Genomic DNA, 57671 nt, shown 5'->3' on the forward strand with positions numbered 1-57671 from the left:
CTTAAACCTTGCCAAGGACCGCTTGCATCAACACGTCAGTCTCGCAACCAACCATCATGCAAACCTTAGGGCGCATTCAGCAACCGCCAGCGGCGCCCCGCCCTCGTTGTGCCGGTATATAGACCCCACCCAACAAAACTGTCAACACGCCTTTTTCAATTTCTCAAAACTTTTTCCAACCACCACCCAACACTGTGGATAAGCGCAATTTCATGCCTGCCGACAACGCATTCTTAACCAAACGTCCAGCCGCTTCAGCGCATCGAACCAAAGCCGGTCAGGAACGAGGTGAGATTGTCGGAAAGCGCATCGCAGAGGTAGCCGCCCTCCTGAACGACGACGGAAGGCAGGCGTAACGCCGCAATGCGTTCGGCAATTCTTGCGAATCCCGCGGTGGATACCGAAAGCCCACCGAAGGGATCGCCCTCGAAGGCATCAAGGCCAAGCGCGACGACAAGCGCCTGCGGTGCAAAGGCCTCGATGCGACGGCATGCGGAGTCCAGGGCTTCCAGAAATATATCGTCGCCGGATTTGCGTGCCAGCGGCAGGTTGTAATTATAGCCGAGTCCTGCGCCCTCGCCGCGCTCGTCAGCATAGCCCCAGAAGAATGGATAGAAGCGCACCGGATCGGCATGGATCGATACGGTCAGGACGTCGGCTCGGGCGTAAAAAATCCCTTGCGTACCGTTGCCATGATGCAGATCCACGTCAAGAATAGCCACGCGATCAGCATGCTTGCGCAGCGTTTGCGCGGCGACGGCGGAATTGTTGATGAAGCAGAACCCGCCGGCAACGTCGACGAAGGCGTGATGACCGGGTGGCCGGCAGAGGGCATAGGCGGCTGGTTCACCCGACATGACCGTTGCGGCTGCCTCGACCGCGCTCCAGGCGCTCCAGCAGGCACTCTCGAAGGTTTCCGCGGATATCGGGCAGGACGTATCGGCCATGTGGTAGCCGGCCTGGCCGACAGCCGAGGCCGGATAGCTGCCGGAGCGATTGATCGGGTGAATATTCGGAATGACCTCCTGCGAGGCGCCCGGGATCAACTGCCAGCGCCGATAGATGTTTTGCAGGAACTCGAGATATTCCGGCGAATGCACCGCTGCTATCGGGGCGAGGCCATGATTGGACGGACGATGAATGCTGCAACCTGCGGCCCGCGCGCCGGCAAGCAGGCGATCGATACGTTCGGGCTTTTCCGGATTGGGCTGCGGCGCACCGCTCGAAAGGAAGCCCTTCGGGTCGTGACGGCGCTGCTCCTCCGCATAGAACGTTCTCATCGCCTCTCCTCGTCAATCTCATGTTCCGCCAATGCGACGAAGGCGTCGCCATAAATGGCGTGGATATGTTCGGCTTGCGACCACTCTATGCCAAGGCAGCCATAGAAATTCTGGGCGCCGAGATTGGCCGTATCCACGGAAAGCCGCAAGTAAGCGGCACCGTTTTCGCGGGCGCGGGCGGCAGCCGCCTTGAGCAGGCGCTCCCCGACCCTGCTGCCGCGAAAGGCCGGCTCGACGTAAATGTCCTGGACATAGATGCCAGGCCTGCCGCGCCAGGTCGAGAAACTTCGAAAGTACAGGCACATGCCGGCAAAGGCGCCGCCAATCTCGGCGATGAGCGTTTCGAAGGCAGGCTTGTCACCGAAACCGTAGCGCGCGAGATCGTCCGGCGAACTCGTCACCCGCGCTTCGGACCCCATACCCCGTGCCATCGCAACAATCGCATGATGCAAGAGCTGCACGTCGCTCGCATCGGCGAGGCGAATGGAAACGGGCGCCATCAGAAGGCCACCCGGTCGCCGCCCTTCAAGGCGAGCATGCTGCGCGCCTCGGCCGGCGTTGCCACATCGAGCGACAGGGCATCGAGAACCGTCCGGATGCGCCGCACCTGGTCCGCATTGGACCGGGCAAGTTCGCCCCGCCCGAGCATAAGGCTGTCCTCGAGCCCGACCCGCACATTGCCGCCCATCGCAGCGGCCATCGAAATCATCGGCATCTGGTGTCGACCCGCTGCCAGCACCGAGAAATCGTAGCTGTCGCCGAAGAGCTTGTCGGCAATACGCTTCATGTGGGTAAGATTTTCAGGATCAGCCCCGATGCCGCCGAGAACCCCGAAGACGAACTGGATGAACAGCGGCCCGGCGACAAGCCCGCGATCACGGAAATGGGCAAGCGTGTAGAGATGGCCGACATCGTAGCATTCGAACTCGAAGCGCGTGCCACAGCCCTCGCCGAGCCGCTTCAAAATATCCTCCATATCGGCGAACGTATTCTTGAAGATAGTGCTGCGCGTCGCTTCAAGAAGCTTTGGCTCCCACTCGTGCTGCCACGCGGTGTAGCGGTCAAGAGCAGGAAAAAGCCCGAAATTCATCGAGCCCATATTGAGCGAACACATTTCCGGTTCGGCCCGAAGCGCCGCGGCGAGGCGGTCGTCGAGCGTCATCACCGAACTGCCGCCGGTCGAGATATTGATGACCGCATCGCAGGCCTGCTTGATGCGCGGCAGGAATTGCATGAACACGGCTGGATCGGCAGAGGGCCGTCCGCTTTGCGGATCGCGCGCATGCAGATGCAGGATCGAAGCGCCCGCCTCCGCCGCATTGATGGCCTGCGTTGCGATCTCGTCCGGCGTTACGGGAAGATACGGGCTCATGGTCGGCGTATGAACTGAACCGGTGACCGCGCATGTGATGATGACTTTTTTCCTCGCCATATCGCCCTCAACCGTTGACGGGAAGATCGAGTTCGCTTGCGAGCTGGCACAGCGTGTCGTCAAGCATATTGGCGATTTCCGCGATCTCGTCGCGGGCAATGATCATCGGCGGACATACCAGGAAATGATCGCCCTCGACTCCGCCGCGCGTACGCCGCGAATAGATGATGAGGCCCTTGTCATATGCGATATCGACGACGCGCTGGAAGGCGTTCTTCTCCTTCGGCAATGGCTGCATCGTCGATTTGTCGGAAACGAATTCCGCTGCGAGAAGCAAGCCCTTGCCGCGCACATCGCCGATGAACGGATAGCGGGCGGCCAGCGCAAGGAGCTCGGCCTTGAGAAGTTCGCCCATGACCGCGGCATTGCCGACGAGATCATGCCGCTCGATTTCATCAAGAACCGCGCCGCCGGCAGCGCAGGCCAGCGGATTTCCGGCATAGGTATAGCCATGCTGGAAGCCGCCATTGTCAAGCACCGGCTGGACCATGCGCGAGGGTGCTACCATGGCGCCGAGCGGGCTATATCCGGAGCCGAAACCCTTCGACAGGGCGATGAGGTCCGGCCGGCAATTCCAGTGGTCGCCGCCGAGGAACTTGCCGGTGCGGCCGACGCCGCTCATGACTTCGTCATGGATCAAAAGCACGCCGTAGCGGTCGCAAATCTCGCGAACCCGGCGGTAATAGCTGTCCGGTGCGACGAGCGCGCCGGTTGATGCGCCGCCGATCGGCTCCATGATGAAGGCAAGGACTTCCTCCGGCCCTTCTGCGAGGATGGCTTCCTCGAGCTTGTCGGCGTAGCGCAGGCCGCGTTCCTCCATCGAGAAATTATCGCGGTCGAGATAGGCGGTGGGCGCCGGAATGCTGGGCATTTCCTTCATCATCGGCCGGAATGGATCGGTGAGCGCCGCATAGCCCGTAACCGCAAGCGCACCGAGCGTGCCGCCGTGATAGGAGGGGAAGCGCGATATGACCTTCCAGCGCCGGCTTTGGCCGATCGCCAGCGCATATTGCCGGGCGAACTTCAGGCAGGATTCGACTGCCTCCGAACCACCGGAGACGAAGAAAACCTTGTCCATGCCAGCCGGCATATAGGCCGAGATGCGGCGCGCGAGATCTTCGGCGGGCTCGTTCTCGAAATGCAGCCGATATGCGAACGTAACCTTGTCGAGCTGCTTCTTCATCGTCTCGATGACATGACGATTGCCGTGGCCGATGTTCACCACCATGGCACCGCTCGAACCGTCGATATAGCGATTGCCCGCCTGATCCCACAGGTAAATACCCTCGGCCCGGTCGACGAGCGGACGCCGCAAGCGGCTCTGGTAGAACAGATGCGACGCGGCGCGCGGTGCAGGCGTGATCTTCGGCATTGGCTGGCTGGACATCTTTATTCCGTTGTTATCGTTGAAGGTAGCGGTCGAGGACGTTGGCAGTAACACGTTCGACCATTGGATCGCGGCGCAAGAGCCCTGAAACCCACTCGCAGGTTCCGGCGTGGAAGACCTCGCCCTTGCCGCGAGGAAAGTTTACGATCATGCCAGCGCCGCGCTTGTAGCGCTCTACGGCACTCAAGCCATGATTGCCGGCAAGAACATCGGCAACGAAGAGCGCATCCTCGTCGCCGAGGAACTGGGTGTCCGCAGGGATATCTGCGCTTTCCTCCTTGAGCGAGGAGAGACCAAGGCCAAGGATCTGCAACCCTTCCGGCGGATTGCCTTCGCCAGTCGGCTCCGGCAGTCCGTGACGGATCACGTAGTCGAGGCCATCAACCTCGTAGCCGAAAATGTGGCTATCTGCACCGAGGACGTCGCCATAATAGATGCCCGTCCCCGCGAAAGCCCAATGCTCCGGCCGGTAAATTGGAAAGCCGCGCGCGCCCCGCGGTGCGCAGCCGCCCCAGCCGGCATAAAGTCCATACGTGGCATTGAGGCCGAAGGTCTCGGCGCCTGGGCGGCCGATTTCCTTCGCCTCCCATGAATTGGTGACGCGGCGAATATCGCCCGAGTGATACAAGGGGTCTTCGGCGCGGGCACGATATTTATAGCAGACCTGACGCTTGCCGGCGTTCTCGATGCGCGTCTGCCACATGAAATTGCCGGCAAAGCGGGCAACGCGGCCGCCGCGATCGACATAGTCGTCAACCGCATCGCGCATCTCCCAGGTCCAGTACTCGTCATGGCCGACGAAGACGACGCAGTCATAGAAACCCATCAGATCGGGGGAAAAATGCAGTTCGTGCTGGGTGACGAGATCGATGCCATAGCCTGCATTCTCCGCCCAGCGAAAAAAGTGGCTGTCATAGCTGGCCCAGCCCGCCGAGGCATATTTCTTGGAATAGCCGTTGGCATAGGCCCACTCCATGTGCGGATAGCGGGGCACCGTCGCAGGCGGAAGGGTGATTTCGAGCGGCACGCGCGGGGCTGTCGCGGGCAGGCGCACGAAGCCTCGCCCGAACGGTCTTTCCATGCTCACGATCGGCGCAAACTGATTGCGCTCCGGGCCGGTTATGCCCTGATAGTGGTTGGAGCCTCCCCAACTGTTATAGGCGGCCCATGTTCCACTGGCCGCGACCTGGAGAATGCGGCCGGCCTTTCGCCCTGGCACCGGCTGCACGATAAACAGATGGTCGCAGGCGATGGGCGCGCTCTTGCGGCCCTCCGCAGTCAATCGCACCCGGTAGGCACCAGACGGCCACTCCGTTCCTATATTAAAATCGAATGCCGCCTCCCAGCCGCACCCTTCGACCGAGCATTGATCCGGGGTTTCCTGCCAGTAGGCGCTGATATTTTCGGCTTCGAAGATAACCTCGACAGAGGCACCATCGCGGAAGATTTCTATAGCGAAGGTCGGCGCCGTCGAGCTGACGAAAAGCGTCACCCGTGCGCCCGGCTCATAGGACCATGCGTCGGTGTAGCACCAGATTTCGCCGCGATCACCATCCATTCCCGGATATTCGTAATAGTGGCCGAGCACGGCTTCACGCCGTTCAGATTCGGTCAGTCCAAAGTCGGGAAAATCAGATTTTGCGTGCACGATGGCCACCTCCCTGGCCAGGATCGTTCACATTCATGCATCCCCGTGACGAATAGTCAAAATGCGGCGGGGCAATGCCGGAGCTATCAACGACCGGCCGCACCCTTGCACGGCCGGTCGACGATTGTTTTCAGAAAAGCGACTATGCCTTGTTCTTGTTGTAAACGTCGAAGACGACGGCGGCGAGGAGAACCAGTCCCTTGATCACCTGCTGCCAATCGATATTGACGCCCATGATCGACATGCCGTTGTTCATGACGCCCATAATGAAGGCGCCGATCACAGCACCCATGACCTGGCCAACGCCACCCATCGCCGAAGCGCCGCCGATGAACACGGCCGCGATAACGTCGAGTTCGAAGCCGAGGCCCGCCTTCGGTGTTGCGGTGTTCAACCGCGCCGCAAAAATCAATCCCGCGAGAGCCGCAAGCACACCCATGTTGACGAAGGTGAAGAACGTCAGCCGCTCGGTCTTGATGCCTGAAAGCTTCGCCGCCTTTTCGTTGCCGCCCATGGCATAGATGCGCCGCCCGATGGTCGTGCGTTTGGTCACGAACACGAAGAGCGCGATCAACAGCGACATGACGATGAGGACGTTGGGAAGCCCCTTATAGGACGAGAGCAGATAGGTCAGGTAAAGGATGATGCCGGCAATGATCAGGTTTTTGGCGACGAAGAGCGCAAAGGGCTCACCCTGGTAGCCATGCTTCTCGCGCTTGGCGCGGCCGCGAATGCTGAAATAGATCATGAGCGCAACAAGGACGATGCCGATGAGCATCGAGGTTATGTTGAAGGTCGTTCCGCCAAAAACGTCGGGAATGAAACCCGAGCTCAAAAGCTGGAATTGCTGCGGGAATGGTCCCACCGACTGGCCGCCGAGCAGCCAGAGTGCAAGGCCCTTGAAGACAAGCATGCCGGCGAGCGTCACGATGAATGACGGGATCTTGTGATAGGCGACCCAATAGCCCTGCGCCGCGCCGATGGCGCCGCCCATGATCAGGCAAAGGATGGTCGCTGGAATGTAGTGGATGTGCCACTGCACCATCATCACGGCGGCAAGCCCGCCGACAAATCCCGAGACCGAGCCGACCGAAAGGTCGATGTGCCCTGCCACAATGACGAGCAGCATGCCCAGCGCCATGATGATGATATAGCTGTTCTGCAGCACCAGATTCGTCAGGTTGACCGGGCGGAAAAGCGTTCCGTTCGTGGTGAACTGGAAGAAGATCATGATGAGGATCAGGGCGAGTACCAGACCGTATTCGCGGAAATTGCCTTTCACGGCCGATCCGTCGGTCTTGAAATCCTTCTTTCCCTGCGTTGCTGCTGTTTCGATAGTCATGATGCTTTCCCTTCAGCACGGATAATGGCGCGCATGATCTTTTCCTGGCTGGCTTCGCTTGCCGGCATTTCGCCGACGAGCCTGCCCTGGTTCATCACATAGATCCGGTCGCAGACGCCAAGCAGCTCCGGCATTTCCGACGAGATCATCAGGACGCTTTTGCCTTCGCTTACCAATTGGTTGATGATTGAATATATCTCATATTTTGCGCCGACATCGATACCGCGCGTGGGCTCGTCCAGGATCAAAAGTTCGGGATTGGCGAAGAGCCATTTCGACAGAACCACCTTCTGCTGATTGCCGCCGGAAAGGTTGCCCGTCTTCTGATAAATGCTCGACGAGCGGATGTTCGTTTTGCGGCGATATTCATTCGCCACTTTCAGCTCGGCCATGTCGTCAATGACACCATTCTTCGATACGCCGTCGAGATGGGCGATCGTCGTGTTGTGCTTGATATGGTCGATCAGGTTGAGCCCGTAGGTCTTTCGATCTTCCGTGACATAGGCAATGCCGTTGTCGACCGCCTTGCCGATCGTCGAGACATCGACCTTCTTGCCCTTGATGAAAACCTCGCCGCTGATCTTCTGGCCATAGGCCTTGCCGAAGACACTCATGGCGAACTCCGTGCGGCCTGCGCCCATCAATCCGGCAATGCCGACGACCTCGCCTTTGCGCACATTGAGATTGATGCCGTTGACGACGGTTCGGTCGCCATGGATGTGGTGGTGAACGACCCAGTCCTTCACCTCGAACACCACCTCGCCGATGTTGGGGTCCCGCGTCGGAAAGCGATCCGCCAATTGGCGCCCGACCATCAGGGTTACGATTCGGTCCTCGGAAATGTCCTTCTTGTCGAGTGTCTCGATCGTCGCGCCGTCGCGCAGGACGGTGATGCGATCGGCAACCTTTCCGACTTCATTGAGTTTGTGCGAAATCAGGATGGAGGAGATGCCGTGCGCCTTGAATTCCAATAGGAGCGAAAGCAGCGCGTCGCTGTCCTTTTCGTTGAGGCTCGCGGTCGGCTCATCAAGAATGAGCAACTCGACCTCCTTGGAAAGTGCCTTCGCGATTTCTACAAGCTGCTGCTTGCCGACACCGAGATTGGTAATCAGCGTCAGCGGATCTTCCTTGAGCCCGACCTTGGCAAGGAGTTCGCGGGTGCGCGATTCTGCGACATGCCAGTCGATGATGCCGAATTTTGCCGGTTCGTTGCCGAGGAAAATGTTCTCTGCAATTGACAGCAAGGGAACCAGAGCCAGTTCCTGGTGGATGATGATGATGCCCTTCCTTTCGCTGTCGGCGATATCGCGAAAGTGCTGTTCCTCACCCTTGTAGTGGATTTCGCCCTCGTAGCTGCCATGCGGATAGACGCCGCTCAGCACTTTCATCAGGGTCGATTTGCCGGCCCCGTTCTCGCCGACGAGCGCGTGAATCTCACCCTTGCGCACATTGAGATTGACATTGTTGAGCGCTTTCACACCAGGAAACGTCTTGGTGATGTTGCGCATTTCGAGGATAGTATCCATCAAGGTCCTCATCGATGCCCTTGCGACCGCTGGTCCGGCATCGCTCCCTTTGCATTTTTATTGGGCTTTGCGGTGCATTACCACCGGATTCCACCAAAGCCACTTGTCAAGAAAACAAACCCCGCGCGGTAAGGCGCAGGGTTCGCTTCAGTTCGGTTGATTACTTCACCTGGTCTTCCTTGTAGTAGCCGGATCCAACGAGAATTTCCTTCCAGTTGGACTTGTCGACTTCGACTGGCTTCAGCAGGTAGGCCGGAACGACCTTGACGCCGTTATTGTACGTCTTGGTGTCGTTGATTTCCGGCTGGTCGCCCTTCAGAACGGCGTCAATCAGGTTGGACGTTACCTTGGCAAGGTCACGCGTGTCCTTGAAGATGGTCGAATACTGCTCGCCGGCAATGATCGACTTGACCGAGGGTACTTCCGCATCCTGACCGGAAACGAACGGGAACGGCTGATCCTTGGTGCCGTAGCCGACGCCGCGCAGCGACGAGAGAATACCAATCGACAGACCGTCATAGGGCGACAGAACGGCATTAACCTTCTTGTCGGTGTAGTAGGCCGAGAGAAGGTTGTCCATGCGCGCCTGGGCGACAGCGCCGTCCCAACGAAGCGTACCGACCTTGTCCATGCCCATCTGGCCAGACTGTACGACGAGCTTGCCGCTGTCGATCAGCGGCTGCAGGACGGACATTGCGCCATTGTAGAAGAAGAAGGCATTGTTATCGTCTGGCGAACCGCCAAAGAGTTCGATGTTGAACGGGCCGGCTGCGTCCGGCAGTCCAAGTGCCTTCACCAGAGACGAGGCCTGGAGCACGCCAACCTGGAAGTTGTCGAACGTGGTATAGTAGTCGACGTTCGGGCTGTCACGGATCAAACGGTCGTAGGCGATGACCTTGATGCCGGCATCATGTGCCTGCTGAAGGACATTCGACAGGGTCGTACCGTCGATCGCTGCGATGACCAGAACCTTGACACCCTTGGTGACCATGTTCTCGATCTGGGCGAGCTGGTTTGGAATATCGTCTTCCGCATACTGCAGATCGGTATTGTAGCCGCGCTCTTTCAGCGTCTTGACCATGTTGTCGCCATCGGCGATCCAGCGGGCCGAGGATTTCGTCGGCATCGCAATGCCGACAGTGCCCTTGTCCTCAGCAAAGCTTTGCGCGCCCATCACGCTCAATGCGAGCAGGCTTGCAGCAAATAGTTTCAGGATTTTCACGTCTGTTCCTCCCAGTTTTCCATCAAATTCGATGCGGCAATCCGAGCCTCAGCCGTTGGATTTTCTGCACCGAACCAGTTCCTCCCAGAGCGGGGTCGCACAACACTTATCGCAAAAGTATTACTTTTGAAATAGGCCTTTACACGTGTCGAAAAAATGTCGCGACCCCCTGCGGCGACGCTGGGCGGCATAAGCCAGCCAAGCCGTTTACATCAATATAATACTATTATATTATTTTTGGAAGAAGGTTCGGCCGCTTATGTGTGGGACCTATAATTCATATACCCAAATATGCGGGAGGAAAGCCTTGAATCTGGTTCAATTGATCAATGCCAATGGAAAGCGGCAGGTTGCCGCACGTGTTGGCGATGAGTTCCGGCACGTAAAGCGCACAAAGTCTGTGCTCGAACTCGCTCATGCTGCCATCGAGGCCAAGACAAGCATCGCAGAAATTGTCGAGAGTCGCGGCCTCGGCAAGAAGGTAGACGTCGAAGCAGCCTATCGGGAGGGCCGCCTGCTTGCCCCGATCGACACCCATGATTCGGCGCATATCCACCTCACAGGTACCGGCCTTACGCATCTGGGTTCCGCGTCGACCCGCGACGCAATGCATCGCAAGATCGGTGACGCCAAGGAAGAGACGCTGACCGATTCGATGAAGATGTTCCGTATGGGTCTCGACAACGGCAAGCCCAAGAAGGGACAAACCGGCGTGCAGCCGGAATGGTTCTACAAGGGCAACGGATCGATGCTCACGGCACCAGGCGAGCCACTCTTGTCGCCCGCCTTCGCTGACGATGCGGGCGAGGAACCGGAGATCGCTGGTATCTACGTCATCGGCCCTGACGGCTCGCCGTTTCGCATCGGATTTGCGCTCGCGAACGAATTCTCCGACCACGTCATGGAGCGCGTCAATTATCTCTATCTCGCTCATTCCAAACTTCGGCCCTGTTCTGTCGGTCCAGAGCTGATCGTCGGCGACCTGCCGGCTGATATCCGCGGAACGTCGCGCATACTGCGCAAGAACAAGACCGTTTGGGAGAAGCCGTTCCTGTCGGGTGAGGACAACATGTCCCACACGATCGACAATCTCGAGCACCATCATTTCAAATACGGCGTCTTCCGCCAGCCCGGCGATGTTCATGTGCATATGTTCGGGACGGCCACGCTCTCTTTTGCCGATGGTGTGAAGGCAGAAAATGGCGACGTCTTCGAAATCGAAGCGCCGGCGTTCGGCTTGCCGCTTCGCAACCCGCTCAAGATTGAAAAGCCGTCCAAGGTAAAAGTCAAAGCTCTCTAAGCCCTGCGCGATGTGCGGATCGCCGGTTTTAGCCGGCGGTCCCCTGCCCCGCGGCCACCACGCGCTCGGCGCCTTCACGTATCACCACACGCATAGCCTCTTTCGCCGCCTCCGCATCGCCGGCCTTGATGGCGTCGGCGATTGCCGCGTGCCTTGCGACGGAACGCACGTGGCTTTCGGAGTTCGGGATCGGCGAACTGATGGTAAAGGTAGTAACCAAGGCGACTTCAATCAGCGCACTGATGGATCGCATGAAGGGGTTTCCCGAGGCCTCGGCAATGGCGATGTGAAACTGCAGATCGCTGTAGACGAAATCGGCCGCGGATTCGCTCGCGCTGCCCATCTTGCCAACCCAGTGGTAGAGCGTTTCAAGCTGATCTTCGGTGCGGTGCAAGGCAGCAAGGCCCGCCGCTTCCGGCTCCAGAGCCAGCCGCATCTCGACAATGCTCGAAAGGAAATGGGCACTTGCCCCTGCCTCGAAATGCCAGACGAGGATGTCAGGATCGAACAGGTTCCATTGCGAACGCTCGCGCACCCGCGTGCCGATCTTGGCTTTCGGCTGGATGAGGCCTTTGGCAGCAAGCGTTTTAAGCGCCTCGCGAAGAACAGTACGCGAGACACCGAACCGATCCAGGAGTTCGGCATCGCCGGGTAGGATCGTGTTTTCCGGGTAAGCGCCGCTGATGATCTTCAGGCCGAGATCACGCATGACGTGGCCATGATGGGTACGTGATTGGCCCGCCGTGCGGAAGTCATAGTTGAGGAGATCGTTGTCTGCCAACTTTTTGCCTGCTATGTGCTTCGTGGGCAAAATCAGCCAACATTTGCCGCTGCTTAGCGCGTAAGCGGCAATGCCTCCCAGCTGTCCTCCCAACCTCTTGCCTCTATTTATAATATAATAATATCAATAACAATCTACAAAGCTTTATGCACACCCGAATCAGTCATTTTGATCGGTCGTTCGACGTCCCTATTATCGCAAACCGTGGGACTTGCACGTCGCCACTTGCATTATTTGATCGCTTTTCAGAACAACTTGCGCATGGTTGCACGGCACGGTTGATGCCGCGCACTTGGCCGCGGCTGGAAGCTGTGTTCTTATAAATCGAAGGAGACAGCAGACATGACGACACGCGGCTTTACGGGCCGGGGGCAATCCCCTGAAATCAAGGATCGCGTCCCGCCGGGGCAATCGCTGACAGAAGATTTTCCGGTTCTTTCTGCCGGTCCAACGCCACGCGTTCGAACAGAAGATTGGAAATTCACGCTCAAAGTTGGACCGAAGCCGGTCATTTCCTGGAACTGGGACGAGTTCAACGCGCTGCCGCAAACGAAGCTTACCCGCGACATCCATTGCGTGACCGCCTGGTCGAAGCTCGATACGCACTGGCAGGGCGTGCTCATCGACGATATTCTCGCCGAAGCCAATCTCCAACCGCCCACCGACTTTCTTCTTGCGCATGGCTACGACGGCTATACGACGAACGTGCCGGTCAAGGATCTTACCGGTGGCAGGGCGATGATCGCAACGTCCTACGACGGCAAGCCGCTGACCGCGGATCATGGCGGACCAGCGCGGCTGCTCGTGCCGCACCTTTATTTCTGGAAGTCGGCAAAATGGATCAACGGCCTGCAGTTTACGGCGCGCGACGAACCTGGCTTCTGGGAATTGCGGGGCTATCACATCTATGGTGATCCATGGCGCGAACAGCGTTACACCGGCGATTAGGGCCTAGGAACGTGCAGGACCAATTGGCGAACGCGCGAGTCGAATGGCAAACGGCGACCATAACCGGGATCGTGCGCCAGACAGCCCGCGTGAGCAGCTTTTTCTTCGCTCCCTCCCTACCCTTCGCCTACAAGGCCGGTCAACATGTCGATGTCCGGCTGAGCGCGCCGGACGGTTATCAAACGCAGCGAAGCTATTCCATCGCCTCTACTCCCGATAGCGGCGCAACGATCGAGCTTGCCATCGAGCGGCTCGATGACGGCGAGGTATCGACCTTTTTTCATGACGTGGCGCAGATCGGCGACGAGATCGAATTGCGCGGGCCGATCGGCGGACACTTCATCTGGACCGTCGCTGACGGCGGGCCGATATTGCTGGTCGGTGGCGGCTCAGGCGTCGTGCCGCTCGTCTCCATGCTGCGCCATCGAAAGGCCCGGACTTCGACTATCCCGGCGCTTCTTCTCTATTCGGCGCGAAGCTGGGATGAACTGATTTTCCGCGATGAACTGCTTGCCCTTGCCGAGTCAGAAAACTATTTCGATTTGGCGCTTGCGCTCACACGCGAGCCGGTGGCGCGTGCAAACCACTATACGCGTCGCATCGATGCATCCATCGTCAAGGAAAGCTTGGCCCGCCTTCCGGCCTCGCCCAAGCAAACGTTTGTCTGCGGCTCCAATGCATTCGTCACCACCGCTGCCGACGCACTGGTCGCGGCAGGCACACCCGCCGGCTCCATCCGTGTGGAGCGTTATGGCGTCTAGCGCAACAACCTGTGCCTAGTCTTTTGAGCACCTTCGATTGCTACAGCGAGAACAGGCCTTTGGCGTTGTTTCGCTTTCAACCGGGACGACCCTAATGGGCAATGGGCCTGCCGATGCGCATTCCGTTGCTCGCGTCAAACAAATGTGCATGTGCCGGGTCAATCGAGACCGTAATCACATCGCCGGGCCGGATCGAGAGTCGTTCGCGGAAGAGGCAGTTGATCTCCTGATCGCCTATGCTGCCCACCACCATGATTTCCGATCCGGTCGGCTCCACGACGTCGACCTTTACCGCGACGCCCTCGGATGCGACCTTTATGTGTTCCGGGCGAATGCCGTAGATGGCCTCATTGGAAGACGCTCTCTCCGTGCCCTTCGGCAGCGGCAGTCGCACACCATCACTCGTTACGAAAGCGTCGCCTTCGACCTTGCCCCTGATAAAATTCATCGCCGGGGAACCGATAAAGCCGGCAACGAACAGGTTCGCCGGATAGTCGTAGAGGTCGAGCGGCGTGCCGATCTGTTCGACCAACCCGTCCTTCATGACCACGATCTTGTCGGCCATGGTCATGGCTTCGATCTGGTCGTGCGTCACATAAACAATGGTCGTGCCGAGGCGCTGGTGCAGGCTCTTTATCTCGCTGCGCATCTGCACACGAAGCTTGGCATCGAGATTTGACAGCGGTTCGTCGAACAGAAACACTTGCGGATCGCGCACGATGGCCCGGCCCATGGCCACACGCTGGCGCTGGCCGCCCGAAAGCTGGCGCGGGAACCGGTCGAGCAGTTTCTCGAGCCCGAGAATTTCAGCGGCGCGCCCGACGCGGCCCGCCTTTTCCTGCTTGGGCGCATTCTTGAGCATGAGCGCAAAGCCCATATTGTCGGCCACCGTCATGTGTGGATAGAGCGCGTAGTTCTGGAACACCATGGCAATGTCGCGTTCCTTGGCAGGCAGGTCGTTGACCACGCGATCGCCGATGGCGATTTCGCCGCCGGTGATCTCCTCCAGGCCGGCAATCATGCGCAGCAGCGTCGACTTCCCGCAGCCGGACGGCCCGACGAGAATGACAAATTCGCCGTCATCGATATCGACGGAAACGCCATGCATGACATTAACATTGCCGTAGGTCTTGGTGACGTCTTTGATGGATACCGAGGCCATGCGACCCTCCTTGGATAATCAGCCGCCCTTGACCGCGCCGGCGGTAAGCCCGGCGATGATCTGACGTTGCGCAAAAACGGTGAGCAGCAGAACCGGCAAGGTCACGATAAAGGCGGCGGCCGCAAGCGGTCCCCAACTTACCTGCTCAAATGAAAGCATATTGTAGACAGCGACGGGCAAAGTCCGCGTTTCGCGGCTGGCAAGCACAATGCCGAAGACGAAGTTGTTCCAGGAGAAAATAACCGCGAGGATGAGCGACACGACGATGCCGGGCTTGGCGATCGGCAGGGCCACCATGCGAAATACCTGCCAGGACGTCGCGCCGTCGATCATTGCCGCCTCTTCGAGCTCCATCGGTGTCGTCTCGAAATAGCCGATCATGATCCAGATCACGATCGGAACCGTCACCACGAGGTGAATGATGATCTGGGGCCACAGCGTTCCGAGCAGCCCGAGTGTCTGGAACAGGAGAAACAGTGGAATGAGATAGGAAAGTCCCGGCGTCATGCGCGCGATCATGACGACGATGGCTGCCTTGTTTGCGCGCAGTCGGGCGATGCCATAGCCGGCCGGCACGCCGACAAGCAGCGCAAGCAACGTCGCCGTACCTGTCACGAGCAGACTGTTCCAGAAATAGTGCAGGAAATCGTTTGTCGCAAATATCTCCGTGTAGTTCGACCAGGCAAAATTCTCCGGAATGAAGATCGGAGGATAGGCGCCGTTGTCGATTTCATATTTCAGCGAAAGCGACAGCATCCACAGGAAGAAGAAGATCGCGGGCGAAACGATGACGAACACGACAAGGGCGGTTCCGAGGGACTTCAGCAGGCGGCGGCGGGCCATCGACGGTCTCCTCAGCTATTCCACTTTGTCCGCTGGCGCAGATAAAGCAGAGCCAGCGACATTGTGATGATGACGATGAAAAACACGACGGCGAGGGCCGAACCGTAGCCAATGTCGTAATAGGCAAAGGCCACATTGTAGAGATAGATATTGATCGTTTCCGACGCGGTTCCCGGACCGCCCTGCGTCATGGCAAAGATGATGTCGAAGCTTTTGAGCGCATCGATCGAGCGGATAATCACGGCAACCATCATGAACGGCAGGATCATCGGCAGCGTGATATAGCGAAACTTCTGCCAGCCATTGGCGCCGTCGATTTCAGCGCTCTCGAAGGGGTCACGCGGCATGGCTGCGAGACCGCCGAGAACGATCAGCATGACGAGCGGCGTCCACTGCCAGGTTTCGACCAGAACCAGCGACGGTATCACGGTGTTCTGGTTGAAGATCCATTCCTGCGGTCCGATGCCGACAAGTGACAGAAGATAATTGAGGACGCCGAGCTGCGGGTGGAACATCATGGTCCACACCAGCGCGATTGCAACGGGCGTTGCCATCATCGGCATGACGAAGATCCCACGCAAAAGGCCGCGCATCGGCAGTTTGCTGTCAAACACCAAGGCGGCAATCGTGCCGAGAACCAGAGGGGCCACGACCGACAAGACGGTGTAGACCACCGTGTGAACCATGGACTCCCAGAAGCGCTGGTCACCGGCAATGCGGGCGAAGTTGGCAAAGCCAACAAAGCGCTGGTCACCGCCGAGATGCCACTCATTGGCGCTCATCCACAGGGTGAACGCCCAGGGGAAAATGATGACCGCCCCAACAATGACCAATGCCGGCACGACAAAGGGCCAATAGCTCGGCTTGAGCCGGCTCTTGCCTTTCTTCGCTTTGGCATCTTGGGCAAGACGGGTCATTGTCGGGGCAGCTGTTGTCATGACGACTTCGCCTAGCTTTCGCTGCGCGCGAGGACGGGACGGAACTCCTCCGTGGCGCGCTTCAATTCAGTTGCGGGATCGGCGCCGCCGAGCAGATTGGTCAGTCCGACACCCATCACATCGCGGAATTCGGTGACGGGGATGATGACGGGCAGACAGAGCTTGCTGACCTTGGCTGATTCCGAAAGCGCCGTGACCCAATCCTGCGGCATGGTCACGTTCTTGCGCACTTCTGGGTCGTTGAGGATGGAGTTGCGGAATGGGACGCCGGAACCCGTCTGCAGCAAGCGTGCACCCATCTCCTTCGAGATTGCCCATTGGCAATAGAGGTAGGCGGCTTCCTTGTTTGACGAGCCTTCCGTCACGCCAATGCCGTCGCCGAATGTCGGCGCAGCCTGGGCGTTCGGTCCCTTCGGCATGACGCCGTAGCCGACCTTGCCGACGACGCGCGATTTCTGCGGGTTTTCGAGCGGCGGTGCAAAACCGATACCATCGAGCCACATGGCGACCTTGCCCTGGAGGAAGCTTGACTGGCACTCGGCCCAATTGAAACCGGTGACGCCGGGAGGTGCCGATTTGGTCATCAACCGCTGGTACAAGGTGGCCGCCTCGATCGCTTCGGGCGTATCGGTCTGCAGGGTTCCGTTCTCCACGGTGCTCTTGCCATAGCCGAGCATCAGGCTCGCCCAGACGGGGGTATTGGCGTTCTTCATGCCGCGCGCAACGAAACCATAGGTTCCGCTTGCGGCATCGGTGAGCTTTTCGGCAGCTGCAACCAGTTCGTCGAACGTCTTCGGATACTCGACGCCCTTCGCGGCAAAGAGATCCTTATTCCAATAGAGAATCCAGTAGTCGACGGAAAAGGGGAGCCCGCCGAAACGGCCATTCTGATCCTTTGCGAAGGCGAGGCCAGCTTCGGCGAAATCGCTCTCGGTAAGGCTCGGTTCGGTAAGGCTCGGATCCTTGAGGAACGGAGTAAGGTCAGCCAGCCATCCACCCTTTTCAAACTGGCGCTTCTGCACGTGATAGCTGATGTGGATGACGTCGAAGCTCGGCTTGCCGGAGGTCAGCTCGATCACCGCCTTCTGGCGCTGCTGCTGTTCCGGCGTCTGTTCGGAATTGACCTTGATACCGGTCAATTCCTCGAATTCCTTCTGGTATTTCTGCAGGATGTCGCCGCGCGGGCTCTTGATCAGGTTCACCTCGAGCGTCGTGCCGGCAAATTTCTTCCAGTCGACATTGGCGAATGCGGGCTTCAGGCCGGTCATGCTTGCAGCGCCGAGCGCTGCCGAACCTGCCAGGAACTGCCGGCGTGTCGGGTTCAGGAATTTCATGCTCATTGTCTCCTCCTCGTGTCGTTTTTCGACGGGGCAACTCCCATTGCCGGTGTCGGGCTTTCAAACCTTCAATGCAAGATTCCTCGCATTGTTGATGTGCACGGCTATCGCTTCCATTGCCGTCGGCGGATCGCGGCTCTCAATCGCAGTCAGCACCGCGAGATGCTCGCGCATGACCGGAATGACCCGGCCGGTGATGCGGAAGCGCTCCTGATTGATGAGCCGCATCTTGATGGCATTGATCCGATAAGCCCGCGAAATGATCCCGTTATCGAGCGAATCGATTATCGTTTCATGCAGGTCCCAGTCTATGGCCTGAGCGCGCAGTTCGAGCTCCGGGGTTTCCCTGTTCTGCAGGGCCTCTTCAAGCGTATCCTCATGCTCCTTGCGCAGCTTCGCCAGAAGTTCCTCGGAAGCGGACACGCAAAAGACCGCAATAGCCTCCTTCTCCATGAACAGGCGAAACTGAAAAGCCTCCCGGATCAGGTTGATATCGATATGCGCGATCTGTATGCCGCGCTGCGGTATGGTCCGAACGAGACCTTCGGCCTCAAGCCGCGGCACCAGTTCCCGAATCGCGCCGAGCGGCATGCCCGTCATCGCCACGAGTTGGCGTTGTGAGACGAACTGCCCTGGACTGATATCGCGGGCAAGGAGATGCTCCGTGAAACTTGCATAGGCTTTTTCTCGCAGTCTCACCGGTTCGTTGCCATCATCCATGCGCGATCTCCGTCCCCCGAGCCCTCAGTTACTCCCTTATTACGCAGCGGCAGCAATAAACAAGCGGTCGAAAATGCCGGTTACCCGCTTGGCGTCCATATCCGAAAGGCCCTGCAGTGGCGCACGCGTCCGGCGCCATGCATCGTCCAGATTATGATGCGCCAGAATGGCCTTCACCGCAGGCACGACCGGGAACTTCAAAATCTCTTCGACAGCTTCGATGACAGCCGGATCGTCGCGGCCCTCTTCGATGAGCGGCAGCAGGCGGTCAGGATAGAGATTGGCCATACCTGAAATCGACCCTTGCGCGCCGAGCCGAACCGCTGCGGCCAGGGTGCGTTCGTCACCGATCAGGATGGCGAGATCCTTGTGCTTGCCGAGAAGTGCCTGGGTATAGGTCCAGTTGCCCGAGGAATCCTTGACACCGGCGATCGCACCGGGAAACGCTTCGCGCAAACGGGAGACCAACGCGACCGAAATTTCGACAGCGGTGACCGACGGGATATTGTAGATGATGATCCCGCGTAGGCCCGCACCTATTTCCTTGAACACAGCCGAGAACCAGTCAAAAAGTCCATCGTCACTGACATTCTTGAAGTAGGACGGCGGAGCGAGCAGTACACCGCGGCACCCGGCATCAAGAGCAAGCCGAGACTGCGCAGCAGCATCGACATACGAATTGGCCATCACGCCGACAATGATCTGCGACGGCTCCAGCCCACCTTCGATAAATGCACGAATGACATTGCCGCGCTCATCATAACCGATTGAGGAGCCCTCTCCCGTCGTGCCGAAGAGGGTAACACTGCGGCAGCCACGGCCGAGACAGTCCTGCGCATGGGCGAGTGCCTTCGGCACGTCGATCTGCATGTCGGTGTCAAAAGGCATGGTCAATGCTGCGGAAAGTCCAAATCGTTCAGCCCGAGACACCTGCTTCTCCCAATCTCATTGCTCACTAGAGACATACTAACATGTTAGTTGAAAGTCAACGTGTCTATACTGACTTTTTAGTCAGCGAAATTGGCGCTGATCAGGATATAGCTTTCTCGATTGGACAGATTCGTCCTGCCCCGGCCCCCTCGTCTAGGTCAGGAAGGCGTCGAGTTCGGCTTTCGTCGGCGCGCCGCTTCTGCCACCGAAGCGGGAACACTTGATTGCAGCCGCAGCGCTGGCAAAGCGCATGGCCTGATAGATTGGATAATTGCGCGATAGTGCCCAGGCAAAGGTGCCGTGGAACACGTCGCCCGCAGCGAGCGTATCGACGACATCCACCTCGAAGGCGGGCATGTGACGCACCTCCCCTTCAAGTTCGTCGTACCAGAACGAGCCTTTGTCACCCGCAGTCACCGATACAAATGCGCCGTCGCGGCCATAAAGGGCGGCAAGCGCAACGGTCGCCTTTTCGGGATCGCTTTCGCCTGTGACCCGTTCGGCGGCGGGCTCGGAAGCCACGATATGCGAGGCGAGCGGCAGCAGCATTTCCAGCGTTTCGAGTGAAGCGGTGTCGGCGTCGAGAATACCATGGACCTCAGCCTCGCGTGATGCCTTCAGGACCTTTGCCGCCGCAAGCGGCCAGCGAACATCCGTCATCACAACGTCGAAGGTGCCTTCGATAACCGGCGGGATTTCACTTGGGGCGGAGAGCAGTCCGGCGTCGTAATAGGGAACGATCACTCGCTCGCCCGCCGCGTCGACGAATATCGAAGAGAACGCCGAACGGGCATCGGCAACTTTGCGCACGTGCGAGCAATCGACGCCCTCGGCGGTGAGCTCGGCGACGGCGCGCCGCCCGATCTCGTCATCTCCCGTCGAGGCGAACAATGAGACGCTGCCGCCTAGCCGGGCGATGCTGGCCGCTGCGCTCGATGCCATGCCGGCAGCAATTTCGACCGCCTCCAGTGGAATATACTTTCCGGGCCCGGGCGGCAGCCGGTCCAGCCGGAAGATCGTGTCCATGGTGAGCGCGCCCACACAGAGAATTTTCGGAGTGGCTTCATTGGCCATGGAATGGAACCTTACAGATGAAGTTTGGCAGCGATATTGCGCCGGGAGACGCCCGCGGGCAGGCATCAGTTAGCGTTTCTGAGGTGTGCTTGGCAACAGGGTCGCGCGCGATCTACAACCCTTGGAGGTAATTGACTTTTCGCGTCGAAACCGGAGACACTTGGTCCCACCTTCACGGGGGAATCGCAACAATGAAAGAGGCCGCCTTGAAACCGGTCGTCTACGCGCTTTTCGACAAGCGAACCAGTTCAGTCCAGTATGTAGTCAGCGATCCGTCGACGAAGCACTGCTCCATCATCGACCCGGTGCTGGATTTCGACGAAAAATCCGGTTCGACCGCGACGTTCAATGCCGATCAACTCCTGGAATATATCGACCGGAACAGCCTGAAGGTCGATTGGATCCTCGACACCCATCCCCATGCCGATCATTTTTCCGCCGCTCAATATCTCCGATCGAAAACCGGCGCTCCAACGGCAATCGGCGACCACGTCGTCGAGGTCCAGGAGCTATGGAAGAAGCTTTACAACTGGCCGGAGTTTCCGGCCGACGGCTCGCAATGGGACAAGCTGTTTGCGCCGGGCGAAGGCTTCAACATCGGTGCGCTGAACGGACGCGTGATGTTCTCGCCGGGTCACACGCTGGCCTCGATCACCTATGTCATCGGCGATGCAGCCTTTATCCACGACACGATGTTCATGCCGGACAGCGGCACCGCCCGCACGGATTTTCCAGGCGGCAGCGCCGAACAATTGTGGCACTCGATCCAGGCGATCCTCGCATTGCCGGACGAGACGCGTGTTTTCGTTGGCCACGACTATCAACCAGGGGGACGCGAACCGCTTTGGGAAAGTACGGTCGCCGCACAGAAGGCGAATAACACGCATATAGCCAAATGCCGAAACGCCGCTGATTTCGTCGCGATGCGCACGGCGCGGGACAAGACCTTACCGATGCCGCGACTGATCCTTGCCGCGCTGCAGGTCAACATCAATGGCGGGCGGCTGCCGGCGCCGGAGTCGAACGGCAAACGCTATCTGAAGATACCGCTGGACGCCCTCGACGGCGCAAAGTGGGATTAGCGAAGAGGCCCGCTACCGCAAGGATAGCGAGCCTCCCTCCTCCCCAAGATGCAGTCTCAGGCGACCTCGTGGTTCGCAATGCGCTCGAGCGCTCGAACGAGGCCCGAATGGTCGAGGCCGCTGTCGCCATTGGCTGCGCAACTGTTGAAGAGTTCCTGCGTCGACGCCGTGTTGGGCAGGGAAACGCCCAGGGTTTTCGCGCTCTGCAGAGCGAGATTGAGGTCCTTCTGATGCAGTGAGATGCGGAAACCCGGATCGAAGGTGCGCTTGATCATGCGATCGCCATGCACTTCGAGGATACGCGACGAGGCAAAACCGCCCATCAGCGCCTCGCGCACCCGGGCCGGGTCTGCCCCCGCCTTGGAGGCAAGGACCAGCGCTTCCGAAACCGCCTCGATGGTCAGGGCAACGATGATCTGGTTGGCAACCTTGGTCACCTGCCCATCGCCGCAATCCCCGACCAGCGTAATGTTCTTGCCCATCAGCTTGAAGAGCGGCAGCGCGCGGTCGAAAGCCTCCTGCGAACCGCCGGCCATGATGCTGAGCGTTGCGCCCTTCGCACCGACCTCGCCGCCCGAGACCGGGGCATCGATGTATTCGCTGCCCGTCTCGCGCACCTTTTTGGCAAATTCCTTGGTTTCGATCGGCGAGATCGAACTCATGTCGATGACGAGCTTGCCCGGCTTCAACCCGAGGACGACCCCGTTCTCACCAAAAAGAACGTCCTTCACTTCCGGTGTATCCGGGAGCACGAGGATTATGATGTCGGTCTTTTCGGCAAGCGCCTTGGGGCTCTCGACGATTGTCAGACCATTGTCGATGAGTTCCTGCTTCGGGGCGATGAAGAATTTCGACGTGTAGAGCACATGCCCCGCGTCCTGCAGGTGGCGCGCCATCGGCGTGCCCATGATACCCAATCCAATGAAACCTATGTCAGCCATTTACTCAGCTCCTCATCCTGATGATATCCGCCTGCTTGTAGGCAGCTGATGTTTCGTTCAGCCAGCCAAGCCCGCGTTGCGTTTCCGTTTTTGGTTTGTATTCGCAGCCGATCCAACCGTCGTAGCCGGCGGCGTCGAGTGCCTTGAAGACGAAAGGATAGTTGATCTCCCCGGTACCCGGCTCGTGACGACCCGGATTGTCGGCCAACTGGACGTGAGCGATCAGTTGCTTGTAGCGCTCATACGTCGCGACGAGTTCGCCGCGCGTCCGCTGCTGGTGATAGAGGTCATACTGGATAAAGAGGTTGTCGCTTCCGACTTCCTCGATGATTGCGGCCGCCTGTTCGACCGTGTTGAGGTAGAACCCCGGAATGTCGTAGGTGTTGATCGGTTCGATCAGCAGCCGAATATCGTATTTCGCGAGTTCCTGGGCGGCCAGGCGAAGATTGTGCGCGAATGTGGTGCGCAGCGCATCTTCGGAAAGGCCATTCCGAGCGATGCCGGCAAGGCAATTGATCTGCTTGCAGCCTAGCGCCGTCGCATAGTCGATTGCCGTCGCAACGCCCCTCCGGAACTCGTCGATGCGGTCCGGAAGAACGGCAATGCCGCGCTCCCCCGCTGCCCAGTTTCCGGCCGGAAGGTTATGCAGAACCTGGACAAGATTGTTGTCGGCCAGGACCAGTTTCAGCTCCTCGACATTATAGTCGTAGGGGAAGAGGTATTCGACGGCCTCAAAGCCGGCTTCGCTTGCAAGCGCGAAACGTTCGAGAAACGGCACTTCGTTGAAAAGCATCATCAGATTGGCGGCAAATCTAGGCATTCATGCCTCCTGAAGAAATGAAATTGCGGGTTCAGTCGAGATAGGCGGCAACCGCAGTCGGCACGTCCTCATTGCGTTCAGCAAGGTCCTCGAACTCGACGACAGCGTTGATATCGGGACCCATCGCGACATTGGTCACGCGTTCGAGGATGAACTCGACCACCACAGGAACCCGGTGCTCGTCCATCAGCGCCTGCGCCTCCTGGAAAGCCTCGGCGAACTGATTGGGGCTGCGGACCCGGATCGCTTTGCAGCCGAGACCTTCGGCGACCGCGACATGATCGACGCCGTAACCCTTCTCGGCATCGCCTGACGCATTGATATTGTCGAAGGCAAGGCTCACTTCGAAATCCATGTCGAAGCCGCGCTGCGCCTGACGGATCAGGCCGAGATAGGAATTGTTTACGACCACGTGCAGGTAGGGCAGCTTGTGCTGTGCGCCGACCGCGAGCTCTTCGATCATGAACTGGAAATCATAATCGCCGGAGAGCGCAACGATCGGACGATCTGGATCGGCCGCACGCACGCCGAGTGCTGCCGGCAGGGTCCAGCCGAGCGGGCCCGCCTGGCCGCAATTGATCCAGTTGCGAGGCTTGTAGACGTGCAGGAACTGGGCGCCAGCAATCTGGCTAAGACCGATGGTTGTCACGTAGCAGGTCTCGCGGCCGAACACCTTGTTCATTTCCTCGTAGACACGCTGCGGCTTCAGCGGCGTCTGGTCGAAATGGGTCTTGCGCAGCATGGTGCGCTTGCGCCCGCGGCATTCCTTCGCCCAAGCCGACCAATCACGCAGCTTTCCTGCCGCTTTCCATTCAGTCGCAACATCGAGAAACAGCTTCAGCGCCTTGCCTGCATCGGAAACGATGCCGAAATCCGGCGAGAAAACGCGGCCGATCTGGGTCGGTTCGATATCGACATGGACGAACTTGCGCCCCTCCGTATAGGTCGAGACATTGCCGGTATGCCGGTTCGCCCAGCGATTGCCGATGCCGAGCACGAAGTCGGAGGCGAGCATCGTCGCGTTGCCGTAACGATGCGAGGTCTGCAGGCCGCACATGCCCGCCATCAGCGGATGATCGTCCGGGATCGCGCCCCAGCCCATCAGCGTCGGGATGACCGGAACACCTGCGATCTCGGCGAACTCCACCAGAACGTCGGAAGCGTCGGCGTTGATAATGCCCCCGCCGGCAACGATCAGCGGCCGATCGGCCTGGTTGAGCATCGTCAATGCCTTTTCGACCTGCGCCCGTGTTGCTGCTGGCTTATAGGCTTCGAGCGGTTCGTAGGTGTCGGGATCGAACTCGATCTCTGCCAGCTGCACGTCGATTGGCAGATCGATCAACACCGGACCTGGACGACCCGATCGCATGATATGGAAGGCCTTCTGGAAAACGTAAGGAACGAGGCCTGGCTCCATGACCGTCACCGCCCATTTCGTGACAGGCTTGGCGATCGAGGCAATATCGACGGCCTGGAAGTCCTCTTTGTCGAGGCGCGCGCGCGGCGCCTGCCCGGTGATGCACAGGATCGGGATCGAATCGGCCGAAGCGGAATAGAGGCCGGTGATCATGTCGGTTCCGGCTGGACCTGACGTGCCGATGCACACACCGATATTGCCATGCTCAGCGCGGGTGTATCCCTCGGCCATGTGCGACGCGCCTTCGACGTGGCGCGCAAGGATGTGGCGGACAGTGCCCCGCGCCTTCAGCGCGGAATAGAACGGATTGATTGCAGCTCCCGGTACGCCAAAGGCGCAATCGATCCCCTCCTTTTCCAGAATACGGACTGCTGCATCGACGGCACGCATTTTTGTCATTGTCATTCCTCCAAATTCAATGAGAGCATAATCCATATCTTACACTTCACAACCAAAATGTGGAAATGACTTCCATCATATGGAAATAAAGATTTTCAATAAAACTGGTAAAATAGGCTGCGCGCAGCTATGGCACATGAGGGCACACGAAATGGGACACGCAGCGATCATGGCTTTGCAGGGCACGTCATTGAAGGGGAAGCGGGGGCGCAAGGCGAATGAGAACGCGGCTCCGTCTTCCGTCCAGGTCTTGGATCGAAGCTTGCATTTGCTCAAGCTCATCGCGGATGCGGACGGCTCGACACTCATGGATCTCGCGGACCATACCGGCATGGCGCCATCGACTGTCCACCGGCTGCTGACCTCGCTGGCCAATCACGGCATGCTCACCCATGACCCGGAATCAGGCGACTGGACAATCGGCGTTGGCGCCTTCGAGATCGGCAACGCCTTTCTGCGTTATCGCAAGCTCGGTTCCATCAGCCGCCCCTTTCTCAAGCGCCTGATGGACGAATGCGGCGAGACGGCCAATGTCGGCATCGAGGATGAAGGCGACGTTGTCTTTATCTCGCAGATCGAAAGCCATGCGCCGATGCGGGCTTTCTTCCGTCCCGGACGGCGCGGGCCGATTCATGCGTCGGGAATAGGCAAGGCAATTCTTTCGACCTGGTCGGATACCGATATTGCCCAGGCGCTCACTGGCAAGACGCTCGCGCACCTCACAGCACATACGCTGGATACGCTGCCGGCACTCTTGAAAGATATCCAGCACATCCGTTCGCGCGGCTGGTCGATCGACGACGAGGAGCACACGCTCGGGATGCGCTGCATCGCCGCGCCGCTTTTCAATGAACATGGCGAAGCCATTGCCGGAATTTCGGTATCGGGCCCCGCCGTCCGCCTGCCCAAGGAGAAGCTCAACCTGCATGGGCCCGTCATACGCCGCACAGCGGATGAATTGACAAAGGCGATGGGCGGACGGCGACCGGACGAACTATAGGGCCCATCCAGTCACTGCACCTGTCTACGCGGTCTGCAGCTGCGGCAAGGCCCGAGCCTTAGCCTGCGGCGCGGCCGTGTCGATCCTGCTCTTCATCGGCTTGCCAGCGACATAGACTTCGGCGACCGAGCGGTCATCGCCCATCGTCTGCAAAATGAAGAGCTCTTCGGCAAGCGTCGTTGCCGTGCGCATGCGCAGTTCCATCGCAGGCTTCGCCTTGCTGTCGAGAACGACGATATCGGCATCGCCTCCGGTCCGGAGGGATCCGATGCGGTCTTCGAGACCGAGCGCGCGGGCATTGCCGAGCGTCATCATGTAATAGGACGCGAATGGCGACAGACGCTGGCCCTGCACGTGCAGCACCTTGTATGCCTCGCTCATCGTCTCCAGCATTGAGAAGCTCGTACCGCCGCCGACATCGGTCGCGACAGAAATGCGTGCGCCGAGCGAGCGGAAGCGGTCTCGGTCAAAGAGGCCGCTGCCGAGGAACAGATTTGAGGTAGGACAGAAAACGGCGACCGACTTCGTCTCGGCGAGCACGGAAATTTCGCGATCCGACAGGAAGATGCAATGGCCGAGCAGCATCTTTTCGCCGAGAAGGCCGTACCCGGCATAAATATCGGTGTAGTCCTTGGCCGACGGATAGAGCGAGGTCGCAAATGCGATCTCGTCGCGGTTTTCCGAAAGGTGCGTCTGCACGTAGCATTCGGGATGTTCGCGCACCAGGGCCTGGCTCATTTCCATCTGCCCGGGCGTCGAGGTGATGGCAAAGCGCGGGCTGATGGCATAATGCGCACGGCCGCGTCCATGCCATTTGGCGATCAACGCCTTGGTATCGTCATAGCCTGACTGCGGGGTATCGCGGAGCGCGTCGGGCGCATTGCGATCCATCATCACCTTGCCGCCGATCATCAGCATGCCGCGCTTTTCGGCTGCCGTAAAATAGGCATGGACGCTCTCGCGGTGCACCGAGCAATAGGCCACAGCTGAGGTTGTGCCGTTGCGCAGCAATTCGTCCATGAACCGTCCCGCGATGAAATCAGCGTGGGCGGTCGATGAGAATTTCTGTTCCTCGACAAAAATATAGGTGTTGAGCCATTCGAGCAGCTGCGCGCCATACGAGGCAATCGCCTGGGTCTGCGGAAAGTGCAGATGGGTATCGATGAAGCCCGGCATGATAAGATTGGGGCGGTGATCGACGATCTTGGCATCGGCGGCGACCGGGGCGATGGCGGTATATTCGCCGGCATCGACGATCTTGCCGCCCTCGACCAGGACCGCGCCATCTTCGAAATAATTATAGGCCGACTGATCGTCGATGCTGGTGGGCTCCTCGACGAATGTCAGCACACGGCCGCGCAAAATGAGCTTGTTCACTGAACGGTTCCTCCCTTGACGGCACTCTCATACCAGGAGACGAGGAGCTTGCGTTCCTCGTCGGTAATACCGCTGACATTGGCGGGCGGCATGGCATGCGAGCGCCCGGCTTGCAGATAGATTTCCCGGGCATGGGCGGCGATCTGCCCGTCCGATTCAAGCACCACGCCCTTCGGCGCTGTTATGATGCCCTCCCAGCCGGGTTCCTTTGCGTGACACATCGCGCAGCGGCCAAGCACCGTGTCGCGAACCTTTGGAAAGGCTTCGGCACTGACGAATGGCTGCTGCACCGCGGAGAGCTTTTCTTCCGCGCTCTCGCCCGACAGAACCTTGGGCACGGTGGAGAGCCACATGATAATGATGAAGAGAATTGCCGTCGCGAGCCACGTCCAGGTCGGCTCACCCTTGCGGGCATGGCGGGTGTTGAACCAATGGCGAATGGTGACGCCCATCAGGAACACCAGCGAGGCGATGATCCAATTGTATTTCGTGCCGAATGCCAGCGGATAGTGGTTCGACAGCATCAAAAACAGCACCGGCAACGTCAGGTAGTTGTTGTGGGTCGAACGCTGCTTGGCCTGTTTCCCCAGCGCCGGATCCGGAGTCTTGCCGGCGATCAGGTCCGCAACGACCTTCTTCTGGTTGGGAATGATGATCATGAAGACGTTGGCCGACATGATGGTCGCCGTGAAGGCGCCAAGATGCAGGAAGGCAGCGCGTCCTGTGAAAAGGTGCGTATAGCCCCAGGCCATGAAGACGAGAACAAAATAGAGCAGAACCATCAGCCGCGTATCGTTCCGGCCGAGCGGTGACTTGCAGATGGTGTCATAAACGACCCAGCCGCCGAAAATCGAGGCGAGCGAAATCGCAATGGCGACCGGACGCGATACGTCAAGAACGTGCGGGTCGATCAGATAGAGGTCGGCGCCGGCGTAATAGACGATGCAAAGCATGGCGAAGCCCGACAGCCAGGTTGCATAGGATTCCCATTTGAACCAGGTCAGATGCTCGGGCATTTGCGCCGGCGCAACCAGATATTTCTGGATGTGGTAGAAGCCGCCGCCATGTACCTGCCACTCCTCGCCATAGGCCCCGGCCGGAAGTCCGGGACGCTGACGCAGGCCAAGATCGAGCGCGACGAAATAGAAGGACGAGCCGATCCACGCGATACCGGTGATGACATGCAACCAGCGGAAGGCGAAATTCAACCATTCCCAGGCGACGGCGTATTCGTACATGTGGCTCTCCCTTTTAGTCGGAAGAGTATGTGCCAAAGCCTATGCCAAGAGGAAACCGGCTAATGCACCCATCTCTTTCAAAAAAAACTTTAAAATGCTAGATCAATGGGCAGTGTAGGGGTTGTGCGAAAACAATGTCGTACCTTGATAACCTTCGTGTTTTCGTTCGTGTCGTCGAACTCGGAAACCTGTCTGCCGCCGGACGCGATCAGCGCGCCTCTCCGGCCGTTGCGAGCAATCGCATCAAGGAGCTGGAGCGGCATCTTGGCGTGCGCCTCTTCAATCGCACCACGCGCAAGCTGACACCCACCGAACACGGCCGGGTATTCTACGACGGCGCCGTCAAGATCATCGAGGCGATCAACGAGGCGGAAGCGGCCATCGCCGATCTTGCCAAGAAGCCGAAAGGCGCGATCCGAATTACCGCCCCGCTCGGCATAGGCAGGCGGCTCATCGCGTCAGGCATTCCCGAATTCCATGACAAGTACCCCGACATCGAAGTGCGCCTGCGTCTTTCCGACCACAACATCGACATCATGAGCGAGGGAGTCGACGTTGCTTTCAAGCTGGGCATCCTCGAGGATTCCAACCTGCGCATGCGCGGCATCATGAATTGCGAGCGCGTAATCTGCGCCTCGCCGGACTATCTTGCCAGACGCGGAACCCCGGCGACCCCGGATGATCTCATTGCTGACCATCACGACTGCCTGCTTCTGCGCTATCCGGGGTCCAAGGAGTATTACTGGACGCTGCAGACGCCCGAAGGCTTGCGCAAGCTCGAGGTCAGCGGACCTTACGATTCAGACGATGGCGATGTTCTGACACGCTGGGCGCTCGACGGGCGCGGGATCATCAACAAGCCGCTTTTCGAAGTGAAAAGCCATCTCAACGACGGCGAACTGGTGCCCATCCTCGAAGACACGCCGCCGGCGAGCATCCAGCTTGCTGCGATCTATCCGCACAAACGCTTCCAGGATCCGAAGGTTCGCCTGATGATCGATTTCATGACCGAGCGCTGCCAGCGTCTCGTTACGGAAATGCTGAAATAAGCCTCGACCGGTCAGGCCGGGACGCGCAATTTGCTGCTTGCGACGCTGGCGTTCCGTTGCCGGTAGTTAAGTGCTGCCGTCATGACTTCCGCGGCCGCGAGCGCAGCAATGACCGGCGGACGCTTGTCCTTGACGGCTGTACCGCCGACAGGGCAAACCAGCCTCTCGAAGACCTCTGGGCGGCCCACTTCCCGCGTCAACCAGTTGCGGAATGTCGCACGCTTCGTCTTCGATCCGATCATGCCGACATAGGACGCGTCGCTTCTGGCGAGCGCTTCGGCGGCGATTAGGAAGTCGAGCGCATGGTCATGGGTCAGGATGACGAAGGCGCTCCCCTCCGGCGCGTCGCGCACGAGCGCTTCAGGCATGGCGGTCAGACAGGTCTCGACACCCGGAACCTGTGAGGCAGACAATTCTTCCTCGCGCGTGTCGACCAGAATGACCCGGAGCGGCACCAGCGAAAGCGCCATGGCCAGCGCGTCACCGACATGGCCCCCGCCAAACACGTAAACATGCGGGCGCTGGGCGATTTCGCGGTCAACCTTTTCAACGAGGGCGGCGGCGGCATCGCGGTCGACAGGCTTGAAGTCGAGGGCAACGCGACCGCCGCAACATTGGCCGATTTCCGGACCGAGCGGCACGGTCAGCGCCTCAATCTCGCTCCCGCGCTTCAAAGCACGGCGGGCATGATCGATGGCTATGTACTCCAGCTGGCCACCGCCGATCGTGCCGAAAATGCGATCCGGCGCCACCAGCATCCAGGCGCCGGCGTCCCGCGGCGTCGAACCATCGGCCGCCTTTACTTCAACGAGGACGACGCGCTTGCGCCGGTTGAGGAAATCCCTGATATCGTCGCGATTGCTTGGCATGGAAAATCACCTCCCGGCTTCCCGCAAGCGCTCGACAGCCATCAATACGCGTTCCGGCGTTGCCGGCGCGTCGAGGCGCGGCGACAGACAATAGTCCGCAACGCTCGCCACCGCCATCGACAGCGCTTCAAGCACCGAGATCGCCAGCATGAATGGCGGCTCACCCACTGCCTTCGAACGTCGGATCGTCTCTTCGCGGTTTACGGACCAGCTGGCGAGATTGACATTGAATTGACGTGGCCGATCGGAGGCCAGCGGGATCTTGTAGGTCGATGGCGCGTGGGTGCGCAGCCGTCCCTTGGCATCCCACCAGAGTTCCTCGGTGGTCAGCCAGCCCATGCCCTGCACGAAAGCGCCTTCCACCTGGCCAAGATCGAGAGCCGGATTGAGCGAGCGCCCGACATCGTGAAGGACATCGGTCCGGTCGACCTGATATTCCCCGGTTAAAGTATCGATGCTGACTTCAGATACCGACGCACCGTAAGCGAAATAGTAAAACGGGCGGCCGCGACCTTCGGACCGGTTCCAATGTATCTTCGGCGTCTTGTAGAATCCGGCTGCGGAAAGTTGCACGCGCGCGCCATAGGCAGCCCTGATGAACTCGTTGAAGGCAATGAGATTGTCGCCGGCCCGCACCATGTTCGGCGCAAAGAAAACCTCTTCCTTCTCAACGCCAAATTTCTCGACAGCGAAATCGACAAGGCGCGCCTTGATCTGCTGGGCCGCATTGGCGGCAGCCATGCCGTTGAGATCAGAGCCAGACGAGGCCGCTGTTGCAGAGGTGTTGGGCACTTTCGCCGTCGTCGTCGCAGTGACCTTGATGCGGTCGAGATCGACCTGGAACTCGTCCGCCACCACCTGCGCAACCTTGGTATAGAGCCCCTGCCCCATTTCCGTGCCGCCATGGTTGAGATGGATCGAGCCATCGGCATAGACGTGAACGAGGGCGCCTGCCTGATTATACTCGGTCTTGGTGAACGAAATGCCGAATTTCACCGGCGTCAGCGCGATGCCCTTGCGGATGATGCGGCTCTCGCGGTTGAAATTGAGGATGGCCGCGCGCCGTGCAGCGTAATCGGACGATTCCTCGAGTTCCGCCACGATCTGCGGGATAATGTTATCCTCGACCGTCTGGTGGTAAGGCGTGACGTTCCTGCCTTCTCCACCATAGAAATTGGCTTTGCGGATGTCGAGCGGATCCTTGCCGAGCGCATAGGCGATCTCCTCGATCATGCGCTCGCCGCCGACCATTCCCTGGGGACCGCCGAAGCCGCGAAACGCGGTGTTGGAGACCGTGTTGGTCTTCAACGGGCGCGAGCGAAGCCGGACATGCGGATAGAAATAGCAATTATCGGCATGAAAGAGCGCGCGGTCCGTCACAGGTCCCGACAGATCAGCGGAGAATCCGCAGCGGGCCGAATAGGTCGCGTCTACGGCCTCGATCCGGCCTTCATCGTCAAATCCGAGTTCATAGGCGACGTGGAAGTCGTGGCGCTTGCCTGTCGCAACCATATCGTCATCGCGGTCAGGGCGTATCTTGACAGCGCGGTTGTATTTCTTGGCAGCAATCGCTGCCGCGGCAGCAAAAAGATTGGCCTGCGTTTCCTTGCCGCCGAAACCGCCGCCCATGCGCCGCACATTGACCGTAACGGCATTCGACGGAACGCCGAGAACGTGCGCAACCATGTGCTGGGTCTCGCTCGGGTGCTGGGTCGAGGAATAGACGATAACCTCGTCGTCCTCGCCGGGAATGGCGAAGGAGATATGGCCTTCGAGATAGAAATGATCCTGTCCGCCGATGCGCATCTCGCCTACGAGCCGATTCCTGGCTTTAGACATGCCCGCGACAATGTCGCCGCGTTCGAGTTTCAGCGGATCGATAACGAGGGGATAATTGGCCCTCTCCGCCTCAAGAACATCCGTGACGTGGTCCAGATCACGATATTCTATCTTCGCCTTCGTGGCCGCCTGGCGCGCCATCTGCCGGGTTTCGGCGATGACGGCGAAAATCGGTTGACCATGAAACTCGACCTTGCCTACCGCAAAGACCGGATCGTCGTGCTTGCCGGCAGGGCTCACGTCGTTGTGGCCGGGAATGTCGTCCGCGGTGAGCACGCCGACAACGCCTTCGCAGGCAGCGACCGCATCGAGATCGATCGAGACGATCTCGGCATGTGCCCGCTGCGACAAGCCAAGATAGGCGTGGAGCGTGCCAGCCGGTTCGGGCATGTCGTCGATATATTCGGCGGTACCCGCGACGTGTTTGTGGCCGGACTCATGCGGCAGTTTCTCGTGGACGCCACCACGAATGCTTGTGATCGGTTGTATCGAATTCATCGCATCCTCCTCAACCGGCCACGGCGTAGCGGTTCAACCGCACGCACTTCTCACCGGCGGATTCAAGATAGAAGCGCCGCAAGAGGTTTTTGGCAGTCAGCATCCGGTAATCGGCGGAAGCGCGCAAATCCGTCAGCGGCGTGAAATCCTGTGGGAATTGTTGGATCGCAGCCTCAATCGATGCCTCGTCCCATATCGCACCCACCAAAGCCTGCTCGACTGCAGCGGCACGCTTTGGCGTACCAGCCATGCCGCCGAAGGCGATCAACGCACTCTCGACGCGTCCCTGCTGGTCGAGCCGGACACGGAAAGCGCCGCATACGGACGAGATGTCCTCGTCAAGCCGCTTCGATATCTTATAGACGGCAAAGAGATCATCGGACGCGAGGCGGGGAATACGAATGGCTTCGACGAACTCGCCGGGGGTGCGATCCTGTTTGCCGTACTCGATGAAGTATTTCTCTATTGGAACCGAACGCCTGACATTGCCCTTGCGCAGTTCGACGACAGCGCCAAGACCGATGAGTGCGGGCGGCGTATCGCCGATGGGTGAACCATTGGCGACGTTGCCGCCCACAGTCCCCATATTGCGGACCTGCTCGCCGCCGATCCTGTTCCACAACTCCTTCAGCTGCGGGAAATGGCGGGTGATGGCCGGATAAGCCTCGGTATAGGTGACGCCCGCGCCGAGGACGAGATGGTTCGACTCCTCTGTGATCTGGCGCAAATCATCGAGCCGCGACAGGAATACGACCGGGCCGATATCGCGCATGAACTTGGTCACCCAAAGGCCGACATCGGTTGAGCCCGCAACGATCGTTGCACCAGGATGGGATTCGAGCACGTCAGCGAGATCGTCGACATTTGCCGGAACAATGAGCTGTTGCTTGCCTTCGCCGATGGCAACGCGCTTGTTGTCCTTGAGGGCGAGCAATTGCTCCGTAATGCGCGCTCGTTCGGTGACGAGCGGATCCTCGCTGGCATCGCCCACCGCCGAAATGCTCTCGGCGGCGCGAATGATCGCGGCATAGCCGGTGCAGCGGCAAAGATTGCCCTGCAGTGCTTTTTCGATGGCCTCGACGCCGGGATGCGGATCTTCCATCCAGAGGCCGTAAAGCGACATCACGAAACCCGGCGTGCAGAACCCGCACTGCGATGCATGCGTGTCGACCATGGCGCGCTGGACGGGATGGAGGCTGCCATCCGTTGCAGCGAGCGCCTCGACTGTCACCACATGGCACCCATCGAGCGAACCGACGAAACGGATGCAGGCATTGACCGACTCATATTTGAGCCTGCCATCGAGTAGCCGGCCGACGAGCACCGTGCACGCGCCGCAATCGCCCTCCGCGCACCCTTCCTTGGTGCCACGCAGCCTCCGGCCGAGGCGAAGGAAATCGAGCAGGGTTTCGGTAGTGGCGATATTGCTGAGTTCGACGAGGGTGCTGTTGAGAACAAAGCGGACGCAATTGCGAATCTTGCTAGCCATGGCGCATCAGCTCCCGCGATAGGTCGAATAGGCAAAGGGCGCCACAAGCAGTGGCACATGATAGTGGGCCTTTTCGTCGTCTATGCCGAAGCGGATCGGCACGACGTCGAGAAACGGCGTCTCTTCTCGGCCGCCGAAATAGGCGCCGACATGAAAACGAAGCTCGTACGCCCCTGAACGCATGCTCCCACCCGAAAGCAATGGACTGTCGCAGCGGCCATCATCGTTGGTAAGGGTGCTGTGCAAAGGCTGCAGCGCATCGCCTTCGATGCGATAGAGATCGACCTTGAGTCCGGCGGCTGGTTTGCCGCTCGCCGTGTCGAGCACATGGGTCGTCAAGCGCCCGGTCGCATCGTTGTGAGAATGCATCGTTCCTCCTCCCGTGGAGAACTTCTTAAAATATCCAACACTCAGTTTGTCGTTTGGCGTGCTCGCGGGGTAGCCGGAGCTTGGTAAAGGGACTTTCAAATTTTTCAGGGGGAATGCTTCGCCGGTAATTTGAGTAATCAGAAAACGGAGTGAAGGACTGAGGAGGAGAATTCTGTGAGATATCCCCGCGACATGCATGGTTATGGCGGTAAAGCGCCGCGCGCGAATTGGCCTGGCGATGCGCACATCGCCGTTCAGTTCGTTGTCAATTACGAGGAAGGCGGCGAGAACTGCGTCCTGCACGGCGATGCGGCGTCCGAGGCCTTCCTGTCGGAGATTGTGGGCGCGCAGCCCTGGCAGGGACAGCGCCACTGGAACATGGAGTCCATCTACGAATATGGCGCACGCGCCGGTTTCTGGCGCTTGCACGAGCTGTTGACCTCGAAAAATGTGCCCGTCACCGTCTATGGCGTCGCCACGGCATTACAGCGCTCGCCGGCCCAGGTTGCGGCAATGCTCGATGCGGATTGGGAAATCGCCTCGCACGGGCTGAAATGGATCGACTACAGGGATTTCACGCCGGAGGCCGAGCGCGAGCACCTGCTCGAGGCGATCCGCATCCACACTGCCGCCACCGGCGAGCGGCCGAAGGGCTGGTACACCGGCCGGACGTCAGTCAATACCGTTGATCTTGTCACCGACGAGGGCGGTTTTGACTATGTTTCGGATTCCTATGCCGATGACCTGCCCTACTGGTACGAGCACAACGGCAAGTCGCAGCTGGTAATCCCCTATACGCTCGACGCCAACGACATGCGCTTCGCGACCCCACAAGGGTTCAACTCCGGCGATCAGTTCTTCGCCTATCTGAAAGACAGTTTCGATACGCTCTATGCAGAAGGCGCGGCCGGCTCCCCCAAGATGATGAGCATCGGCCTGCATTGCCGGCTCATCGGCCGCCCTGGCCGCAGCGCCGCGCTCGCACGTTTCATCGACTACGTCCAATCCCATGAAAAAGTGTGGCTCGCCCGCCGCGCCGACATCGCGCAACATTGGGCCGCCACCCATCCCTATAAGCCTCACGCCGCGCGCCCATCCGCACTTGACGAAACGACCTTCGTCGACCGCTTCGGCGGCGTATTCGAACATTCGCCGTGGATTGCCCGCCGGGCTTTTGCCGGGGAGCTTTCGCCCGCCCATGACACGGCATCCGGACTGCATGCGGCACTCCGCACAGTGTTTCGCTTGGGCACGCAAGAGGAACGGCTCGCCGTCCTCAATGCCCACCCCGATCTTGCCGGCAAACTGGCGCAGGCAAAACGCCTGACCGAGAGTTCGACACAAGAGCAGGCTTCCGCGGGGCTCGACGCCCTGACCGACGAGGAACGGGCCGAGTTCACGAAATTGAACACCGACTACGTCAGGCGGTTCGGCTTTCCCTTCATCATCGCTGTGCGGGGGCTGAACAAGCAAGCGATCCTTGAAGCGTTCCAGACCCGCATTGCCAATGATCGCGACACCGAGTTCAACACAGCCTGCCGTCAGGTCGAAAAGATTGCCCTGCTGCGCCTGCGCGACATGTTGCCGGACTGAGGGCGGGCCGATGCGTGAAATACTGATCCAGAAATTGACGCGGGAAGCCTTTGCGCCTTTCGGGGACGTCATCGAGAGGGAAGGCGCGCACAGCTTTCCCATCAATCACGGCATGTGCACCCGCTATCATGACCTTGCCAAGGTCGAGACCACGGGTGACAACGCCCGCACCCTGATCAGCCTCCTGCGCGGCAAGCCTTATGAACTGCCGCTGGAGCTTGGCATGGTTGAACGCCACCCGTTCGGGAGCCAGGCTTTCGTGCCGCTCTCGGCCAACCCGTTCCTCGTGGTTGCCGCGCATGACGGGCGTGGCGGACCTAGCGATCCGGTCGCCTTCATCACTTCTCCAGGCCAGGGCGTGAATATTCATCGCAACGTATGGCACGGCATCCTCACGCCGCTTGGCGGCGAAAGCGACTTCGTCGTGATCGACCGCGGCGGCGACGGGATCAACCTCGAAGAACACTTCTATGCGGAGCCGTTCCTGGTCCGCTGATCTAGAGAGCATGCCCTGCCTTTAAACAGAAAGGCCGCCCGAACTCGGGCGGCCTTCTTTTGTAATCGGATGGGTCAGTTGAGCGGGATCGAATTGCCCCCCTTGCTGGCCTGGTACTGCGCGGACAGATCATCATACTTGCGCGCGATCGAAGCGGCCCGCTCCTGCAACCTCATCCGATCAGGTTCCGGTTGCTGCGCAATCAGCTTGTGGATCGAATAGCTCTTCCAGAAGGCGTTTTCGGTGTTATAGCCGCCGGGCTCCAGCGTGAAGACCTCTTTCAGGATCTTCAGGTCATGCGGAATGGCGAAGGCATCGCGGGAATCCTCATGGCTGAAGAAATAGTAGAAATTGTCGAAGCCGGCCCAGGTGATCGCCGAAAGGCACATCGAACATGGCTCATGCGTCGACAGGAAAATAAGATCGCGGGAATCCGGGCGCTTGTCGCCATCGACCTCGTAGAATTGCTTCAGCGTATGGACTTCGCCGTGCCAGAGTGGATTTTCCGTCTCGTTGTTGGTTTCGGCCAAAACGACCGACAGATCCGATTTGCGCAGGAGCGCCGCGCCGAAAATCTTGTTTCCGGCCGCAACGCCCTTCTCCGTCATCGGAATGATTTTTTGTTCCATTGCATCGAGCAACGCGTCGAGCACCTTTGTGGTTGAAGTTTCTGATGGCATTTTTGGTCTTTCTTTTCGGGTTGAAACGACCTGGTCCGGGCCCTGAATTGGGCCCGGACCAGGTTGCACTGTTAGACCGGGAACAGGGCGAACCGCACGACAAAGAGGATAGCTACGAGCCATGTCGCGGGATGGATCGAGCTTACGCGTCCAGTCAGCGTCTTCAGCACGACATAGCTGATGAAGCCGAAGGCGAGACCGTTGGCGATCGAGTAGGTGAACGGGATCATCAACGCGGTCAGGGCGGCCGGCGTCGATTCAGTCACGTCGCGCCATTCGATGTCAACGAGCTCATGCATCATGAGGCCGGCGACATAGAGCAGCGCAGGCGCCGTTGCGTAGCCCGGCACGGATGCAGCGAGCGGCGCAATGAACAGGGCAGCAAGGAACAAAACGGCGATCGTCAGTGCCGTCAGGCCTGTACGTCCGCCAGCCTGAACACCGGACGCGCTCTCGACATAGGCCGTGGTACTGCTGGTACCAAGAAGCGAACCGGCAACGATCGCGGTGCTGTCGGCAAAGAGAGCGCGGCCAAGATTGTTCGGTTTGCCTTCTTCGATGAGGCCGGCGCGTTTGCTGACGCCGATAAGTGTACCGGTGGCATCGAAGACTTCAACCAGAACGAAGACGAGGATGACCTGCAGGAAACCCGTATGCAGTGCGCCGAGAACATCAAGCTGCAGGAATGTCGGCGCAAGGCTCGGCGGAGCCGAGAAGACGCCCTTGAATTCGCTGACGCCGAGCAGCACCGACAGGACCGTCACGGCGAGAATGCCGATGAGGATCGATCCACGTACCTTCATGGCGTCAAGCGCGGCAATGATGAAGAAGCCGAGAATTGCAAGCAACGTGCCCGTTGCGCCGAGATGACCCAGCCCAACGAATGTTGCCGGATTGGCAACGACGATGCCGGAGGTCTTAAGGGCAATAAAGGCAAGGAACAGACCGATACCGGCGGCGATCGCGCTGCGCAGCGATTTGGGAATGCCGGCGACGAGCCAGCTGCGCACCCCGGTTACCGTCAGCAGCAGGAAGATACAGCCGGAGATGAATACGGCGCCGAGCGCCTGCTGCCAGGTGAAACCCATGGCCCCGACCACCGTAAAGGCGAAGAAGGCATTGAGACCCATGCCCGGCGCCATGCCGATCGGCCAGTTAGCGACCAAGGCCATGACGGCAGAGCCCAAGGCGGCCGCGATACAGGTCGCCACGAATATGGCGTTGCGGTCCATGCCAGTCGAGGACAGGATCTCTGGATTGACGAAGATGATGTACGACATCGTCAGGAATGTCGTGATACCGGCCAGCACTTCCGTGCGCACGGACGTGTTGTGGCCTTTGAGCTTGAAAAGCCTGTCGAGCATTGTTCCTCCCCTTGGCAAAACGCCGAGTCTCCGGCTGCCGCCCGGTGCGTTATGCACCAGAAAGCATGGCATCCGTTCTAATTTTCAATAGTTCTCCACTTGAAAAAATGATTGTCGTGCACTCCTCTGCACGCGCATCATTCTCCCGGTGTCGCCACCGCAAAGCCGATTGTGCGTTTTTCGCACAATGGATGCTAGGTGCCCATTCCGCATTCATTTGCGAAACACCTTCAATAAATTCTTGATTTCGAAAGCCAAAGAAAATGCCGTCAGCCCTGGAGATTCGAGGCTCGTTCAGCGCGTTGCCACGATGAACAGGCGTGGGAAAGGCAATAAGACCGTGCCATCGCGCATCAGGGGATAGTGTGGGGCGATGCGCTCCCTGTACTCCTCAAGAAAACGCAAACGCTCGTCTTCGTCAAGCGCCGCAAGATAAGGACGCAGGCCCGAACCCTTAAACCATTCGATAATCCCATCAAGACCTTGCAGGGGATGATGGTAGGTCGTGCGCCAGATATCGACGCGTTGCGCCAATGGCCGCAACAACTGATAGTAGAATGAGGCGTCGCCAACCTTGGTGCGGGAAAGATCGGCCTGCGCCATCTTCTTGGCCCAGGCGCCCTCTCTCGCCACCTCGCGCATCGCCACGTGAGTGGGTTGCTCGAGGTTGTCGGGCATCTGCAAGGCCAGCGAGCCCCCCTCATTGAGGAAGCCGAGCAGCCGCGGAAAGAGCTGGTCGTGATCTGGCAGCCATTGCATGACGGCATTGCCATAGAGCAGGTCAACCTTCTCCCCGGGTTGCCAGGCGTCGATATCGGCCACGGCGAATGACAGGTCCGGAAGGCGACGTTTTGCCTGCTCGATCATTTCCGCAGACGAGTCGATGCCGGCAATGACCGCACCCGGATATCGCTTGACGAGGAGCTCGGTCGAATTGCCCGGACCGCAGCCAAGGTCCACTGCCCGCTTTACGTCCTGATTGGGAATAGCGGTCAGCAGGTCATTGGCCGGGCGCGTACGCTCGTCTTCGAATTTCAGATACTGGTCTGGCGACCACACAGCCTTGCCACTTTTGGCGCCTCCGTTTCAAAGATTCGACTGCAGGATATCCGAAGGGTCCCGGGATTACAGCCATTATCGATCAACAGGCCGGAACCGGCTGGACAAGCTCAGCAAAACAGAATCTCATTGCAAACAGAAGTTGTAGAAACCGGGATGGAAGCGGCGATGACGCATAAACGGATTCTGTCGATTATTTTCATTTGCTTCGGCGTTCTCGCCTGGCCCGCTTATGCTGCTGCCTATACCGCCTATACAACGGGCAACGTGAACATTCGAACGGGTCCGGGCACCGGCTACGCAAAAGTCGCGACTCTCGCGCCAGGGTTGCGGGTCGATGTTCTCGCTTGCGAAGGAAGCTGGTGCCGCGTCGGCTATCAGGGGCTGCGCGGCTGGCTGTCGGCCAACTACATCGATCGCGCCGTTTCGACGCGTCCGCCGGCAGTCGTCATCCAGCCGACGATCGTCGTCAGGCCGCCCTACCGGCCTCCATATTATCGCCCGCCCGCATACCGTCCGCCGCCACCCTATTATCGGCCTCGGCCGAACTGCCGGATCGCGCCGGGCTACCCCTGTCCGTAATGTAAGCGACCGGCTGGTCGCGCTGGCGGCGCATCAGGGTTTATTCGACTGAAATCGCATAAAAATTCTCGACCCGCTGTCGGGATTGGCGTTACCTGTTCGTCATCACTCAGAGAGGAACGAACGCGAATGCTCTACGCCATTTTTTGCTACAATCCCGAGGATGTCGTCGGCGCCTGGACCAAGGAAGAAGACGACGCCGTCATGGAGCGGCTTGGCAAAGTCCAGGACAAGCTCAGGGAGCAGGGCCGGCTCGGCCCCGTCGCGCGTCTTTTACCAACGACTGCGGCAACGACGCTGCGCAAGGGCCGTGACGAGCCGATTATCATCGACGGCCCATTTGCCGAGACCAAGGAGCAATTGCTCGGTTTCTACATCATCGAGTGCGCATCGCTCGAAGAGGCCATCGACACGGCGAAGGATCTTGCCGTCGCCAATCCGGGCACGGGTTCCTACGAAATACGCCCTGTCTCCATCTTCCGGCCCGGAGTCGATCTGACATGAGCGAAGGGTGCTGGATCGACGCAGCATTGACGGCCGCCCGCCCCCAGGCGGTGGGTGCGCTGCTGCGTTATTTCCGCAATCTCGATATCGCCGAAGAAGCCTTTCAGGAGGCATGCCTGCGTGCCTTGAAAAACTGGCAGACGAACGGGCCGCCTCGCGATCCCACAGCCTGGCTCATATTCGTTGGCCGTAACAGCGCAATCGATGGCGTCAGGCGTCAGGCGAAGCAACAGCCGCTGCCGCCCGAGGAATTGCTGTCAGACCTTGGCGACCGCGAGACCGCGATTGCCGAGAAGATCGACAATTCCGACTATCGCGACGATATATTGCGACTTCTTTTCATCTGCTGCCATCCCGATCTTCCGGCAACCCAGCAGATCCCGCTCGCCTTGCGCATCGTTTCCGGGCTGTCCGTCCGGCAAATTGCGCGCGCATTTCTGGTTAGCGAGAGCGCCATGGAACAGCGCATCACCCGGGCGAAATCTCGTATCGGCAGCGGCGACGTGCCGTTCGAAACACCAGGCCCCGTCGAGCGTTCCGAACGGCTCGCGGTTGTTGCCGCCATGGTCTACCTTATCTTCAACGAAGGCTATTCGGCTGGCGGCCATGAGCAGCAGGCGCGTTTCCCGCTCTGCGATGAGGCCATAAGGCTCGCGCGGCTGCTACTGCGCCTCTTCCCGGCCGAACCTGAAATCATGGGGCTCGCCGCCCTCCTCCTTCTGCAAAGCGCGCGTAGTGCCGCCCGCTTCGACGCCGACGGCGCGGTCGTCCTTCTCGAAGATCAGGACAGGAGCCTGTGGAACAGCAAGATGATCGCCGAGGGCCTCGCATTGATTGACAAGGCGATGCGCCATCGCCGCCCCGGTCCCTATCAGATCCAGGCGGCCATTGCCGCGCTGCATGCGAGGGCCGCGCGGGCCGAGGACACCGACTGGACGGAAATCGACCTCCTTTACGTCGCGCTCGAACGGCTGACCCCTTCGCCAGTTGTTACTCTTAACCGGGCCGTCGCTGTGGCGAAGGTAAAGGGGCCGGAAGCCGCGCTTGCCTTGATAGAGCCGCTGGAGGAAAGACTTTCAGGCTACTTCCACTTCTTCGGCGTCAAGGGCGGCCTGTTGATGAAGGTTGGACGCACCAAGGAAGCACGCGAAGCTTTTAATCACGCAATTTCGCTGGCGAATACGGCGGCCGAAGCGGCCCATATCAGGATGCATCTCGACAGGCTAGCCGAAGGCTAGACAATCTGTTTCAGTTGCTGTCGGTTTGGCGGCTTTTCGTTCGTCCTTGAGATGAGGTTCATCAATCAAGGAGAAGTCCCATGGACGAGAGACATGCAGTCGAGGCGGCCATCGAGGCCTGGTCCAGCGCCATAACTGCCAAGGACGCCGCAAAAGTTATTTCGAACCTGACCGACGACGTCGTACAGTTCACCCTCGCACCGCCGCTCCAGCACAAGGGCAAGGACGCGGAAGATCTTGCAGGCTGGTTCGACACCTGGGAAGGACCGATCGGCGGCGAAGCGCGCGATACGCGCATTGAAGTCGGCGGCGACGTAGCCTTCGCAACGAGCCTCGTGCGCATGACCGGCACCAAGACTGACGGCCAGAATGTCGATCTCTGGTTCCGCCAGACCCTTGGCCTCATCAAGCAGGAGGGTACCTGGCGGATCACCCATGTCCACAGCTCAGTACCGTTTTACATGGACGGCAGCATGAAGGGCGCTTTCGACCTTAAGCCGTAAACGCCATCAAGCCATGTCGATCGGGGTCTTATGCGCCTCGATATCATGCGGGACGATGGTCTGGCGCTCGACCATGCGATGCACGCGCGGATTGTCTTCGCCGCGATGAAGCTTGCGGATACGATCCCAGATCTCGGCATCGGCGTGCGTCCGCCGCTGGTTGTGGCGGACATACTCGACCCAGGTAGGGGTGTGGTAGCTCTCGGTCCACACTTCTGGATTTTCGAGATCGCGCATCAGCGCCCAATGGCCCGCGCCATCGCGAATGCGCACGCGCCGCCGCTCGGCCATGACGCTAAGAAACTCCGGAACGTCTTCCTCGGCAATGATGTAGTCGATCATGATGACGATAGGGCCGCTGCGCGGTTTCAGATCGAGTGCCAGCAGGGGCTCGCTGAAGCGGTTGAGCGGATCGAGATTGAGCGTCTTGAATTCCGGCAAGGCATAGCGGAGGCCTATGGCGGCACCCGCAAGCATGATGACGCTCGATGCGAGCAGCGCCTTGTCGGCCCCATATTCACCGGCCATAACACCCCAGAGCCAGCTGCCGGCAGCAATTCCGCCGAAGGTGGTGGTCTGGTAAAGCGACAGGGCGCGTCCTACCACCCAACGCGGCGTCGAAAGCTGGACGGTGACATTGAACAATGAGAGCGCGAGTACCCAGCAGGCGCCCGCAGCAAGAAGGGCTGCATTGGTCGGCCAGGCGGTCGGGCTTACGGCTGCAATGGCGGAGCTCACGGCAAATCCGGCAAAAGCAATGCGGACGATTGCTTCGCTCGACAGGAACTCGCGCAGCCGCGCGCTGAGGAGCGCCCCGCCGATGGCGCCAATACCGAACGATCCCAGCATGACGCCGTAGACGAGCGGACCGCCGCCCACCAGGTCACGCGCGACGAGCGGCAACAGCGCCAGCACGGCGCTCGCCGAAAAACCGAAGATGAAGCCACGGAAGATTACCTTGCCGATATTGGGCGACATCGCAACGTAGCGCAGGCCCGCGGAAATCGCCCGCCCCATCGTCTCGCGCGGCAAGGTATTGGGCGGGTATTTCGGCTGCCAGCGCATCAAGGCGAATATGATCGGAAAGTAGCTGACCGCGTTGACGGCAAAGGCCGCCGCCGCGCCCGCTGCGGCGACGATAACGCCGCCGACCGCCGGGCCGACGCTGCGCGTAATGTTGAAACCCATGCTGTTGAGCGCGACGGCGCCCGGAAGATCGTCGCGGGGCACCATATCGCCGACGGATGCCTGCCACGACGGATTATTGAGCGCAGTTCCGCAACCGAGCAGGAAAGTGAATGCGAGGAGGAGCCAGGGCGTGATCAGTCCGAGATAGGCGAAGACCGTCAGGAGCACGGAAATGACGACCATGAAGGTCTGCGCCACGATCATGACGGCACGGCGATTGAAATTATCCGCCAGTGCACCGGAAATGAGCGAAAACAGCATGATCGGCAGGGCGGTCGATGCCTGAACGAGTGCGACCATATCGACCGAACTCGAGATCGTGGTCATCATCCATGCGGCGCCGACCGCCTGAATGAGTGATCCGAAATTCGAGGAGAGATTGGCGATCCAGATCGTGCGGAACGTTTCGTGTCTGAACGGCGCAAGTGGCGATATTCGGTCTGGCACCTCGAATGCTTCCTGTTTGCGGTGATGGCTCGTAGTGCCCTTATAGGCGAGCCTGCCGCGAATTCCAGTTCTTGCGAACGATGAGTGCGTTCAACTTACGTTTTCGGTCTTAAGGAAGTGTGGGTGAGACTCGCCCTTCCTCTCCCTTGTCGACGGGGACGGCGCCCAAATAAAAAAGGGACGCCGCATCAATTGCGAACGTCCCTTGAATTCGATTGAGCACTGCACTCATCATCTACGGTGCAATTGCTGCTTTGCGCGCCCCTCGTTCAAATGGTTTCCCCATGGCGAGCCTCGTCCCCGTCGGATCGGTGCCACCTGGCCACCCGGCTCTCCGCCAGGTCCCCACTGGTTTGGCGCAGCACCTGATCCAACAGGCTCACCATGAGGAAAGTCGTCAATGCGAAGAAAATGCCGAGGCTAAACATCACGCCACCTCATCATACATCGCGTTGATCTTGTAGATTGCTTCCGAACGGTTCGTGACGCGCAGCTTCTTGAGAATATTGCGGACATGAACTTTGACGGTGTTCGGTGCAAGGTTCAGCGTATACGCAATTGACTTGTTCGCCTTACCGAGCCGCAGCACCTGAATGACGTCCTCCTCGCGCGGTGTAAACATCGCCCCCCGCTTGGATTGGTAGCGCCTCGTCCCCAGGATGCGCTGGATATCAGTCAGATTTTCGGCCGCAACAAACACACCCCCGGCCAACGCCATCGAAATTGCTTCCATGCAGACCGATATGCCGGCATTGCCTGGAAGATAGCCCCGTGCCCCATGCTCGAGAACGGTCAGTATTTGCTGGAAGCCGCAAATATCGGCCTGGACGATGACCGGTGCGTTCGGGAATCTCAGCACCAGTTCCTCGATTTCGAGCACAATCGAGTTATCCATGAATCTTGAATCGTCGACACACACGAGAATGGCTGAAAACTCCGAGGCATCGAAGTCTTCGATATCATTCACCGAGCCGAAATTGACGATATGCAGGCCGAGCCCATTCGCAAGGAGACCCCAGGAGAGGTGCTCGCGAGAGAGCACGCGCCCGTCGATGATGGCAAGCGACTTTTGCGGCCGTGGATTTTCCGAAGCGATATGCAGCGTGGCACGACGGGCAGCTGTACGTCGGTCGGCAATTGGCCTGCCATCCGGTATTCGCTCATACGTGATTCCTGACATGATACTCACCCCTAAAACTTACTCACTGATTTTCCATCAGTTGTTTGTAACTCTAAGTTGTACGACATGATTTACTGCGATGGCCGGTCGACCTCTTGAGCACTTTTCAGCCGGCCACGGCTTACTCCACTTTGGTGTCCGTTCCTTCACTTGCCTGAATGTTTCAGGGAGCGAATTGTCTAACGGAAGCCCATAGTTGTCGATTTTCCGGCAAAGCGCTTCACCCTGCGGGGTGAAACAAAAAAAACTGCAAATTTTTTGTTTGAAAGAAGGTTTAAAGGCCTTCCAGGCCTGCAACCATCCGGATCAATTCGACCTGGTTGGCGGCATTGGTCTTGGCATATAAGCTCTTGATTTGCGACCTGATCGTCTCTCGGGAGAGCCCCGCCTCGGCGGCGATTTCATCGGCCGTCCGGCCGCCGATCAAGCCGTTCAAGGCCCTGACTTCGGCACCGGTAAGCGCATACATTTCGCGGAACTCCGCAAGGTCGAATACGCGTGGCGTCGTGCGTTGCGGCTCGAGAATCACCACGACAGTCGGCCCCTCGAAGAAGAAAGAGAACCTGTCCTTCTGGACATGGATCAACGTCACCTTGACGTCATCGACCTGAAAACTCGCATATTTCGGCTCGTGCGACGTGCGATCGAGCATCTTCTGCAACATGGCTTCAGCATCGTGCGAGGCGATGTGCAGTTTCCCCAGCGCGGAGGTGCGCACACAGTTTCCCTGCTCCATTATCTTCTGCGCGGTCTCCGAGGCGGACTTTATCCGGGAACTGTCGCCGACGATAATCAGCCCGACATCGATGGCGTCGAAGGCAAGACCCCGGGCTTCCTTGCTGAACCTGTTGAATGAACGGTTCTGATAATATTTGAAGACCCTGTTGAGATGCGGCGCCAGTCGGGTCAGCAATTCGGCCGCTTCGGCAGTGCGCTCAGTTTCTCGCTCGCTGGTTAGAATGCTTAAAAGAAAAGACCGCCCTTCAGTGCGAACGATCGTTACACCCACTGCAGATTCGGCGCCGGCCGGCACAAGAAAGTCGCTATAGAACTCGGTCTTCACCAGCCGGTCATAGGGCAGCATCTGTTCCGCCGTTACACCGATACCGATCTTGCGGTTCGCGGCCCTCGGCATCCACGGATTGATGCGGCAGAAATAAGTGTCGTACTGGTTGACCTGCTTGGAGGTCATCCCGGAGGTCAATGACAAGGCGCCAGTTGCCTTGTACTGATCATGATAAAAGAGGGTTGATTTGCCGTCCGGAAGGGTCGCCGCAAGCCGATCGAGAAAATGCTGCCAGCTGGTTTCACCCAGGAGGGAAGCATATACGAGGTCAATGAACTCGTCGTCGATAAGCTTCAAGTCGTGCTTCATCCCACTTTGCCGCTGAACTGTCTTATCTTGCGCGAGTATAGCGCTGCGAGAGAATTTTTCCACAGCAACCCTAGATAATCGGAGCAATGGCTCCGATGCGCCAACTTGCTCCAAGACCGCGGGAACTCCGTACGGACAAAGCCGATTAGCTAAATATATAACCCCAACTGATTACCGATTAGCCCATTATTTGGTTCGACTGTCAGTATATTTTCTCATAACATTGATAGATCAAACGCACTACGATGTATTATTTGAGACAAACGAGCGTACATCCCATATTCAACCTGTAGCTGTAAATATTCCACAGATTATTTCACAGCGCAAGGCGGTCCCGTCCCGCCAACGACTTCTAGCAGCATCGCAAGATAATCTTCATTCATCTCGCGGAGAGCGATTCGGCCGCCTGTGCTTTGCTGCGACTGCCATTCGAGGGGGAACCAACATGGCATTTACGGATAATTGCGACATCTTCGCCTCGTTTCATGAAGATGCGTTCAATGCAGTGATAGGACACGTCCGCCGGCAGCGGCCGTCATTGTTCAATTATGCTTCGCTTGGCGTCATCGCCAATCCTGGGCTGCTGTGCCGGCAAATCGATGCGCACCCTGTCGTTGCCCAACGCAACAATCCACTGATGACGCGCATCGACCCCCTTCAGATACCGGGCACCAACTTCGCCATGGAACTCGCCGTTCAGTTCACCGAGGCCAAGATCGACTTTCACCCAGGCAAAGGGATTGCCTTACCCCCGGAACTCGGAAAGCTCGCGCCGCAACGCTTCGCAATGGCGCTCGGGGTATGCCTTGGTCTTGGCTGCCCGCGTGATTTCCCCGTCGACAGGCTTATTGATCCTCCCAAGGACAAACCCGACCGTGACGACAAGGGCCGGGATCCGGTACCGCCGCGACCGCTGCCCGTACGCAGCCTGATGTGCTTCTGTCTGGAAGTCTTCGCCGTGGGCGGCGTGCGGATCCGCTTCTACAACGGCAAGCCCTACCTGGAGCCGTTTCTCGACCGGATCGAGATCGTCGATATCCGCCCCGACGAACTCGAAGCGATACTGGAATGCTATCTTGAGATGATGCTGAAACTCGGCCTTATCCCAAAACTTCGCATCCTGCTTGAACGGGCGCCGCTGGAAATCATCAAGAACGTCGTGAGCGTCGTCGTCAAGCCAACGCCGATCTCGGCGGCGGTTCCGAACAATCCGGCGATCGAGGACGACCAGTTGAAGGCATTCATCAACCTGGAGGTGATCTGAAATGGCCAACCTCACCATTGCCGCTTCCGAAGCGAGCTTCGTTCGCCTCTTCAATGCCATCCGCGACAACTTCACCTTCGCGGACGCCGACAGCGCCGACTTTGGACCTTTCACCGCAAGTTATGACGTCGCCTTCCACCTTGAGAACGGCAATGTCGATCTTCGCGGCGACAATACGGTCAAGATCGACGAACTCGACATCAAATGGGACAAGCTCGACCTGTCGCTTGGCATCGATATACCGAGCATCTGTATTGGCGGCTGGTGCATCATCCCGACGCCATTCGGCTGTGCCCTTCGCCTGCCGAAAATCTGCATCTTCGACGACGATCCCGATATCGCCATCACGCTGCCGCTTGGCGGGCTCGTTTCGGAAGTGTCGCTGACCGGGCGCCTTGTCATGCGCCATTTTGACAACCCGGCGCGCCCACCCGGGATGAACGCCTGGGATGCCCAGGACGCCGTACCTTCCCTGGCGAGCGAATGGCGCCTGTTCTTCCATGATCCGATTGTCGATATCGACCCTATCGATGTGGGTGACACCGTCGGCGACTTGCTGGAGGCAGCGGTCAACGCAGCGGTCGACAACCTTCTCTTTTTCCTTCCCGGCTGGGCGAGGGACATCGTGAAGGGGATACTCGGGCCTGTCGTCGATCTCGTTCGGGCGATCCTCGACATTCCCGACGATATTCAGGAATGGATCTCTGACCTTCTGAATGTCAGCTTTGGACTGCTCGACATCATCGCCCAATTCATCATCGACTATTTCGGCGACAAAACTGCGCTGACGGCGATCGAAGACCCCTACCCGTTGCTGCCGGAAACCACCAACCCGAACAATTTCGGTCCTTCCATGCTCATACTCGTCAAGATCCCGATCCGGAAACTCAACGTCTTCAACAACGATGTCGAGATGATTCTGGAAGCAGATATAGGATGAAACGATGTTAGCGAACCTCAACCGGCAATTGTTCGAGGCCACCGTTTTTGACAGCGGGGCGCTTGGGCTCACCACCAGCATTGTCCATCAGTTTACGGTCGCCGGGGTCTATTCGGCAACCGTACGCAAAGACGGAAAGCACATGGGAAATGTCAGTTTCGAGGTTCGCGACGATGCGACCTCGATGCAACTCGACATTGATCTCGCCAAGACCCAGCAAGGCTCGAAAGATGGCTGCTGCTGCGGTACGGAAGCCGGGCAGCCTGTGTCGTCAAAGGGCTATGTCGTCTTTCACACGACTGCCGGTACGGGATGGTCGGTCCATGTTGGCGAAGGCAAGCAGGCGAGCTTTGACAGCACACGCCTGACGAAAGGCGACATTTTTGCCCTGACGCTGCTCGAGCCAACCAGGTACGGCATCGAGAACAAACTCGGCAGTGCCAAGGGTTCTGTCACGGTGGAGTTCACCAAGGGTGATGCGAAACGCTTGAGCGAACTCAAGCCTATCATGGTGACGGCCGGAAAAAAGTTCGACCCCGAGAACTTCAAGCTGATTGCCACGCAAGGGCTCGTATTCCGAATCGAAGCCGATGCCCGTATCGTCATCAGCCGCAAGGAACCGCGCAAGGCTGAACCTGACAAGGGGCGCATCCGCTTTCAACGGCCGCGTATCGTCGAAACCCGGCCGGCGCGGAAGGCTTCATAGTATCGTCCGGAGGCTAGCGCGCGCTGCGATACAGGATCTCGCCCTTTCCCGACACGGAATTGTCGCCCGCATATTTCCCCGGCCTGTTGCCAAGCAGGGGGCGGTCGAGGATGCCTTCCGCGATGAGGTAGCGGTCGAAAAGGCCGGAAAAAGCGATATCCGGCCGCCCACAAGGGATGAAGGTCGGCGACAGTGCCTCGGGGTGGCGATCGAAGAGCAACGAGCCGCGCTTCATAAGGTAGCCCGGCATCGCCCCGACCTTGCCCGTAACCACGATGGTCCCTGCGATCATGCGATAGCCCGGATGATCGCCGCAGCCCTTGGCGATTGCGAGCGTGCCACGACGCAACCGGTCGCCGGCGTAATTGCCGGCCCTGCCCCGAACAATGAGGACACCGCCTTCCATGCCTGCGAGTTCGCCGGCAAGCGGTGCGGCAACGTGATTGCCGGCGTTGCCCATAAGTTCGATTCGCCCGCCAGCCATGCCAGATCCCAGATTATCGGCAGCGTTCCCTTCGATCAGCAGCGATCCCCCGGACATCTTGCGGCCCGCCTGGCTCCCGACATTTCCAACAACGCGCAGACTGCCAGCACCCATACCGGCCCCGACACGGTCGAACCGGGCGCTTCCGCCCTCGACGATGAGGTTTTCGGCATCTTTTCCGGCCAATTTGAACAGGTCGCCGACGACGGCCGGTTTGCGGCTTGTACCGACGCGCAACCTTTCAATCTGTGCGAGCGAGAGCCCTGATATGCCTGTTGGCGTAAGGACGGAGAGATCGAGGCGCTCCTCGGGCTCGGAAAGCAGGGTGAAGGTCATGGCTTTCATGGCAACAAGTCCTTCAGATGATAGTGAAACTTGCCAAGCTTGCCGCCATAATTGCCAGCGCTGATCCGCAGCGCTCCACGCTTCGGGCCAAGATCGATCGCCGCCTTCAGTCCGGCGCGCATCGCCGCGGCAACTGCATCGCTGGTTTCGCCGTCAATGACGATCTCCAAAACCGCGTTGACGTCCGCCGTGAGTGAGGAATTCACAACGCCGCGCAGCGTCGGCGCAAAAGCATCGTTGGTCGAAGCCATCATGCCCTTGTATTTCCCGCCGACTTTCGAGCCGGACCGAACGATACCACCTGGGAACGGCATGATTGCACCCGGCACTTTTTCGATGGCGGCGACCGCTTGCTCGGCGGCATGCAGCGCCTTGGCATTATCCGCCCCAAGGAAAAGCAGGTTGCCGCCGCCGACTGCATTCTTGGTAAGGCCCGTCGTCGCTTCGCAGAGAAATTCGCCATCCATGACGGGCACGCGCCAGTAGTGGCGGTCGCCGAACTTCTTCGAGATCTGCCAGCCGTCACCGAAATAGCGCAGCGAATTGCCAAGATCGAGCCGCGCTGATCCGTCGAGCGCGGCGAAACACGCGCTTCCCGGCGAGGTCAGCACGCATTGGCCGAGCCGGGTTTTGAGCTGCTTCTGCAAATCGTCAGTGCTCATGGCGAAGATCATGACGCGGCAGCCCGGCCGGCCATCCGGTGTTTGGTTCTCCGGCACGTCCATATCGATGGCAGCCTCACAACCGCAGCCGATCACGGAGGTCGCAAAGCCGGTCATGGTGATCGCTGCCTGGCGAGCCCACTTCAGGGTCGGCGCTGTAATGAGGATTGCGGTGGCCCGCATGCCGAAGGCTTCGGCAAATGTATCGTCGATGACGACCCCATTGCGGCTCAGCTGTTGCATGAGACCTCCGCAAACGGCTCTTCGCGGGCAATCGCGGTATCAGCAAATGTGAACCACTCCAGGGACAGGCCGTAGCGCTCGTCGTGATAGTCCCGCATGCGTTTTACCATGGCCTTGTCCGCCGGCGGATTGAGCCGCAACGCCTTGCCCCAACGGTATTTCGTCACCTTGCCGTTCTTGACGACCAACTCGCCGTTCTTGAAGACGAGCGCGGCTTCGCGGAACATCTTCGCGATGTCCTTGCCGCGCCGGTAAACGGCAATATCGGCGATCGCACCCGCCGCTAGATGGCCCCGATCCTTGAGGCCGAGGAGCTTTGCCGGCGCGGCCCGCGTCATGATGGCGATCTCCTCGAATGTGTATTCGCGCCGAACCGAAGCCAGCGTCGTCAGTTCCAATGCCCCGGCATTTAGCTCAGTCGCCTTGGCGTCGCGGGCCTCGGCACTCATCAGCAGTTCGAACAATTCCGGATAGGCGGTAAAGGGCGCACCGTTGGGATGGTCGGTCGTAAAGAACACGCGCCACGGATCGGTAATCAGGAGAAAGAGCTCGAGCCCTACCGCCCACTGCAGCGAGCCATAGTAGTCGTGCTTGTAGCGATAGGGAACAATGCCGCCACCGCTATTGCCGTCACCGTCGATAATGACGGATTTCTTAGGGTTTGCATTACCGAGTGCCGAGAACTGGCGCATGACGTCGGACGAAATCGTCACTGTCTGGCCGAACATCACCTGGCCGATATCGATCGTCACGTCGTGGTTGCCGTTGACAAGTTCCGCGAGCCGCGCGGCCTCGGACGAGAACTTGCGCTTGCCTTCGGTCCCGTAGCCGTAGAACTGCAGGTGCGCCAGATGCAGTGGCGTGCCTTCGGTTGCGGCAATCGTCGCCGCGGCCGTGTCGGCACTCCCGGCTATGCCGAGATTGTTGCAGTGGACATGCAAGGGATGCGGAATGCCGAGCCGCGTGACCGATGCCTGCAGCGCCTTGACGATGCTGCGCGAGGTCAAACCATATTCAGGCACGACGTCGTCGAACGAAAACGATCGCACGTTATCCTTGAAGGCAGCGGCGGCGCCGGCATTGATTACCTTGACGCCCAATGCACGGGACGAACCGACGATCCAGGCAACATAATCGTCGAGCATCGCCGTCGATTTTTCATCGCGCAGCAGCGAAAGGGTAAAATCGTCATTGCCGAGAATGGCGAGCGTCGCCTTGTCGATGATGGGTATGTCGGCAAGCTCAAGATGCGTGTGAAGGGCGGTGCTCGGGGCCATGGCCGGCTCTACGACCGTGGTAAAGCCCATCTGAGCGTAGAGGCACCCGGTCTGATAGGTCGACCAGCCCGCATTGGAAAGCGGGGTGTGTGCCGGGCGTGGCTGATGTGCCGCGTGTTGCTCGGGCAGCAGCAGACGCGCCGTATTCACATTGCCGCCACCGATATGCGAGTGAATATCGATGGCGCCTGCCATGACGATGCAACCGGATAAGTCGTGCGTTTCGTCTGCTGCTCCGCCCTCGGGAGCCGCCACAATAACACCGTCCCTGATCCACAGGTCACGGCGGCCACTTGTACCATTGACCGGATCGACCACGTCTCCCCCCGCGAGACGGATCAGCATGGCAGACCCTTTCGCCCGGGAAGAACAAGCGCAAGCTGCTGCAGCACGCTTGCTATGCTCGGCAATTCGGACGGTGCCGAAGCTGTCAGCGAATGGAACGTGCCGATCCTGCTTGAGAAGGCAACCCCGTCATGATCGACTCCCGCCCTGCCGACCGATATCGTCACGGCAGCTCCTTCCGTCCGCTTTTCCGTCCGGCCCAAGGAGACCAGTCCGATCCTGCCTTTCGGCGGCATTGTTCCCCGTGCGGACACCCAGACGTGAAGGTCCGCTTCCTTGTCGCGAACCATACGCTGGGTGTCCCATCGCACGGGGTCATAGCTTGGGAGGCTATCGGAAAATCCTGTACGGGGTGGAAAACCGGTCATCCACAGTGATGTGAGGGCGGTACCCCAGGCATCATCGTCCGTGGGAAGAAACAGACTGCTGGCGCGACCTTGCTTGTTGAGGTCGGCCACCAGTCCCTGGAGCATGGCAAGGTCCGGCGAATTCATAGTGCCGGAAAAGACAAAGACCGGAAACCGGCTCTTGCCGAGCGCGTTCTTCAGGCGATCGACATTTGCCAGCGAACCAGTCTGATTTCGCCCCAGCAAATCCGCGCGCAGGGCAGCGAGCACGCCCGCAAGCCCGAGGCCCTCCCCGCCGATCGCAACGGATCTGAGCTTGCGATGGAGGCGACCCGCGTCCGAGGTGGGCTCCAATGCGCCCTCGACATGAAACCAGGCCCGCTTGCTGCAATCGCCGAGATCAGGATTGGATCCTGCTAGATGGAGCAGGAGTTCATGATGGGCAACAGGGATGTCCCCGACGAGAACGATGAGGCTGGAACGGCGCCGCGTCTCACCCGGCGTCGTGATCATGGCGCCTTGATCGGCGAACAGCGCCACCTCCCTTGCGAGCGTGTCGCCATGGATATGATCGAAGGCGCCGCCTATCCTTTCCGCGAGTGCAATCGCACTGCGCGTACCATGCACATCCGCATCTATGGTGAATACTGGACAGCGGCTTGATACCAGAAGCTTTGCAACATTCTGTATCGCATCCATCAAGGATACCGGCTGGCTGCCAATCCATGCAACCGACATATTCCGCATCTTTCTGGTGCCAAGATTAACTTAGCTACTTCTTTTTCGATTGTGAACCCTGACGCCAGGCAAAAATCACGCGGTCAATCGTCGTATTTTACATAGGCAAAGCGCTGGTCTGTTTGCGGCGTTCCTTCGAGCGATCCCGTCTCCTTGCCTGGTTGCCACTGGACCACACTTTCGATCTTCTTGGCGAGTTCGAAATCCTTGTCGGTAATGCCTTTGGCCGCGTGATTCTGGAGGAGGACCTCGACCCAGGCATAGGATGCCTTAAGATCCGGATGATGCCATGCGGCCTCCGCGAGATGCCCGATCGTGTTGATGACCATCAATGTCGACTTCCAGCTATGCGTCTTGTATTTGCGGCGAATCCAACCGTTCTCGTAGCGCCAATATGGCAGTTCATCCTTGAGCTTTGCGACGATTTCGCTTTCGGAATAGACGCGTTCCTTGATCTTCGGTTCATCGGTCATTGGCATTCCTCCCTATTTCGTCGCGCATCGCGCTTGCGCCGAGTTCGAAAGACGATATCATAGCGGTGGGCCCGATTTTTGAGATTATGTAAAGAATAAGCAAATGTCGGATTCCGTCACTATCAAAGTCCCGGCCCGCCTGCATCTTGGCTTTCTCGATATTCCCCGCTCGCCGGACGATCGCTTCGGCAGCATTGGCCTGCCCATCGAAGACATTGCGACGACATTGACGATTGCACGTAGCGCCGAGACGCATGTGGCCGGTGACGAACAGGCGCGTATCACCCAGCACCTCGAAGCGCTCTGCACACATCTCGGCATCAAGGCGCACCACAGGATCAGCATCCAACATGCGATCCCGCCCCATATCGGTCTTGGCTCCGGTACACAGATTGCCCTCGCCGTTTCAGCCGCATTGCGCACTCTCCACGGACTGCCGCTTGAGCCAGCCAACGACGCCGTGCTCTTGAAGCGCGGATCGCGCTCGGGCATCGGGATTGCGGCGTTCGATGAAGGCGGCGTCATCATCGACGCTGGGAAAGGCGATACCAACCGGGCACCGACAGTTGTTGCCCGTTTCGCATTTCCGGACGCCTGGCGCATCATTCTCGTCTTCGACAATGCTGCCCATGGCATCCACGGCGACGCCGAGATCGCTGCTTTCCGTGCACTTCCTCTGTTTCCTGTCGCGACATCCGCTTCGATCGCACGCACCGTACTCCTGGGGATCATGCCGTCACTGGTCGAGCGCGACCTTGCTGCCTTCGCGCGCGGGATTGCGTCCATCCAGACCGAAATCGGTAGCTATTTCGCGCCGGCCCAAGGGGGCGTTTTCACGAGTCGCAAGGTCGAGGCGACATTGCACCGGCTCGCCGACGCGGGCGCCCTTGGCATCGGGCAAAGTTCCTGGGGTCCGACCGGATTTGCCTTTGCACAGACGCAAGCCGAGGCGGAACGTATCGTCAGCGCCATTGTCGGCCGCGCACCCGGCACGACGATCCAGATCGTTGCCGGCCGGAACGCGGGCGCGGAGATCACGCACAGCGCCCTCAATCTCGCCAGAGCTTGAAATCATGGGCGCCACAGCCAGAAAGGAGCGGGCACGATGAGCCGCAAGACGATCCTTCACATGTTGACGCCACTCCGGCACATGAGCCCGTTCGATGTGAATATGGCGCTCGATGCCGGTTTCGATGCGGCAATTCCCTATACGGATGTCGGCCTCGCCGATATCGGCAACCTTGTTCAGGATGCGATTTTTTCCCGCCCGCCCGATGCCGGCGTCGCAACCGGCATCTTCATCGCCGGCAAGGATGCGCCGCTCGCGCTTGACATGCTGGGTGCAGCAAAAAAAGCCATGGTTCCGCCGTTCGAGATATCGGTATTTGCCGATCCGGCAGGATCGTTCACCACTGCGGCTGCCATGGTCGCCAAGGTGGAAAAGGCCCTTATCGAACACCATGATCGCGGCCTCGCCGGAACGGCTGTTGCCGTGTTTGGCGCAACCGGGGTCGTCGGCTATTGCACGGCGGTGATCGCCGCCAGCGAAGGCGCCAATGTTACCATCGTTGGCCATGACGGCATTGATCGCGTGACGGATATCGCAGCGTCGATCAAGGAGCGTTTCGGCGTCGTGGTCGAGCCTGCTGACGGCTCGACCGATGCGTACAAAACCGCCATCGTGCGCGCAACAGAAGTGGTGCTCGCCGCCGCCAAGGCCGGCGTGCAGGTCCTGTCAAAGGCGCAACTCGGATCGGCAGGCGGGCTGCTCGTCGCCGCCGACGTCAACGCGGTACCTCCGGCCGGCATTGAAGGGCTCAAGGTCAATGCCAATGGCGAACCGCTCGATGCGACACAGGCTGTCGGCATTGGTCCACTCTCCATCGGCAACGTCAAATACAAGACGCAGGCTGGTTTGTTCGAACAGATGATCAAGGCAAAGAAGCCGGTCGTCTATGATTTCCGGGACGCTTTCACACTTGCTCGCGAACTTGCCAAATAATGCCGCGATCCTGATCGCCGCGATATCCGGGCGCTCGCTGGCGGCCGCCGCTCGGCGCGCCGGTCTGCGGCCACTGGTTGCCGATCTTTTCAACGATGCCGATACACTCGAGCTTGCTGAACGGGCCGTTAAGCTTCACGGCAGCCTTGAGGCCGGGATTGATCCGCATGCAATCGTCGAGACCCTTGCCGGACTTGCCGGTGAAGCCCAACCAGTCGCGCTGGTTTACGGATCGGGGTTCGAGCGCCGACCCGAAATGCTGGAAGCAATCGCCAAGACGTTTTCGCTTGGCGGCAATGCGGCCGACACGGTCCGGCTGGTGAAAGAACCCGCCAGCCTCGCAAGCCTCTGCCATGAGTTTTCCATCCCACATCCGGAGATTCGCTTCGACAATCCCTTGGAAGCAACGGGCTGGCTGACAAAACTAGGCGGGGGAGCAGGCGGCTCACACGTCAAGCGTTTGAATGGGCATAGTGCCATCCAGCCCCCCCTATCGGTGACGGAGGGGAGCAGTTTCGAACACGATGGCCCGCAAACGGGACACTATTTCCAGCGCTTCGTCGAAGGCAAGAACCTTTCAGCGCTGTTCCTTGCAGATGCAACGACGGCTCATATTGT

54 protein-coding genes (1 of these 54 running past the window's edge) are annotated in these 57671 nt (G+C 59.2%); 18 read left to right on the forward strand and 36 right to left on the reverse strand.

Going from position 1 to position 57671, the window contains the following annotated elements; genetic code table 11:
• Positions 1–254: 254 nt before the first annotated feature.
• The 8 genes from GF108_RS21075 to chvE all read right to left on the reverse strand — a co-directional run bounded on the left by GF108_RS21075 (position 255) and on the right by chvE (position 9789).
• The gene (locus GF108_RS21075; RefSeq protein WP_153670319.1) at positions 255–1280 is read right to left on the reverse strand and encodes a histone deacetylase family protein; all 1026 of its coding nucleotides are present in this window, start codon (positions 1278–1280) and stop codon (positions 255–257) included.
• Entirely contained in the window at positions 1277–1780 is a 504-nt protein-coding gene (locus GF108_RS21080) for a GNAT family N-acetyltransferase (RefSeq protein ID WP_153670320.1), read from the reverse strand. The genes GF108_RS21075 and GF108_RS21080 overlap by 4 nt, the downstream gene beginning before the upstream one ends.
• A complete protein-coding gene (locus GF108_RS21085; RefSeq protein WP_153670321.1) occupies positions 1780–2712 on the reverse strand; it encodes a 3-keto-5-aminohexanoate cleavage protein in 933 nt (310 codons plus the stop codon). The genes GF108_RS21080 and GF108_RS21085 overlap by 1 nt, the downstream gene beginning before the upstream one ends.
• Positions 2713–2719: 7 nt before the next feature.
• Complete coding sequence (locus GF108_RS21090) at positions 2720–4099, reverse strand: aspartate aminotransferase family protein (RefSeq protein ID WP_246664072.1); 1380 nt, start codon at positions 4097–4099, stop codon at positions 2720–2722.
• Positions 4100–4112: 13 nt separating this feature from the next.
• Positions 4113–5750: a N,N-dimethylformamidase beta subunit family domain-containing protein gene (locus tag GF108_RS21095; protein WP_370462279.1), complete on the reverse strand. Its 1638-nt coding sequence runs from the start codon at positions 5748–5750 to the stop codon at positions 4113–4115.
• A 139-nt stretch (positions 5751–5889) separates the two neighbouring features.
• On the reverse strand, positions 5890–7089 hold the full coding sequence (gene mmsB, locus GF108_RS21100; protein ID WP_027232827.1) for a multiple monosaccharide ABC transporter permease: 1200 nt from the start codon (positions 7087–7089) through the stop codon (positions 5890–5892).
• Positions 7086–8618 carry a multiple monosaccharide ABC transporter ATP-binding protein gene (gene mmsA / locus GF108_RS21105; RefSeq protein ID WP_027232828.1) on the reverse strand — a complete coding sequence of 511 codons (1533 nt, stop codon included), beginning with the start codon at positions 8616–8618 and terminating at the stop codon, positions 7086–7088. Before mmsA ends, mmsB begins: the two co-directional genes overlap by 4 nt.
• Before the next feature lie 157 nt (positions 8619–8775).
• Positions 8776–9789, reverse strand: coding sequence for a multiple monosaccharide ABC transporter substrate-binding protein (gene chvE, locus GF108_RS21110; protein ID WP_153670454.1), 1014 nt, complete (start codon positions 9787–9789; stop codon positions 8776–8778).
• 355 nt (positions 9790–10144) lie between these two features.
• Between chvE and araD1 the strand changes: the two genes are divergently transcribed.
• Positions 10145–11137: an AraD1 family protein gene (araD1, locus tag GF108_RS21115; RefSeq protein WP_153670323.1), complete on the forward strand. Its 993-nt coding sequence runs from the start codon at positions 10145–10147 to the stop codon at positions 11135–11137.
• 28 nt (positions 11138–11165) lie between these two features.
• On the opposite strand, the gene GF108_RS21120 is transcribed toward araD1, so the two are convergent.
• On the reverse strand, positions 11166–11918 hold the full coding sequence (locus GF108_RS21120) for a FadR/GntR family transcriptional regulator (RefSeq protein ID WP_370462263.1): 753 nt from the start codon (positions 11916–11918) through the stop codon (positions 11166–11168).
• Between the two features lie 342 nt (positions 11919–12260).
• Between GF108_RS21120 and GF108_RS21125 the strand changes: the two genes are divergently transcribed.
• A complete protein-coding gene (locus GF108_RS21125; RefSeq protein ID WP_153670324.1) occupies positions 12261–12866 on the forward strand; it encodes a sulfite oxidase-like oxidoreductase in 606 nt (201 codons plus the stop codon).
• 23 nt (positions 12867–12889) lie between these two features.
• Positions 12890–13627, forward strand: a complete 738-nt coding sequence (locus GF108_RS21130; protein ID WP_246664073.1) for a ferredoxin reductase — start codon at positions 12890–12892, stop codon at positions 13625–13627.
• Between the two features lie 91 nt (positions 13628–13718).
• Here the strand turns inward: GF108_RS21130 and GF108_RS21135 are convergent, their stop codons facing one another.
• The 7 genes from GF108_RS21135 to GF108_RS21165 form a co-directional block, all read right to left on the reverse strand.
• Positions 13719–14789, reverse strand: coding sequence for an ABC transporter ATP-binding protein (locus GF108_RS21135; protein ID WP_153670326.1), 1071 nt, complete (start codon positions 14787–14789; stop codon positions 13719–13721).
• 18 nt (positions 14790–14807) lie between these two features.
• The gene (locus GF108_RS21140) at positions 14808–15632 is read right to left on the reverse strand and encodes a carbohydrate ABC transporter permease (protein WP_027232834.1); all 825 of its coding nucleotides are present in this window, start codon (positions 15630–15632) and stop codon (positions 14808–14810) included.
• Positions 15633–15643: 11 nt separating this feature from the next.
• The gene (locus GF108_RS21145) at positions 15644–16549 is read right to left on the reverse strand and encodes a carbohydrate ABC transporter permease (protein WP_027232835.1); all 906 of its coding nucleotides are present in this window, start codon (positions 16547–16549) and stop codon (positions 15644–15646) included.
• 32 nt (positions 16550–16581) lie between these two features.
• Positions 16582–17910, reverse strand: a complete 1329-nt coding sequence (locus GF108_RS21150) for an ABC transporter substrate-binding protein (protein ID WP_162737161.1) — start codon at positions 17908–17910, stop codon at positions 16582–16584.
• A gap of 57 nt (positions 17911–17967) precedes the next feature.
• Entirely contained in the window at positions 17968–18627 is a 660-nt protein-coding gene (locus tag GF108_RS21155) for a GntR family transcriptional regulator (protein ID WP_091951715.1), read from the reverse strand.
• Between the two features lie 39 nt (positions 18628–18666).
• Positions 18667–19557 (reverse strand): dihydrodipicolinate synthase family protein, encoded by an 891-nt coding sequence (locus GF108_RS21160; RefSeq protein WP_370462264.1) that lies wholly within the window; start codon positions 19555–19557, stop codon positions 18667–18669.
• 153 nt (positions 19558–19710) lie between these two features.
• Positions 19711–20631 (reverse strand): PfkB family carbohydrate kinase, encoded by a 921-nt coding sequence (locus GF108_RS21165; protein ID WP_153670328.1) that lies wholly within the window; start codon positions 20629–20631, stop codon positions 19711–19713.
• A 191-nt stretch (positions 20632–20822) separates the two neighbouring features.
• On the opposite strand from GF108_RS21165, the gene GF108_RS21170 reads away from it, so the two are divergent.
• A complete protein-coding gene (locus tag GF108_RS21170) occupies positions 20823–21713 on the forward strand; it encodes an MBL fold metallo-hydrolase (protein WP_153670329.1) in 891 nt (296 codons plus the stop codon).
• A gap of 56 nt (positions 21714–21769) precedes the next feature.
• On the opposite strand, the gene GF108_RS21175 is transcribed toward GF108_RS21170, so the two are convergent.
• Genes GF108_RS21175 through gcl form a run of 3 tightly spaced genes read right to left on the reverse strand, consistent with a single transcriptional unit; the run spans position 21770 to position 25290 of the window.
• Positions 21770–22654 (reverse strand): 2-hydroxy-3-oxopropionate reductase, encoded by an 885-nt coding sequence (locus tag GF108_RS21175; protein ID WP_153670330.1) that lies wholly within the window; start codon positions 22652–22654, stop codon positions 21770–21772.
• A 4-nt stretch (positions 22655–22658) separates the two neighbouring features.
• Positions 22659–23474, reverse strand: a complete 816-nt coding sequence (hyi, locus tag GF108_RS21180; protein WP_153670331.1) for a hydroxypyruvate isomerase — start codon at positions 23472–23474, stop codon at positions 22659–22661.
• Between the two features lie 31 nt (positions 23475–23505).
• Positions 23506–25290, reverse strand: coding sequence for a glyoxylate carboligase (gcl, locus tag GF108_RS21185; RefSeq protein ID WP_153670332.1), 1785 nt, complete (start codon positions 25288–25290; stop codon positions 23506–23508).
• 151 nt (positions 25291–25441) lie between these two features.
• On the opposite strand from gcl, the gene GF108_RS21190 reads away from it, so the two are divergent.
• The gene (locus tag GF108_RS21190) at positions 25442–26290 is read left to right on the forward strand and encodes an IclR family transcriptional regulator (protein WP_246664074.1); all 849 of its coding nucleotides are present in this window, start codon (positions 25442–25444) and stop codon (positions 26288–26290) included.
• 24 nt (positions 26291–26314) lie between these two features.
• Here GF108_RS21190 and guaD read toward each other — a convergent pair whose 3' ends face one another.
• Positions 26315–27667 (reverse strand): guanine deaminase, encoded by a 1353-nt coding sequence (gene guaD / locus GF108_RS21195; RefSeq protein ID WP_370462265.1) that lies wholly within the window; start codon positions 27665–27667, stop codon positions 26315–26317.
• Positions 27664–28905 carry a urate hydroxylase PuuD gene (locus tag GF108_RS21200; protein WP_027232846.1) on the reverse strand — a complete coding sequence of 414 codons (1242 nt, stop codon included), beginning with the start codon at positions 28903–28905 and terminating at the stop codon, positions 27664–27666. The genes guaD and GF108_RS21200 overlap by 4 nt, the downstream gene beginning before the upstream one ends.
• 134 nt (positions 28906–29039) lie before the next feature.
• On the opposite strand from GF108_RS21200, the gene GF108_RS21205 reads away from it, so the two are divergent.
• On the forward strand, positions 29040–29954 hold the full coding sequence (locus GF108_RS21205) for a LysR family transcriptional regulator (RefSeq protein WP_091924838.1): 915 nt from the start codon (positions 29040–29042) through the stop codon (positions 29952–29954).
• An 11-nt stretch (positions 29955–29965) separates the two neighbouring features.
• Here GF108_RS21205 and xdhC read toward each other — a convergent pair whose 3' ends face one another.
• Genes xdhC through uraH form a run of 4 tightly spaced genes read right to left on the reverse strand, consistent with a single transcriptional unit; the run spans position 29966 to position 35018 of the window.
• Positions 29966–30823: a xanthine dehydrogenase accessory protein XdhC gene (xdhC, locus tag GF108_RS21210; RefSeq protein ID WP_153670333.1), complete on the reverse strand. Its 858-nt coding sequence runs from the start codon at positions 30821–30823 to the stop codon at positions 29966–29968.
• Between the two features lie 6 nt (positions 30824–30829).
• Positions 30830–33160: a xanthine dehydrogenase molybdopterin binding subunit gene (gene xdhB, locus GF108_RS21215; RefSeq protein WP_153670334.1), complete on the reverse strand. Its 2331-nt coding sequence runs from the start codon at positions 33158–33160 to the stop codon at positions 30830–30832.
• 10 nt (positions 33161–33170) lie between these two features.
• A complete protein-coding gene (xdhA, locus tag GF108_RS21220; protein ID WP_153670335.1) occupies positions 33171–34649 on the reverse strand; it encodes a xanthine dehydrogenase small subunit in 1479 nt (492 codons plus the stop codon).
• A 6-nt stretch (positions 34650–34655) separates the two neighbouring features.
• Complete coding sequence (gene uraH, locus GF108_RS21225) at positions 34656–35018, reverse strand: hydroxyisourate hydrolase (RefSeq protein WP_153670336.1); 363 nt, start codon at positions 35016–35018, stop codon at positions 34656–34658.
• 174 nt (positions 35019–35192) lie between these two features.
• Between uraH and puuE the strand changes: the two genes are divergently transcribed.
• A complete protein-coding gene (puuE, locus tag GF108_RS21230) occupies positions 35193–36611 on the forward strand; it encodes an allantoinase PuuE (RefSeq protein ID WP_370462266.1) in 1419 nt (472 codons plus the stop codon).
• Positions 36612–36621: 10 nt separating this feature from the next.
• Positions 36622–37107, forward strand: coding sequence for an ureidoglycolate lyase (locus tag GF108_RS21235; RefSeq protein WP_153670337.1), 486 nt, complete (start codon positions 36622–36624; stop codon positions 37105–37107).
• A gap of 74 nt (positions 37108–37181) precedes the next feature.
• Here GF108_RS21235 and GF108_RS21240 read toward each other — a convergent pair whose 3' ends face one another.
• The 3 genes from GF108_RS21240 to tam all read right to left on the reverse strand — a co-directional run bounded on the left by GF108_RS21240 (position 37182) and on the right by tam (position 40210).
• Complete coding sequence (locus GF108_RS21240; protein ID WP_153670338.1) at positions 37182–37787, reverse strand: deaminase; 606 nt, start codon at positions 37785–37787, stop codon at positions 37182–37184.
• A gap of 71 nt (positions 37788–37858) precedes the next feature.
• Positions 37859–39151 carry an NCS2 family permease gene (locus tag GF108_RS21245; protein WP_091924801.1) on the reverse strand — a complete coding sequence of 431 codons (1293 nt, stop codon included), beginning with the start codon at positions 39149–39151 and terminating at the stop codon, positions 37859–37861.
• Positions 39152–39445: 294 nt separating this feature from the next.
• Complete coding sequence (tam, locus tag GF108_RS21250; protein ID WP_370462267.1) at positions 39446–40210, reverse strand: trans-aconitate 2-methyltransferase; 765 nt, start codon at positions 40208–40210, stop codon at positions 39446–39448.
• Positions 40211–40378: 168 nt separating this feature from the next.
• Here tam and GF108_RS21255 point away from each other — a divergent pair, with 168 nt between their 5' ends.
• The 4 genes from GF108_RS21255 (at position 40379) to GF108_RS21270 (ending at position 43037) form a co-directional block, all read left to right on the forward strand.
• Complete coding sequence (locus GF108_RS21255) at positions 40379–40792, forward strand: SH3 domain-containing protein (RefSeq protein WP_153670339.1); 414 nt, start codon at positions 40379–40381, stop codon at positions 40790–40792.
• A gap of 129 nt (positions 40793–40921) precedes the next feature.
• A complete protein-coding gene (locus tag GF108_RS21260) occupies positions 40922–41296 on the forward strand; it encodes a YciI family protein (RefSeq protein WP_091951744.1) in 375 nt (124 codons plus the stop codon).
• The gene (locus tag GF108_RS21265; protein WP_153670340.1) at positions 41293–42534 is read left to right on the forward strand and encodes an RNA polymerase sigma factor; all 1242 of its coding nucleotides are present in this window, start codon (positions 41293–41295) and stop codon (positions 42532–42534) included. The genes GF108_RS21260 and GF108_RS21265 overlap by 4 nt, the downstream gene beginning before the upstream one ends.
• 80 nt (positions 42535–42614) lie before the next feature.
• Positions 42615–43037, forward strand: a complete 423-nt coding sequence (locus GF108_RS21270) for a nuclear transport factor 2 family protein (protein ID WP_153670341.1) — start codon at positions 42615–42617, stop codon at positions 43035–43037.
• Positions 43038–43043: 6 nt separating this feature from the next.
• On the opposite strand, the gene GF108_RS21275 is transcribed toward GF108_RS21270, so the two are convergent.
• The 3 genes from GF108_RS21275 to GF108_RS21285 all read right to left on the reverse strand — a co-directional run bounded on the left by GF108_RS21275 (position 43044) and on the right by GF108_RS21285 (position 47227).
• Complete coding sequence (locus GF108_RS21275) at positions 43044–44672, reverse strand: MFS transporter (protein WP_370462268.1); 1629 nt, start codon at positions 44670–44672, stop codon at positions 43044–43046.
• A 427-nt stretch (positions 44673–45099) separates the two neighbouring features.
• On the reverse strand, positions 45100–45852 hold the full coding sequence (locus GF108_RS21280; RefSeq protein ID WP_051615243.1) for a response regulator transcription factor: 753 nt from the start codon (positions 45850–45852) through the stop codon (positions 45100–45102).
• A gap of 274 nt (positions 45853–46126) precedes the next feature.
• The gene (locus GF108_RS21285) at positions 46127–47227 is read right to left on the reverse strand and encodes a helix-turn-helix transcriptional regulator (RefSeq protein WP_051615245.1); all 1101 of its coding nucleotides are present in this window, start codon (positions 47225–47227) and stop codon (positions 46127–46129) included.
• A 445-nt stretch (positions 47228–47672) separates the two neighbouring features.
• Here GF108_RS21285 and GF108_RS21290 point away from each other — a divergent pair, with 445 nt between their 5' ends.
• Genes GF108_RS21290 through GF108_RS21300 form a run of 3 tightly spaced genes read left to right on the forward strand, consistent with a single transcriptional unit; the run spans position 47673 to position 50137 of the window.
• Positions 47673–48491, forward strand: a complete 819-nt coding sequence (locus GF108_RS21290) for a hypothetical protein (protein ID WP_153670342.1) — start codon at positions 47673–47675, stop codon at positions 48489–48491.
• A gap of 1 nt (position 48492) precedes the next feature.
• The gene (locus GF108_RS21295; RefSeq protein ID WP_153670343.1) at positions 48493–49431 is read left to right on the forward strand and encodes a hypothetical protein; all 939 of its coding nucleotides are present in this window, start codon (positions 48493–48495) and stop codon (positions 49429–49431) included.
• Between the two features lie 4 nt (positions 49432–49435).
• On the forward strand, positions 49436–50137 hold the full coding sequence (locus GF108_RS21300) for a hypothetical protein (protein ID WP_153670344.1): 702 nt from the start codon (positions 49436–49438) through the stop codon (positions 50135–50137).
• A gap of 13 nt (positions 50138–50150) precedes the next feature.
• Here GF108_RS21300 and GF108_RS21305 read toward each other — a convergent pair whose 3' ends face one another.
• From GF108_RS21305 to GF108_RS21325, 5 genes are all read right to left on the reverse strand, one after another.
• Positions 50151–50966, reverse strand: a complete 816-nt coding sequence (locus GF108_RS21305; RefSeq protein WP_153670345.1) for a formylmethanofuran dehydrogenase subunit C — start codon at positions 50964–50966, stop codon at positions 50151–50153.
• Positions 50963–51871, reverse strand: a complete 909-nt coding sequence (fhcD, locus tag GF108_RS21310) for a formylmethanofuran--tetrahydromethanopterin N-formyltransferase (protein WP_153670346.1) — start codon at positions 51869–51871, stop codon at positions 50963–50965. The genes GF108_RS21305 and fhcD overlap by 4 nt, the downstream gene beginning before the upstream one ends.
• Positions 51859–53493 carry a formylmethanofuran dehydrogenase subunit A gene (locus tag GF108_RS21315; protein WP_153670347.1) on the reverse strand — a complete coding sequence of 545 codons (1635 nt, stop codon included), beginning with the start codon at positions 53491–53493 and terminating at the stop codon, positions 51859–51861. The genes fhcD and GF108_RS21315 overlap by 13 nt, the downstream gene beginning before the upstream one ends.
• Complete coding sequence (locus tag GF108_RS21320) at positions 53487–54578, reverse strand: tungsten formylmethanofuran dehydrogenase (RefSeq protein WP_153670348.1); 1092 nt, start codon at positions 54576–54578, stop codon at positions 53487–53489. The genes GF108_RS21315 and GF108_RS21320 overlap by 7 nt, the downstream gene beginning before the upstream one ends.
• 83 nt (positions 54579–54661) lie before the next feature.
• Positions 54662–55051: a 4a-hydroxytetrahydrobiopterin dehydratase gene (locus GF108_RS21325; protein ID WP_153670349.1), complete on the reverse strand. Its 390-nt coding sequence runs from the start codon at positions 55049–55051 to the stop codon at positions 54662–54664.
• 103 nt (positions 55052–55154) lie between these two features.
• Between GF108_RS21325 and GF108_RS21330 the strand changes: the two genes are divergently transcribed.
• The 3 genes in view from GF108_RS21330 to GF108_RS21340 are tightly spaced (at most 36 nt apart) and all read left to right on the forward strand, a layout consistent with a single transcriptional unit that may run on beyond the window.
• Positions 55155–56120, forward strand: a complete 966-nt coding sequence (locus GF108_RS21330; RefSeq protein WP_153670350.1) for a beta-ribofuranosylaminobenzene 5'-phosphate synthase family protein — start codon at positions 55155–55157, stop codon at positions 56118–56120.
• 36 nt (positions 56121–56156) lie between these two features.
• On the forward strand, positions 56157–57053 hold the full coding sequence (locus GF108_RS21335) for an NAD(P)-dependent methylenetetrahydromethanopterin dehydrogenase (protein WP_153670351.1): 897 nt from the start codon (positions 56157–56159) through the stop codon (positions 57051–57053).
• Positions 57031–57671: the 5' portion of an ATP-grasp domain-containing protein gene (locus tag GF108_RS21340; RefSeq protein WP_246664075.1), read on the forward strand. Its footprint extends 541 nt past the window's final position; 641 of the gene's 1182 nt are visible here — the first part of the coding sequence; the start codon lies at positions 57031–57033; the stop codon falls past the right edge of the window. Before GF108_RS21335 ends, GF108_RS21340 begins: the two co-directional genes overlap by 23 nt.

This window comes from Phyllobacterium sp. SYP-B3895 (assembly GCF_009647635.1).
In the GTDB taxonomy this organism is placed as follows: domain Bacteria; phylum Pseudomonadota; class Alphaproteobacteria; order Rhizobiales; family Rhizobiaceae; genus Phyllobacterium; species Phyllobacterium pellucidum.

Coding starts and splice junctions, on each gene's coding strand:
- GF108_RS21075 (WP_153670319.1), bottom strand. CDS start 1,280: ATGAGAACGTTCTATGCGGAGGAGCAGCGCCGTCACGACCCGAAGGGC.
- GF108_RS21080 (WP_153670320.1), bottom strand. CDS start 1,780: ATGGCGCCCGTTTCCATTCGCCTCGCCGATGCGAGCGACGTGCAGCTC.
- GF108_RS21085 (WP_153670321.1), bottom strand. CDS start 2,712: ATGGCGAGGAAAAAAGTCATCATCACATGCGCGGTCACCGGTTCAGTT.
- GF108_RS21090 (WP_246664072.1), bottom strand. CDS start 4,099: ATGTCCAGCCAGCCAATGCCGAAGATCACGCCTGCACCGCGCGCCGCG.
- mmsB (WP_027232827.1), bottom strand. CDS start 7,089: ATGACTATCGAAACAGCAGCAACGCAGGGAAAGAAGGATTTCAAGACC.
- chvE (WP_153670454.1), bottom strand. CDS start 9,789: ATGGGCGCGCAAAGCTTTGCTGAGGACAAGGGCACTGTCGGCATTGCG.
- GF108_RS21125 (WP_153670324.1), top strand. CDS start 12,261: ATGACGACACGCGGCTTTACGGGCCGGGGGCAATCCCCTGAAATCAAG.
- GF108_RS21135 (WP_153670326.1), bottom strand. CDS start 14,789: ATGGCCTCGGTATCCATCAAAGACGTCACCAAGACCTACGGCAATGTT.
- GF108_RS21140 (WP_027232834.1), bottom strand. CDS start 15,632: ATGGCCCGCCGCCGCCTGCTGAAGTCCCTCGGAACCGCCCTTGTCGTG.
- GF108_RS21145 (WP_027232835.1), bottom strand. CDS start 16,549: ATGACCCGTCTTGCCCAAGATGCCAAAGCGAAGAAAGGCAAGAGCCGG.
- GF108_RS21150 (WP_162737161.1), bottom strand. CDS start 17,910: ATGAGCATGAAATTCCTGAACCCGACACGCCGGCAGTTCCTGGCAGGT.
- GF108_RS21155 (WP_091951715.1), bottom strand. CDS start 18,627: ATGGATGATGGCAACGAACCGGTGAGACTGCGAGAAAAAGCCTATGCA.
- GF108_RS21165 (WP_153670328.1), bottom strand. CDS start 20,631: ATGGCCAATGAAGCCACTCCGAAAATTCTCTGTGTGGGCGCGCTCACC.
- GF108_RS21170 (WP_153670329.1), top strand. CDS start 20,823: ATGAAAGAGGCCGCCTTGAAACCGGTCGTCTACGCGCTTTTCGACAAG.
- GF108_RS21175 (WP_153670330.1), bottom strand. CDS start 22,654: ATGGCTGACATAGGTTTCATTGGATTGGGTATCATGGGCACGCCGATG.
- hyi (WP_153670331.1), bottom strand. CDS start 23,474: ATGCCTAGATTTGCCGCCAATCTGATGATGCTTTTCAACGAAGTGCCG.
- gcl (WP_153670332.1), bottom strand. CDS start 25,290: ATGACAAAAATGCGTGCCGTCGATGCAGCAGTCCGTATTCTGGAAAAG.
- GF108_RS21190 (WP_246664074.1), top strand. CDS start 25,442: ATGGGACACGCAGCGATCATGGCTTTGCAGGGCACGTCATTGAAGGGG.
- GF108_RS21200 (WP_027232846.1), bottom strand. CDS start 28,905: ATGTACGAATACGCCGTCGCCTGGGAATGGTTGAATTTCGCCTTCCGC.
- GF108_RS21205 (WP_091924838.1), top strand. CDS start 29,040: ATGTCGTACCTTGATAACCTTCGTGTTTTCGTTCGTGTCGTCGAACTC.
- xdhC (WP_153670333.1), bottom strand. CDS start 30,823: ATGCCAAGCAATCGCGACGATATCAGGGATTTCCTCAACCGGCGCAAG.
- xdhB (WP_153670334.1), bottom strand. CDS start 33,160: ATGAATTCGATACAACCGATCACAAGCATTCGTGGTGGCGTCCACGAG.
- xdhA (WP_153670335.1), bottom strand. CDS start 34,649: ATGGCTAGCAAGATTCGCAATTGCGTCCGCTTTGTTCTCAACAGCACC.
- uraH (WP_153670336.1), bottom strand. CDS start 35,018: ATGCATTCTCACAACGATGCGACCGGGCGCTTGACGACCCATGTGCTC.
- GF108_RS21235 (WP_153670337.1), top strand. CDS start 36,622: ATGCGTGAAATACTGATCCAGAAATTGACGCGGGAAGCCTTTGCGCCT.
- GF108_RS21240 (WP_153670338.1), bottom strand. CDS start 37,787: ATGCCATCAGAAACTTCAACCACAAAGGTGCTCGACGCGTTGCTCGAT.
- GF108_RS21245 (WP_091924801.1), bottom strand. CDS start 39,151: ATGCTCGACAGGCTTTTCAAGCTCAAAGGCCACAACACGTCCGTGCGC.
- GF108_RS21255 (WP_153670339.1), top strand. CDS start 40,379: ATGACGCATAAACGGATTCTGTCGATTATTTTCATTTGCTTCGGCGTT.
- GF108_RS21260 (WP_091951744.1), top strand. CDS start 40,922: ATGCTCTACGCCATTTTTTGCTACAATCCCGAGGATGTCGTCGGCGCC.
- GF108_RS21265 (WP_153670340.1), top strand. CDS start 41,293: ATGAGCGAAGGGTGCTGGATCGACGCAGCATTGACGGCCGCCCGCCCC.
- GF108_RS21270 (WP_153670341.1), top strand. CDS start 42,615: ATGGACGAGAGACATGCAGTCGAGGCGGCCATCGAGGCCTGGTCCAGC.
- GF108_RS21280 (WP_051615243.1), bottom strand. CDS start 45,852: ATGTCAGGAATCACGTATGAGCGAATACCGGATGGCAGGCCAATTGCC.
- GF108_RS21285 (WP_051615245.1), bottom strand. CDS start 47,227: ATGAAGCACGACTTGAAGCTTATCGACGACGAGTTCATTGACCTCGTA.
- GF108_RS21290 (WP_153670342.1), top strand. CDS start 47,673: ATGGCATTTACGGATAATTGCGACATCTTCGCCTCGTTTCATGAAGAT.
- GF108_RS21295 (WP_153670343.1), top strand. CDS start 48,493: ATGGCCAACCTCACCATTGCCGCTTCCGAAGCGAGCTTCGTTCGCCTC.
- GF108_RS21300 (WP_153670344.1), top strand. CDS start 49,436: ATGTTAGCGAACCTCAACCGGCAATTGTTCGAGGCCACCGTTTTTGAC.
- GF108_RS21305 (WP_153670345.1), bottom strand. CDS start 50,966: ATGAAAGCCATGACCTTCACCCTGCTTTCCGAGCCCGAGGAGCGCCTC.
- fhcD (WP_153670346.1), bottom strand. CDS start 51,871: ATGCAACAGCTGAGCCGCAATGGGGTCGTCATCGACGATACATTTGCC.
- GF108_RS21315 (WP_153670347.1), bottom strand. CDS start 53,493: ATGCTGATCCGTCTCGCGGGGGGAGACGTGGTCGATCCGGTCAATGGT.
- GF108_RS21320 (WP_153670348.1), bottom strand. CDS start 54,578: ATGTCGGTTGCATGGATTGGCAGCCAGCCGGTATCCTTGATGGATGCG.
- GF108_RS21325 (WP_153670349.1), bottom strand. CDS start 55,051: ATGACCGATGAACCGAAGATCAAGGAACGCGTCTATTCCGAAAGCGAA.
- GF108_RS21330 (WP_153670350.1), top strand. CDS start 55,155: ATGTCGGATTCCGTCACTATCAAAGTCCCGGCCCGCCTGCATCTTGGC.
- GF108_RS21335 (WP_153670351.1), top strand. CDS start 56,157: ATGAGCCGCAAGACGATCCTTCACATGTTGACGCCACTCCGGCACATG.